Source organism: Achromobacter dolens (assembly GCF_902859745.1).
Lineage (GTDB): Bacteria > Pseudomonadota > Gammaproteobacteria > Burkholderiales > Burkholderiaceae_B > Achromobacter > Achromobacter dolens.
The window spans coordinates 113,269-170,939 of sequence record NZ_CADIJW010000003.1; the positions used below are offsets into that span (position 1 = coordinate 113,269).

A 57,671-nucleotide genomic window follows, 5' to 3' on the forward strand; every position below is an offset into this window, starting at 1 on the left:
CGGCCCAAACTCAGCGTCTTGGTTTCGATCTCGTCGCGCGACAGGGTGTTGCCGGGATCGCCCTTGGGTTCGTCGACGCGGCCGTGCAGCACGCGGCCGTCACGGGTATGCACCGTGACCTTGCCGATCCAGCGCTGCGGATAGGCGCCGTCGACTTCCGGATCCAGTTCCATCGTGACCCGGCCGCGGAAGTCGGCCACCGCCGGATCGTCCAGCGCGGCGTCGAATTCCGGCAGGCCGGCGCGACCCTGGCGCGCGATCAGGCCCAGCACCGTGCCCATCGAGAACTTGGACTGGTGCACCGTGCGCGGATCGACCACCGGCCCCAGCACGTCGATGGCGCCCTGGTGCACGTGCGCCACCACGCGCGCGATATCGCTTTCGGCCAGCTTGTGTTCGCGCAGCACCTGTTGCAGGGCGTCCGCCGCCGGATGGGTGTGGCGGCACGATGCATGGAACTTGAACGAGGTTTCGGCCAGCGCCCAGCGCGTGCCAAGGCGGTCGGTCAGGCGGGCCGGGTCGGCGTCGCTCGACATGCCGGCGGCCATGCCCTGCGGCCCTTCGAGGATGTGGCGCGCGCCGGTGAAGCCTTCCTGCGCCAGGTAGGCCGCGGCGATGCCGTTGGCGGCGGCGCGGGCGGTATGCAGTTGTTTGGAATCGGCGGCGTCGCGCAGGAACTCCCACAGGCCCGCCGCTTGCGTGCCGGCCGAGCCGAAGGCGTCCAGCATGGCCGCGGGCGACAGGCCCAGCAGGCGGCCGGTGGCCGCGGCGGCGGCCAGCGTGCCGGCGGTGCCGGTGGTGTGGAAGATCTTGTAGTGCGAGCGGCCCAGGAATTCGCCGACGCGGATGCCGACTTCGTAGCCGGCCACGGCCGCCACCAGCAGGTCGCGGCCGCTGCGGCCCAGCGCCTGGGCCACCGCCAGCACCGGCGGGAACACCACGGCCGCGGGGTGGAACACCGACCCGTTGTGCACGTCGTCCTGCTCGACCACGTGGGCGGCGGCGGCGTTGACCATGGCGGCGAACACCGGCGAGGTGCGGCGCCGGTTGATCAGGATCTCGCTGGGGCCGTCCGCCGGCCCCATGGCGGCGGCGTAGCGGTCGATGGCCAGCACCGGGCGCGACGCGGCGCCCGCCAGGATCGAAGCCAGGCAGTCCAGCAACAGGTCTTCGGCGCGGCGCAGCACCGGGGCGGGGATGTCCTCGAAGCGCAGGTTGGCGGCGAAGGCGGCGAGGGTGGCGCTGGGGTGGGAGGTGTCGGGGGTCATGGTCAGAAGGAGCGCGGCAGGCCCAGGATGTGTTCGGCGACGTAGGAGAGGATCAGGTTGGTCGAGATCGGCGCGACCTGATAGAGACGGGTCTCGCGGAACTTGCGCTCGACGTCGTATTCGGTGGCGAAGCCGAAGCCGCCGTGGAACTGCAGGCAGGCGTTGGCGGCCTCCCAGGAGGCGTCGGCGGCCAGCAGCTTGGCCATGTTGGCCTGCGCGCCGCAGGGTTCGTGCGCGTCGAACAGGCGGCAGGCCTCGTAGCGCATCAGGCTGGCGGCCTCGACGTTGATGTGGGCGCGGGCGATGGGGAACTGCACGCCCTGGTTCTGGCCGATGGGGCGACCGAACACCATGCGTTCCTTGGCGTAGGCGGTGACCTTGTCGACGAACCAGTAGCCGTCGCCGATGCACTCGGCGGCGATCAGGGTGCGCTCGGCGTTCAGGCCGTCCAGGATGTACTTGAAACCCTTGCCTTCCTCGCCGATCAGGTTGTCGGCCGGGATCTCCAGGTTGTCGAAGAACAGCTCGTTGGTCTCGTGGTTGACCATGTTGGGGATCGGGCGGATCGACATGCCGTGCTTGACCGCCTCGTGCAGGTCCACCAGGAAGATCGACATGCCCTCGGACTTGCGCGTGACCTGATCCAGCGGCGTGGTGCGGGCCAGCAGGATCATCAGGTCGGAATGCTGCACCCGCGAGATCCAGACCTTCTGGCCGTTGATGACGTAGCGGTCGCCGCGGCGCACGGCGGTGGTCTTGATCTTGGTGGTGTCGGTGCCGGTGGTGGGCTCGGTCACGCCCATCGACTGCAGGCGCAGCTCGCCGGCGGCGATGCGCGGCAGGTATTCGCGCTTCTGCGCCTCGGAACCGTGCCGCAGCAGGGTGCCCATGTTGTACATCTGGCCGTGGCAGGCGCCCGAGTTGCCGCCGCTGCGGTTGATCTCTTCCATGATGACCGAGGCCTCGGTCAGGCCCAGGCCCGAGCCGCCGTATTCCTGGGGAATCAGCGCGGCCAGCCAGCCGGCTTCGGTGAGCGCGCGCACGAAGGCGTCGGGGTAGCCGCGTTCTTCATCGACCTTGCGGAAGTATTCGGCGGGGAATTGGGCGCACAGGTCGCGGACGGCTTCGCGGATGTCCTGGTAGGCGTGGGAGGCGTGAGGCATGGGGTGGGCTGCGATGTCGACAGTGAAATGGAATTCGGGACAGGATCGAATGTGCCGCAAGGCGCCGCGCCTGCCAATTCACAATTCATTAATACCGGGTTCCTGTTCGCAAAAGCGCATTTGTGTGACGGCCGTTCGTCATGCGGGGGGCCGGGTTGTGTCAAGAAATTGCCAAACTGCATCCCCATAATCGCGCCGATGCGCCTGTGTGGCGATGCAACAGACGGATGGATATGCGGAAAAATCTCAGGGTGACGACGGCGGTTTCCGCCATTCTGGCAGTGTTTGTGGTGCTGTTCGCGCTGGCCGCGGCGGCCGGGATCTTCGTGCTGCGCGAAAACCGCGCCGACATCGAGGCGCTGGGGCGGGGCAGTATCGAGCGCGCCAGCGACCTGTCGGACATGACCAGCAGCCTGTTCCAGGCGCGCGCCGCGCTGACCGACGCCAAGACGGCCATGGAGGGCGGGCTGGAGGAAGCCCGCGACCAGTCGCTGAACCATGCCGATGCGCTGCTCAGGCAGGCCGCTGCCAGCCTGGCGCGGCTGCGAGCCAATCCCGACACCAGCGCCCAGGGCGCGCCGCTGTTCGACCAGGCGCTGGCGGCCTATGCCGCTTTTGCCGACCAGACGCTGGCGCCCATGTTCAAGGCCATCAAGGGCTGGAACGGCATCGAGGTGAATCGATTGGTCGACAAGGTGTTGCCGGCATCTGGCTCGGCCTACGTGAAGCAGGCCGACGCCTACCAGGCCTATGCGCGCCAGCAGGGCCAGGCCGCGGTGGCCGGGGCCAGCCAGACCATGCAGCGCGTGACCGTGGTGGCCGCGGTGGTGCTGGGCTTCGTGCTGGTGCTGGCGGTGTTGATCCGGCTGGGCTTTCGCCGCCGCATCCTGCGACCGCTGAACGAGGCCGGCGCGCATTTCGACCGCATCGCCGACGGCGACCTGACCGGCCACATCGCCGTCCATGGCGACAACGAGATTGGCGTGCTGTATTCGGCCATGCGCCGCATGCAGACCGGCCTGTCGGCGGCGGTGGCGTCGGTGCGCCATGGTGTCGAGGAGATCCATACGGGCTCGGGCGAGATCGCGGCCGGCGGCGCCGACATGTCGGACCGCACCGCGCGCCAGGCCGGTTCGCTGCAGGAGGCCGCGGCCAACATGACGCAACTGGCCCATACAGTGCAGATGACCGCAGGCAACGCCGATCTGGCCAGCCGCCAGGCGCTCAGCGCGACCCAACTGGCCCAGCGCGGCGGCCAGGCGGTGCAGGAGGTGGTGACCAGCATGCAGGGCATTGCCGACAGCGCGCGCCGCATCGGCGAGATCGTCGGGGTGGTGGACAGCATCGCCTTCCAGACTAACATCCTGGCGTTGAACGCGGCGGTGGAAGCCGCCCGCGCCGGCGAGCAGGGCAAGGGCTTCGCGGTGGTGGCGGGAGAAGTGCGCTCACTGGCCCAGCGCAGCGCCCAGGCGGCCAGGGAAATCAAGGGCTTGATCGAGGATTCGGCCGCGCGCGTCGAGGCCGGCGTGCGCCAGGTCAACCTGGCCGGCGACACCATGCGCGACATGCTGGCCTCGGTCGACCGCGTGACCCAGATCGTGGCGGAAATCTCCAGCGCCACGGCCGAGCAGGCCGCGGGCATCGCCTCGGTCAATGACGCCGTGGCGGATATCGAACGCTCGACCCAGGAGAATGCGGCAATGGTCGAACAGACCGCCGCCGCGGCCGCCGCGCTGGAACAGCAGGCCCAGGGCCTGCGGCGCGCGGTGTCGGTATTCCAGATCGACCAGGCGACGCAGGAGGCCGCCGGGCAGGCTTCAGCGCACGAGCTGCGGCAGGGCGCCGCCGTTGTAGCGCTCGGTCACCAGCGACAGGTTCCCATGCTTGACCTTGTGCTTGACATGGGCAGCGGCCGACGCGATGTCCTCCGGGCGGATGCGCTCGCATAGGGAAGGGGTGACGGTGAGCGCGCCGACCCCCAGCGTCACGAACGGGAAAAAGCGCGGCACGCCGTAACGGTCCTCGGCCTCGATGCCGCCGTTGCGGCGGCCCTCGTCGTCGTACAGGTCGATGGCGCGCTCGTTGAACTCGGCGATGACGCGCTGGATGCGCTCGTTCCAGTCGGCGCTGCGCAGCAGCACCACGAAGTCGTCGCCGCCGACGTGGCCGACGAAATCGCGCAGCGGATCGCAGTGGCGCTTGATGATGTCGGCGGTCAGCAGGATCATGTCGTCGCCGCGCCAGTAACCGTAGACGTCGTTGAACGGCTTGAAGTTGTTCAGGTCGCCGTAGCAGATGGTGAAATCGGCGGCGTCCTCCAGCAGCGTGGCGATGTGCCGGCTGATGGGAATGTTGCCCGGCAGCGAGGTCAACGGGTTGGCGTAGCGCGCGGCCTCGATGCGCATCTCCGTCACCGAGCGCACCAGCGTCTCGCCGGTGGCCAGGCCGTCGTAGCGGCCGTCGCGGGTGATGATGAGGCCGTCCATCAGGTAGCGCTGGTCTTCCGAGATCAGCACGTGGCTCAACTGGTCGATCGACACGTCCAGGTCCACCAGCACCGGTTCGCCGTTCATGAAGGTCGAGCAGGCGTCGCGTCCGAACAGTTCGCGGGTGTAGCGCTGCGCGTAGTGTTCGGAGAAGTCGCGGCGGTTGATGATGCCCACCGGCCGGTTGTCGCCGTCGACCACCGCCACGGCGTGCAGGCTCTTGTGCTCGATGAACAGGCGGTGCACGTCGTCGTTGGTGTGCTTGTGCAGCAGCGCGGCCGGGGCCTCGACCCGCAGGCTGGCGGCGGTGCCGCCGGTCGAACGCTGCGACAGTGGGGCGGGCGCCCGCACCCGCAGCGAGTCGCGCAGCGGCGGGGTCAGTTCGGTCAGCAGGGCTTCGTCGGGGCGTCCCAGCAGCCAGCCCTGGGCGTAGCGGATCTCCAGGTCGCGCACCACCGCCAAGTCCTCGGCGGTCTCGATGCCCTCGGCCACGATGGCCGTGCCCAGGTACTGCGCCACCTTGAGGATGGCGCGCACCATGTTCTGCTTGCGATCGTCATGGCCGATGCCGTTGAAGAAGTAGCGGTCGATCTTGACCAGATCGGGCTGCATCTCGGCCCACAACTGCAGGTTGGAATTGCCCACGCCATAGTCGTCCAGGGCGATGCGCATGCCGTATTCGCGCAGGCAGGCAAAGGCGTTGCCCAGCGTCGACATGTGCTCGGACAGGGGATCCTGCTCGGTCAGTTCGACGATGATGTTGGACGGCGCCAGCGTGCAATCCTTGAGCAGGCGCAGCGGCATTTCGTCGCCCCACAGCGTCCAGTAGTGGATCAGCGCCGAACCCGACAGGTTCAGGAACAGCTTGCCGGCGGCCGCGGTCTGGTCGAAGCCCTGGGCGCCGGCCCGGAAGCTGGCCAGCTCCAGTTGCGGATGCAGGCCCTGGCGGCGGGCCTCGGCGAACAGGGCGTCGGGAAAGTGCAGTGTGGTGTCGACCGGGCCGCGGATCAGGCTTTCATGACCATAGATGCGGCTGTGCGAGAGGTCGATCACCGGCTGGAAGCGGGGGCGCAGCAGCCGTTCGCGCAGGATGCCGGCCAGGCTGACGGGGGCTGGCGCAGCGGCGCCGGCGGAATGGGTGGGCGCGCTGGCCGCAACCGGCCGTGGCAAAGCGTGAAGTGGGTTCATCGCCGGGGCGTTCAGATACGATCAGTGACAAGATTGCCCATATTGACGACGAAATATGTCTGTGTTGTTGCGCTTACACGTAACATGCCGCCCGGGCCGGTGACCGCGCCCTATACAATTTGGCCATGACTTCCCCCAAGATTCCCGATTCCCTGCGCCGCGTCGTGCTGGCATCCAACAACCCGGGCAAGCTGCGTGAGTTCTCCGCCTTGTTCGCCCCGCTCGGCATCGAGCTGGTGCCCCAGGGCGACCTGGGCGTGCCCGAGGCCGAGGAGCCCCACGTCACCTTTGTCGAGAACGCGCTGACCAAGGCTCGCCATGCCAGCCGCCTGACCGGGCTGCCGGCGCTGGCCGATGATTCCGGCCTGTGCGTGGCCGCGCTGGACGGCGCTCCGGGCGTGTATTCGGCGCGCTACGCCAAGATGCATGGCGGCGAGAAATCCGACCAGGCCAACAACGCGCTGCTGGTCGACAAGCTGGCGTCGGCGACCGACCGCAGCGCCTGTTATGTGGCGGTGCTGGCGCTGGTGCGCGGTGAAAACGACCCGCGCCCGCTGATCGGCGAAGGCCTGTGGCAGGGCGAAATCATCGACCAGCCGGAAGGCGAGAACGGCTTCGGCTACGATCCGCACTTCTACCTGCCCGACCAGGGCCTGACGGCCGCCGCGCTCGATCCCGAGGAAAAGAACCGCATCAGCCATCGCGCCCGCGCGCTGCGCGAACTGCTGAGCAAGCTGAACCAGGCTTGACCCCGGCGCGCGTGTGCGCCGCCGCCAGGAACACGAATGTCCATCACCATCCCCATCCGCTCCGAAATGGGCGCGGCCCGCTCGCGCCTGGTCACCCCGGCCGGCGCCACCCTGACCAGCCTGCCGCCGTTGTCGGTCTATGTGCACGTGCCGTGGTGCGTGCGCAAGTGCCCGTACTGTGATTTCAATTCGCACGCCGCGCCCGGCGGCGAGATTCCCGAACGCGCCTACCTGGACGCGCTGCGCAGCGACCTGGAGCAGGCGCTGCCGTCGATCTGGGGGCGCCAGGTGGTTTCGGTGTTCATCGGCGGCGGCACGCCCAGCCTGCTGTCGGCCGCCGGCCTGGACGAATTGCTGGCCATGCTGCGCGCCTGTCTGAACATGTGGCCCGATGCGGAAATCACCATGGAGGCCAATCCCGGCACCGCCGAGGCCGGCCGTTTCCGCGACTACGCCGCCAGCGGCGTGACCCGTTTCTCGCTGGGCATCCAGAGCTTCGACGACGCCCAGTTGAAGAAGCTGGGCCGCATCCACGACGCGGCCCAGGCCCGCGCCGCCATCGAGATGGCCCAGCGCGCCGCGCCGCGCGTCAACCTGGACATGATGTTCGCGCTGCCGGGCCAGACCCTGGACGCCTGCGTGGCCGACCTGCGCCAGGCCATCGGCTTCGGCACCGAGCACCTGTCGCTCTATCACCTGACGATGGAGCCCAACACCGTCTTCGCCAAGTTCCCGCCCGAGGACCTGCCGGACGACGACGCCAGCGCCGCCATGCAGGACGCGGTCGAGGCCGAGCTGGCCGCGGCCGGCCTGGCGCGCTACGAGGTTTCGGCCTATGCCCGGCCCGGGGCGCGCTGCCGCCACAACCTGAACTATTGGGAGTTCGGCGACTACCTCGGCCTGGGGCCGGGCGCCCACGGCAAACTGTCGTTCCATGACCGCATCGTGCGCGAGGCGCGCCTGCGCAGCCCGGAGTCCTGGATGCGCGCGGCCGCCGCCGGCGACGGCAGCCACCTGGCGGAGAGCCGCCAGGTCGGCCCCGACGAGCTGCCCTTCGAGTTCATGCTGAACGCCCTGCGTCTGAAGGACGGCGTCGCGGCCACGCTGTTCAACGAGCGCACCGGCCTGTCGCTGGCCGCGATCGCGCACCAATTGGAGGCAGCGTCCGCCAAGGGCCTGCTGGACGCCGATCCCACCCGCCTGCGGGCCACGCCCCTGGGCTGGCGCTTCCTGAACGACCTGCAGGAAATGTTCCTGTAGCAATAAAGCACCATGATGGGGCAATAATGCCCCATCATTTGCACCAAAATGGTGCTACATTGCCCCATGACCTCACAGGCCTCCCCGGGCAATCCCGGGGGTGGGACCTGGCACGCTTATTGCTTCCCTCTTTTATGCCAGTCGAGCGGCACAGCCCTCGACCCTTTTATCTAATGGAGATGACATGGCAAGCCCGAAAGACGTCCTGAAACAGATCGCCGACAACGAAGTCAAATTCGTGGATTTCCGCTTTACCGATACGGTTGGCCGCGAGCACCACGTGTCGGTGCCCACTTCCGCTATCGATGAAGACAAGCTGGAAAGCGGGCAGGCTTTCGACGGTTCGTCGATCCCGGGCTGGAAGGGCATCGAAGCCTCCGACATGCTGCTCATCCCCGACCTGTCGACCGCCAACCTGGATCCGTTCCGCGAAGAGCCGACCCTGATCCTGTCGTGCGACGTGGTCGAACCGTCGGACCTGAAGGGCTATGACCGCGACCCGCGTTCGCTGGCCAAGCGCGCCGAAGCCTACCTGAAGGCCTCGGGCCTGGGCGACACCGCCTACTTCGGTCCGGAACCCGAATTCTTCGTGTTCGACGGCGTGACCTGGAACACCGACATGTCGGGCACCTTCGTCAAGATCAAGTCGGAAGAGGCCTCCTGGTCCACCGGCCTGGAATTCGAAGGCGGCAACACCGGCCACCGTCCCGCGGTCAAGGGCGGCTACTTCCCCGTTCCCCCGGTCGATTCGTTCCAGGACATGCGTTCGGAAATGTGCCTGCTGATGGAACAGATGGGCGTGCCGGTCGAAGTGCACCACCATGAAGTGGCCGGCGCCGGCCAACTGGAAATCGGCACCAAGTTCAGCACCCTGGTGCAACGTGCCGACTGGACCCAGATCGTCAAGTACATCGTGCACAACGTGGCCCATGCCTACGGCAAGACCGCCACCTTCATGCCCAAGCCCGTCGTCGGCGACAACGGTTCCGGCATGCACGTGCACCAGTCGATCTGGAAGGACGGCCAGAACCTGTTCGCGGGCAACGGCTATGCCGGCCTGTCGGAATTCGCGCTGTACTACATCGGCGGCATCATCAAGCACGCCCGCGCCCTGAACGCCATCACCAACCCGGGCACCAACTCGTACAAGCGCCTGGTCCCGCACTACGAAGCCCCGGTCAAGCTGGCCTACTCGGCCCGCAACCGTTCGGCCTCGATCCGCATCCCGTACGTGGGCAACCCGAAGGGCCGGCGCGTCGAAGCGCGCTTCCCGGACCCCCTGGCCAACCCGTACCTGGCCTTCTCGGCCCTGATGATGGCCGGCCTGGACGGCGTGCAGAACAAGATTCACCCCGGCGATCCGGCCGACAAGAATCTGTACGACCTGCCGCCGGAAGAAGACGCCAAGATCCCGACCGTGTGCTCCTCGCTGGAGCAGGCGCTGGAAGCGCTGGACAACGACCGCGAGTTCCTGACCCGCGGCGGCGTGTTCAGCAACGACATGCTCAACGCCTACATCGACCTGAAGATGGCCGATGTGAACCGCCTGCGCATGACCACGCACCCGGTCGAATTCGACATGTACTACAGCCTCTGATTTCCAGGGGTTGTGGCTGGGGGAGCGCGATGATGTAGGCAGAAACCAGGGCCGACACCACGCGCACCGCCAGGTCGCCGACCGACAGCCTGTCCCGCCGGCCCTCGCGCCGGCGGGCAGGGCGGCGCACGCAAGCGCCACCGGACCGGTGTGCCGATTTCCCCCTTGTAGTCATTCGGGTACGTTGAAAATGAATGTAGAAGCTCTCGATCTGCTTGCCACGTCCGTTTTCCTGGTCAACGCACGCGGGCATATCGAATACGCCAATGCGGCCGCCGAGGATCTGTTCGGCCGTTCCCGCAAGCAGCTCTGCGGCCACTCCGCCGCCACGCTGTTCGACAATCCGGAAAACATCCAATCGTCCATCGACCGCGCCGCGGCCGGCAGGTATGCCGACGTCAGGCAACTGGCCTCATTGCGCCGCGCCGCCGAATCGGTGGAAGTGGCGGTGACCACGGTCGGCTTGAGCGGCCAGGCCTGGCCGGTGCTGATCGAGACCCGCGAGATCGAGCAGCGCGTGCTGGCCGATCGCAACCATCGCCTGGTCGACGAGATCGAAGCGCACCGCGAACTGCTGCGCAACCTCGCGCACGAAGTCAAGAATCCCCTGGGCGGCTTGCGCGGCGCCGCGCAACTGCTGGAAGCCGAGCTGCCGAGCGCGGCGCTGGCCGAGTACACCCAGGTCATCATTTCCGAAGCCGACCGCCTGCAGGCGCTGGTGGACCGCCTGAGCGGCCCGCAACGCGTGCCGCTGAACGCGCGGCCGGTGAACATCCACGAGATCTGCGAGCGCGTCTGCGCCCTGATCCAGGCCGAATTCCGCAACGACGTCACGCTGGTGCGCGACTACGACGCGTCCATGCCCGACCTGAAGGGCGACGCCGCCCGCCTGATGCAGGCGGTGCTGAACGTGGCCCGCAACGCGGCGCAGGAACTGGTCGCGCGGCCGCAGACGCCCGGACTCGAACCTGGCGTCGTCACGCTGCGCACCCGCGTGGCGCGCCAGGTCATGCTGGCGCATCGCCAGCACCGCCTGGCGCTGGAGCTGTCCATCATCGATAACGGTCCCGGCGTGCCGGACCATATACGCGACCGCATTTTCCATCCCCTGGTCACCGCCCGCGCCGGCGGGACCGGCCTGGGCCTGAGCCTGGCCCAGGATTTCGTGCAGCAGCACGGAGGCATCATCGAATTTGAATCCCGACCCGGGCGCACCGAGTTTCGCCTGGTCCTACCGATGGAGCCCGCACTCTGATGAAACCCGTATGGATCGTCGACGACGACCAGGCCATCCGCTGGGTCCTCGAAAAGGCCCTGGCCCGCGCCGGTGTCCCCACCCGTAGTTTCTCCCAGGCCGCCGACGTGCTCGACGCGCTGGCGCACGAGACGCCCGTCGCCCTGGTTTCCGATATCCGCATGCCCGGCGGCAACGGCCTCGAACTGCTGCGCCAGCTCAAGGAACGCCATCCTGGCCTGCCCGTCATCGTCATGACCGCCTTTGCCGACCTGGACAGCACCGTGTCGGCCTTCCAGGGCGGCGCCTTCGACTACCTGGCCAAGCCCTTCGACGTGAACGAAGCGGTGGCGCTGATCCAGCGCGCCATGCAGGAATCGGCCCAGCCCGAGAGTCCCGAAGGGCAGGGCGAGGCGCAGAACAACGAACGCTGGATGATGACGCAGTCGTCGTCCACCGCCATGCAGGAAGTGTTCCGCGCCATCGGCCGGCTGGCGCAGTCCAAGGTCACCGTGCTGATCACTGGCGAGTCCGGCACCGGCAAGGAACTGGTGGCGCGCGCGCTGCACGGCCATGGCATGCGCGCCGGCGGCCCGTTCGTGGCGCTGAACGCCGCCGCCATCCCGCGCGATCTGCTGGAAGCCGAACTGTTCGGCCACGAACGCGGCGCTTTCACCGGCGCCAACACGCTGCGCCGCGGCCGCTTCGAGGAAGCCCATGGCGGCACGCTGTTCCTCGATGAAATCGGCGACATGCCGATCGAATTGCAGACCCGCCTGCTGCGCGTGCTGGCCGAAGGCAGCTTCTACCGCGTCGGCGGCGCCCAGCCGGTGCGGGTCGACGTGCGCATCGTCGCCGCCACCCACCAGCCGCTGGAGCAGCGGGTCGAGCAGGGCCTGTTCCGCGAAGACCTGTTCCACCGCCTGAACGTCATCCGCCTGCGCCTGCCCCCGCTGCGCGAACGGGTCGAGGACATCCCCGCGCTCGCCAACCACTTCCTCACCGCCAGCGCGCGCGCCCTTGGCGTGCCGGTCAAGCGGCTGACTCCGGAAGCGCTGGCAGTCCTGACCAAGTTCGACTTTCCGGGCAACGTGCGCCAGTTGGAGAACTTCTGCCACTGGCTTACCGTCATGGCCCCTGGCCAGACCGTCGAACGCGCCGACCTGCCGCCCGAAATCCGCGCGATGGAACACGCGCCGGCCGCCGGCTCCGTATCGCCGCGACCGCCCGCCAGCGCCGGCGTTGCCGCCATCGGCACCGTGGTCCAGCACTCCGCGCCCGCCGCGGCCGACGAAGCCACGCCCCGCAACTGGCAGGACTCCCTGCTGCGCGACGCGCAGTACCGCCTCGAGCGCGGCGAACCCGCCGTCATGGCGACGCTGACGCGCCAGTTCGAGAAGATCCTGCTCCAAAGCGCCCTGGACGCCAGTCGCGGCCGCCGCGTGGAAGCCGCCTCAAGACTGGGCATCGGCCGCAACACCATCACGCGCAAGCTGCGCGAGCTGGGCATCGAGGACGAGTAGGCCGCGTTGGCCCGGACCCCGGGGCGGCCGCTGCGCCGCCCGCGGGGCGTCCTTCAGAGGAAAATGACGCGCTCAGGCCATGCCAAGCAGGCCCTCGCAAAGGCGCGGCGACTTCAACTTCTGCAGCCACCACTTCAACGCCTCGCCGGGCGCCTCCGCCCGCCACGCATACGCCACATGCTCGGTCAGCGACATCCCCTCATCGGTATCGCAGACCACCAGCACGCCCTGCGCCAGGTAGGGCGCGGCCAGCGTCAACGGCAGGTAGCCGCATCCCAACCCGCGAATTTGGGCCTCGATCTTGGCCTGCATCGTGGGCATCACCAGCGTCGGCTGCTCTGCCAGGATGCCGCGCGACTGCGGCGGCAGGTTGCGCGAGGTATCGGCCACCACCACCGCGCAGTAGCGCGTGATGTCGGCGCGGCTCAGCGGCTGCGGCAGCGATGCGAGCGGGTGATGCGCCGCCACGCAGAAGCCGAATTGCGCCTGTCCCATCGTCTGTGAGCGGTAGGGGCCGGTCGGCTCGCCGGCCGCTCCCGCGCCGATCACGAGGTCGGCGCGGTTCGAGGTCAACGCATCCCAGTTGCCGCTCAGCACCTCGGTCGAAAAGCGCAGGGTCGTCGCGCTGCCCAGCGCCTGGAATTCCTCGACCAGGTCGTATAGCGGCCGCCAGGGCAGCACCGCGCTTACCGCGATGCGCAGCTCCACCTCCCAGCCGGTGGCGATGCGCTTGACCCGGCAGGCCAGGTCGTCGAGCGACTGCAGCACGTGGCGGCCGTCCTTGAGCAGCGCCTCGCCGGCCGGCGTCAGCAGCGCCCGGTGCCCGGAGCGGTCGAACAGCAGCACGTCCAGCCCGTCCTCCAGCTTGCGGATGGCGTAGGTCACGGCGGAGGGCACCTTGTCCAGCTCGCGCGCCGCCTTGGCAAAGCTGCCGTGGCGCGCGATCGCATCCACCAGGACGAGCAATTCGGGGGTGATCGGCTGCATGGGGAAGCTCCGGGCAATATCGTTCAAAAAAATTGAATGGTTTCTTCAAATCATAGCGTCAAATCGGCGCGCGAGTACGCGCACAATGTCACTCATGCCGGTCGAGCAGCCAGCGCCAAGCGAAAAAAGTCAGGCGCCGGCCCAAGCGAAACCATTCACATATTTGAAATAGGAGTCACCATGCTTACCATCCGCCGTAGCGCCGAACGCGGTCACGCCAACCACGGCTGGCTCGATTCGTTCCACACCTTCTCGTTCGCCAACTACTACGATCCCGCCCACATGGGCTTCGGCGCGCTGCGCGTGATCAACGACGACCGCATCGCCGCCGGCCGCGGCTTCGGCACCCACGGCCATCGCGACATGGAGATCATCACCTACGTGCTGGACGGCGCCATTGCGCACAAGGACAGCATGGGCAGCGGCTCCACCATCCAGCCCGGCAACGTGCAGCGGATGAGCGCCGGCCGCGGCGTGATGCACTCCGAGTTCAACCCGCGCGCCGACAAGGAAACGCACATGCTGCAGATCTGGATCGAGCCGAACGTCACCGGTATCGCGCCGGAGTATGAGGAAAAGGCCTTCACCGACGCGCAAAAGCGCGGCCGTCTGCAAGCCCTGGTGTCGGGCGACGGCGTCGACGGCTCGATGACGATCCATCAGGACGTGCGGCTCTATGCCGGCCTGTTCGACGGCGACGAGTCGGCCACGCTGGAACTGGCCCCCGGCCGCCGCGCCTGGGTTCACGTGGCCCGCGGCAGCCTGACGGTCAACGGCGTGGCGCTGGCGGCCGGCGACGCGGTCGCCATCAGCGATGAAACGCGGGTGGCGCTGTCCGGCGGCGACAACGCCGAAGTGCTGGTGTTCGATCTGGCTTGAGGCCGGCAGCCGGGTGGATCGCCGATCCGCCCGGCCTTAACATGGCCCCGAGACGGCCAACCTACAGGAGTATTCCCATGTCCACTTTGTCCCAAGCCGGCGACAGCCAGATCGAAACCGTGGTGGTGCCGCGCAGCAGCGACCTGGGCGGCTTCGAAGTCCGGCGCGCGCTGCCCTCGGCGCAGCGCCGCACCGTCGGCCCGTTCGTCTTCCTGGACCACATGGGCCCGGTTGAATTCACGGCCGGCTCGGGCATCGACGTGCGCCCGCATCCGCACATCGGCCTGTCCACCGTCACCTATCTGTACGAAGGCTCGATGGTGCATCGCGACGGCGCCGGCAATACCCAGACCATCCTGCCCGGCGAGGTGAACTGGATGACGGCCGGCCGCGGCATCGTGCACTCCGAACGCTCCTCGCCCGAAAGCCGCCAGGCCGCGCAGCGCCTGGCCGGCCTGCAGATCTGGGTCGGCCTGCCCAAGGCCCACGAGGAAACCGATCCCGGTTTCACCCACTATGGCCTGGACGCCCAGCCGGTGGTCGAGGGCGAGGGGGTGCGCGCGCAGGTCGTGGCCGGCTCGCTGTTCGGCAAGACCTCGGCCGTCAAGACCCACTCGCCGCTGTTCTATGGCGACATGCAGTTGCGCGCCGGCGCCGTCACCGTGCTGCCCGCGGAACACGAAGAGCGCGCCGCCTACCTGGCGATCGGCTCGGTCGAGGTGGACGGGCAGGTGTTCGAGAGCGGCCGCCTGATCGTGTTCGCGCCCGGCCGTCCGGTGCAGATCCGCGCCTGTACCGACGCGCGTTTCGCGGTGCTCGGTGGCGAGCCGCTGGAAGGCCCGCGCTTCCTCTGGTGGAATTTCGTCTCTAGCAGCAAGGACCGCATCGAGCAGGCCAAGGAAGACTGGCAGCGCAACCGCTTCGGCCAGACCGTGCCGGGCGACGAGACCGAGTTCATTCCGCTGCCGCCGCCGCGGGCTTGACGCGCCCGATCGGAGCGCCGGGCGGCATGCGCCTGGCGGCTCCGGCCGGTTCGCCGTCTATCCTGCTTTCAACAACTCGAACGCCTCGCCCTTGAACACGCGCGCGGGACCACCCCGTGCCACCTCGTGGTGGAATTGGCGCCGCCGGGCCCGCTCCGTGGCATGCGCGGCCTGCTCATGTTGGGCCAGCCGATGCGCGATCAGCAGCGCGGCGATGCGCTTGTTGGCATGCTGGCTGCGCTCGGACTGCACCTTCACGCTGATGCCCGTCGCCACGTGCGTCGCGCGCACCGCGGATTCCGTCTTGTTGACGTGCTGGCCGCCCGGCCCGGATGCGCGCGTCGTTTCGAAGCGTATTTCCGTGTCCTGGCGGATGGCCGGCGGGTCGCAACGCAACGCGCCGATGAACCAGTTCTTGCGCAGGTGGCCAGGGCGATAGGGGCTGGGGCAGATCCACTGGATCGATCCCTCCCAGCACGCGGCCAGGCCGGCCGCGCCAGGGCCGTCGAGGGCCAGCAGCACCGAGCGATAGGTGCCGGCTCGGGCGCCGGTCTCCTGTTCGAGGATATCGATGCCAACGCCGCGCGCCTCGGCCTCGCGCAACAGGTAGGCAAGGGCCTTGGCGACCGCCAGGCAGCACTCATCGGGGCCCTGGGCCGCGGATAACTGTAGCAGCATCATCAGCAGCACTCCCCCCGGGTCTTGTAGGTCAACACCGGGCGCAGCCTGGCCAGCACCGTCAGCAGGCCCGCCTGTTGCAGGCTGGCGATGATGCTGTCCACGGGTTTGTACGCCTCCGGCGCTTCCTCATAGATCAGTTGCTTGTCCTGGCAGATGACATGGCTGCCCAACCGGGTCTTGCTCAGTTGCGCGGGACTGTAGCGCTTGAACAGCCGGTCCTTGCACTCGCTGCGCATCCACTTGCGGCCCGCGCCGTGCGCCAGCGAGAACAGGCTGGCCTCGCTGGCGATCGGCGCCACCAGATAGCTGAAGTCGCCGCGCGAACCGGGGATGATGACCGGCCCGCCGTCGGACGGGGTCGCGCCCTTGCGGTGCAGCCAGCCCGCTTCTCCGGCGATGACGGCGGGGGTTACCAGGTTGTGGTCGACGTCCAGCACCTGTTCGCCATCCACGCCCCAGCGTGCCAGCATGCGGCGCGCAATGAGGTGGCGATTGGCCTGCGCGAATCGCAAGGCGTCGTCGTGTTGCGCCAGGTAATCCCGGCATGCGGCGCTGTCCTGCTCGAGGCCGTCATGGCCATGGCGACGGACGTGTTCCTCCAGGATCGAGCGACCCAGGCCCCGCGAACCGCTGTGCACCAGCAGCAGCAGCTTTTTCTCGTCGATGCGCAAGGCCGCCAATGCCTGCGCATCGTGGATTTCGTCGATGCACTGCAGCTCGGCGAAGTGGTTGCCGCCGCCGATGGTGCCCAGCGCCTGCCGATGGCCGACGCCGGCGGGCGCCAGTGCCGACACGAGCGCCTGCCACGAGTCGTCCAGCGGCTCGTCGATGTTGCGCAGCCGCTTGTCGAGCTTGTCGGGCGCGACTTTGCGGCTTTCGAGATGCGTCGACCAGAGCGCCATGCCGCAGCCGATGTCGCCGCCGATCAAGGCCGGATACAGGCGGCCGAGCGAGAAGAACGCGGCGCCCACTGGATAGCCGCGTCCGGGATGCAGGTCCGGCATGCCCGCGACGTGGCGCATGCCGGCGAGCCTGGCGGTGGTATGGAGTTGTTGGATCGCGTTGCCTTCGATCCAGGTGTCGTCCGAGGCGATCAATGTGACGCGCTCGGACAGTGCTTGAATGCAATTGCCCATGGAAATTCCAGATCAGGTCATGAGGAGGGCCGCTCTCATTGCGATACGAATGAGAGACCCTGTCAGGCAGGTCCGGGCCTGGGCAATGCGAATGGTCTGCCGCGAAGATGCGGCAAGGAAATTCGAACGCGCTAGACGCGGCCTGCGATGGGGGAAGTCCGTTGTTGCATGGTGCTTTCCTCCCGTGCAGTACGGTGTGTGGGGGTAGGGCGGCGCATCGGGCGCGGCGCCTCGGGGCTGGCGAAGCCGCGGCGCAATCAGGGCGCCGCTTGCCGGGAAGTGCGCACTGTATCACCGATCGCGGCGGATTGATCCGCGCACGTGCGAAGAACCGCGATTTCGTTCGTCATGGCGTCTGAATTGCGCCACACAGTATGATGCGCATCCCTAACGTGATAACAATCGGGATGGAGACATCATGCAACGCTTTACCCTGAACGCGCTGCGCGGCCTGGCCGCGCTGGCGCTGATCCATGGCGCCAATGCCGCGCTGGCCGCCGGCTATCCGGCCAAGCCCATCGTGTTCATCGTGCCGTACACCGCCGGCGGCACCACCGACCTGGTGGCGCGCACCGCCGGCGCGAAAGTGGCCGAGAAACTGGGCCAGCCGGTCATCGTCGAGAACCGTCCGGGCGCCGGCGGCAACATCGGCATGGACGCCGTGGCCAAGGCCGCACCGGACGGCTACACCATCGGCTTCGGCGCCATCTCCACCAATGCGCTGAACCCCTTCGTCTATCCGTCGATGCCGTTCGATCCGACCAAAGACTTCACCGGCATCAGCATGCTGGGCGCGTCCTCGGTGGTGCTGGAGACCGGCCCGTCGCTCAAGGCCGACAGCGTCAAGGACCTGGTGGCCTACGCCAAGCAGCATCCCGGCACGGCTTTCGGCACCCCGGGCACCGGCACCTCGATGCACCTGGCCGGCGTCATGTTCGACCAGCTCACCGGCGCCGGCATGCAGCACATTCCCTACAAGGGCAGCGCGCAGGCGCTGAACGACCTGCTGGGCGGCCATCTGCCGATCCTGTTCGATAACCTGCCGGCCTCGCTGCCGCACATCAAGTCGGGCAAGGTCCACGCGCTGGCGGTTACCGGCAGCAAGCGCGCGCCTGCCTTGCCGGACGTGCCGACGCTGGCCGAGCTGGGCTATGGCGGGGCGGTGGTGGATCCGTGGTTCGCCGTCTATGGCCCGGCCAGGATGCCGACGGAAATCACCAACGCGTTGAGCGAAGCCTTCCAGGCCGCGCTGGCGATGCCGGACGTCAAGGACAAGCTGGAGCAGGCCGGTTTCATGCCGTATGGCTCGACGCCGGCGGAGGTGGAGCGCCTGACCCGCAGCCAGTACGAGTCGTTCAAGGCGCTGTCGCAGAAAGTGAAACTGTCGGCCGACTGATCGGCCGTCGTGGGCGCGGGCCGCGCCGCCGGCCGGACCCGCCGCAATCGCCGGTTCGTCGCGTGCCGCGCCCGTGCCCGGGCGCGGCCCGTGGATCAGCGCCCGCGCGCGAAGACCTGCTCGCGTTGCTCCACCAGCGCTTCGCGGCGGATGAAGTCGCGCACGAAGTCGTCGGTCGGGTGGTGGTGCAGGTTGTAGGGCGTGTCCCACTGGGCGATGCGCCCGGATGCCATGACGCCGATGCGGTCGGCGATGGCGAAGGCCTCGGCCTGGTTGTGGGTCACCAGGATGGCGGTGTGGCCCGTGGTCTTCAGGATCTCGCGCACCTCGAAGGCTAGGCGCTCGCGGGTGTCGACATCCAGATTCGAGAACGGCTCGTCCAGCAGCAGCAGGTCGGGCGAGGGCGCCAGGGCCCGCGCCAGCGCCACGCGCTGCTGCTGCCCGCCGGAGATCTCGTGCGGATAGCTGTTGGCGGCATGCGCCAGGCCGACCAGCGCCAGCATTTCCTCGACGCGGCAGGCGCGTTCGGCGCGCTCCAGGCGGCGCAGGCCGAAGGCCACGTTCTGCGCCACCGACAGGTGCGGGAACAAGGCGTAGTCCTGGAACATCATGCCGACGCGGCGCTTTTCCGGCGCGACCTGCTCGGAGGGCGAGGAGATGACCGCGCCATCGAGCAGGATGCGTCCGGCGCGCACCGGCTCGAAGCCGGCGATGGCGCGCAGCACCGTGGTCTTGCCGCAGCCGGATTCGCCCAGCAGGCAGCCGATGTGGCCGGCCGGCAGGCCCAGCGTCAGGTCCTGCACCACGGGCCGCAGGCCCTTGGGGGTGTCGTAGGCCAGCGAGATGTGATCGAGTTCAAGCAGATCGGGCACGATGTTCAATGTCCCATTTTCAGATTGGTGCGGGCCAGCAGGATGACGGGCAGCAGGCCGGCCAGCACGATCGCCAGCGCGGCGACCGCGCCTTCCTCGTAGGTGCCGCGGGCCGCTTCGGCGTAGAGCCAGGTGGCGAGCGTGTCAAAATTCATGGGCCGCAGCAGCAGCGTGGCCGGCAATTCCTTCATGGCGTCCACGAACACCAGCAGCGCGCTGGCCGCCAGCGCCGGCCGCAGCAGCGGCAGGTGGACGCGGCGCAAGGTGCCTGCCGAGCTTTCTCCCAGCAGCCGCGAGGCTTGTTCCAGCGACGGCGGAATGCGGGCCAGGCCGGCTTCGAGCGCGCCGGTGGAGATGGCCAGGAAGCGGATGGCATAGGCGCACACCAGCGCCGCCATCGACCCCATCAGGAACAGGCCGCCGCCGCCAAAGACCTTGGCCACGGCGGTGTCGATCCAGACGAAGGGCGTGAGCAGGCCGATGGCCAGGACGGTGCCGGGCACGGCGTAGCCCAGGCTGGCGACGCGGGCGCAGGCGCGGCCCGGATTGAAGCCGGCGCTTTCGCGCAGCGTGCGGCCGGCCCAGGCCACGATCAGGCCGCAGAGCAGCGTCACAATGGTGGCGCTGAACGCCACGATCAGCGTGTTGCCCAAGCCGTTTAGCAGTTGGTTGGAAACGCCGCCCACCAGGTGCAGGCGCTTGTAGGTCTCGACCACCAGGTACAGCGCCGGCGCCACGAAGCCGATGATCACGGGAATCCAGCCCAGCACCGCCGCCAGCACGGCGGCCGCGCCGCGCAGTCGCCGCGGCTGCATCGGCCGCATGCGTTGCGTGTTGGCGTAGCGCTGGCGCTTGCGGCCATGGCGTTCGAGCAGGATCAGGCCGATCACGATGGCCAGCATGGTCAGCGCGATCTGCGCCGCGCCGGCCAGGTCCGAGCGCGTGACCCAGGTGGTGTAGACGGAGACGGTCAGCGTCTGCACGCCCAGGAATTCGGACGCGCCGATGTCGTTCAGGGTTTCCAGCAACGCCAGGCTGACGCCCACCACGATGGCCGGACGGGCCAGCGGCAGCGCCACCCGGAAGAACACGCCATAGCGGCCCGCGCCCAGCGTGCGCGCCGCTTCCAGCAGGCTGGCCGCCTGCGTCATGAACATGACGCGGGTGCTCAGGTAGACATAGGGATACAGCACGAAGCCCAGCACGAAGATCGCGCCCTGTATCGAGCGCAGGTCCGGCAGCCGGAACTGGCGCGGGCTGTCGTAGCCCAGCAGCGCGCGGATGGCGCTCTGGATCGGGCCGATCGGGTGCAGCAGGTCGAGATAGGCGAAGGCGATGATGTAGGTCGGCACCGCCAGCGGCAGCAGCAACGCCCAGGTCAAGGTGCGCCGCGAGGGGAATTCGTAAGCCGTCACCAGCCAGGCCGAGCCGGTGCCCAGCAGGGTCACCAGCACGCCGACGCCAGCCAGCAGCGCGGCGGTGTTGGCCAGCGCCTGCGGCAACACGTAGGTGGCCAGGTGGCGCCAGTGCGACAGATCGCCGCCCAGCGCCCACCAGACCAGGGTCAGCACCGGCGCCAGCACCGCCAGGCCGATCAGGGCGGCGCCGGCCAGCCAGCCGGCGCCGCGTTCAGTCCAGCGCAAACGCAGTGGCCGGGGCAGGGAATCTGTATGCATGCTTCACAAGAGTTACTGCGGGGAAGGCGCTGCGCGGGCGGCGCCTGTAGTAGCGTCAAGGCCTGCCGTCGCGCGTCTTGGGAGTTTTCCGGGCGAGCAAGGGCAGGCCTGAGAGCCGCGAGACGGCGCCAGGGGGCGCCGCCTTGCCGCGTTTAGTTGTCGAAACCGACCTTGTCCACCAGCTCGCTGGCTTGCTTGCGGTACTTGGCGATCTCGGTCAGGGGCAGGGGATCGACCTTCAGTTCGCCGAAGCTGGCGATGACCGGGTCGAGCTTGACGCCCTTGCGCACCGGGTACTCGTAGTTGGCCTGCGCGTACAGGGCCTGCGCCGGCTCGGACACCAGGAAGTCCAGCAGCTTGATGGCGTTGGCCTTGTTGGGCGCGTGGGCCGCCACGGCCGCGCCGCTGACGTTCACGTGGGTGCCACCGCTCTTTTCGTTGGCAAAGGTCGGGCGGACCACCTTGATGGCGTCGCCCCACTTGCGGGCGTCGGTGCCGGGCTCGGCGTTCTTCATGTGGCCGACGTAGTAGGCATTGGCCAGGCCGATGTCGCAGATGCCGCCCAGGATGTCGCGGGCCACGTCGCGGTCGCCGCCGGCGGCCTTGCGGGCCAGGTTGGCCTTGACGCCGCGCAGCCACTTCTCGGTGGCCTCGGCGCCGTCATGGGCGATCATGGAGGCGACCATGGCGGTGTTGTAGGGGTGCTGGCCCGAGCGGATGCAGACCTTGCCCTTCCATTTCGGGTCGGCCAGGTCTTCGTAGCGGAAGGATTCCAGCTTCAGGTCCTTTTCGACGTACAGCACGCGGTCGCGCAGCGACAGGGCGTACCATTTGCCATCGGCGCCGCGCAGGTTAGCGGGGATGACCGATTCCAGCGTCTGCGACTTGATCGACTGCGTCACGCCGCCGTCCACCAGGTCGAGCAGGTTGCCGATGTCGACCGTCATGAGCACGTCGGCGGGCGACTTGGCGCCTTCGGCCTTGACGCGCTCGAGCAGGCCGTCCTTGACGAACACGGTGTTGACCTTGATGCCGCTTTCCTTGGTGAAGGCGTCCAGCAGCGGCTGGATCAGCTTCGGTTCCCGGGTGGTGTAGAGGCTGACTTCCTCGGCCGCGTGGGCCGGGACGGCGAAGGCGGCGGCGCCGGCCAGGGCCAGGGCGCGCAGCAGGGTGGTCATTGGGGGACGCTTGGACATAGGGACTCCGGCAAAGCGGTCTGCTAACGAAAATGATTATCAAGTCAGAGCGGGACGATAACAGGAAGTTTTATCGTATTCAACTCAATGTAAGACTGCGCATAAGACCCTTGATCCCCATCAATACGGCATAAGGGTATTACGGAATAATGAGAGCAATTATCATCAAGTCCCTGTAGAATAGGGACAACCCTAATGCCGGGCGCGTCTTTTGTGCGCCATGGCGAACCCTCGCGGAACGAGCCGAGGCCGTCGCGGTTTCCCGTCGACCCCTGGTCCCGCCCTTACTAGATACGACATGGCTGCTTTCAATACCGAGCGCGTGCTGAGCGTGCACCACTGGAACGACACCCTGTTCTCCTTCACCACCACGCGTGACGCGGCCCTGCGGTTCCACAACGGCCACTTCGTCATGATCGGCCTGGAAGTCGAAGGCAAGCCGCTGCTGCGGGCGTACAGCATCGCCAGCGCCAATTACGAAGAGAACCTCGAATTCCTCAGCATCAAGGTGCAGAACGGTCCGCTGACCTCGCGCCTGCAGCACCTGAAGGAAGGCGACACCATCCTGGTCAGCCGCAAGCCGGTCGGCACGCTGGTGGTCGACGACCTCAAGCCGGGCAAGCACCTGTTCCTGTTCGGCACCGGCACCGGCCTGGCGCCTTTCATGAGCATCATCAAGGACCCCGACGTCTACGAGCGCTTCGACAAGGTCATCCTGGTGCATGGCGTGCGCTGGGTCAGCGAGCTGGCCTACGCCGACTTCATCGAGAACGAACTGCCCAACAACGAGTTCTTCGGCGACGTGGTGCGCGAAAAGCTGGTCTATTACCCCACCGTCACGCGCGAGCCGTTCCGCAACCAGGGCCGCATCACCGAGCTGATGGAAAGCGGCAAGCTGTGCGAAGACATCGGCATTCCCCAGATCAACCCCGAAACCGATCGCGCCATGATCTGCGGCAGCCCGCACATGCTGGCCGACATCAGCGCCATGCTGGACAAGCGTGGTTTCGTGGTGTCGCCGGGCGTGGGCCAGCCGGGCGACTACGTGGTCGAGCGCGCCTTCGTCGACAAATAAGTCGCGCTTCATCCGCTCCAGCAAAAAGCCCCGTCGCATCTGCGACGGGGCTTTTTGTTTCTGCGGGAAAGGCGCCAGCAGGGCGGCGCGCAGCCGCCCGGGACGGTCATTCCGGCTGGATGCCGGCCTTCTTGATGATGTCGCCCCACTTCTTCGACTCGGCCTGCTGGAACTGCGCCAGCTCGTCCGGCGTGGAGCTGGCCGGGTCGGTGCCTGTCTGGGCGTAGAACTGCTTGGCCGGCGCGCTCTGCGTGGCCTTGACCAGCAGTTCGTTCAGGCGCTTGACGACGTCGGGCGGGGTGCCGGCCGGCGCATAGGCCGCGAACCAGTAGCCCATCTCGTAGCCCGGCACGCCGGATTCGGCGATGGTGGGCACGTCCGGCGCCAGCGGCGAGCGTGCCTGGCCGGTCACGCCCAGGGCCCGCAGCTTGCCCGACTTGACCTGGGGCAGGCCGGTGGCGGTGTCGGTGATCATCATGTCGATCTGGCCGCCGAGCAGGTCGGTGACGGCCAGCGGGTTGCTCTTGTAGGGCACGTGCAGCAACTGCACCCCGGCCATCTGCTGCAGCAGTTCCCCGGCGATGCGGCTGCTGGAGCTGCCGCTGCCGAAGCTCAGCTTGCCGGGCGACTGGCGCGCCTGCGCCAGGAAGTCGCCGACCGACTTGGCGGTCGAATTGGGGTTGACCACCATGATCTGGCCGCCCTTGCCGAGCAGCGAGATCGGCGCGTAGTCCTTGACCGGCTGGTAGGTCAGCGTCTTGTACAGGTGTTCGTTGGCGGCGTGGGTGGTGTTGGTGGTGATGAGCACCGTGTAGCCGTCGGGCGCGGCGCGGGCGGCGGCGGCGGCGCCGATCATGGCGCTGGCGCCGGGCTTGTTCTCGATCACCACGGCCTGGCCGGTCTGTTCGGTGACGCCCTGGCCGATGGCGCGGCCGATCTGGTCGGTGGCGCTGCCGGCGGCGAACGGCACGATGAAGGTGATGGGCTTGGTCGGAAAGCCGTTGGCGGCGGCGCCCTGGGCCAGGGCGGTCAGCGGCATGGCGGCCAGCAGCAGGGCCAGCCGGCCCTTGAGGGTAAAGCGCATGATGTGTCTCCTGTCGTGTGTTGTGTGTGTTGTTGTCGTGGTGGTGCGGCGGGCTCAGGCGGGGGCGGGGCGGTCCTCCGGAATGTCGGGCAGGCGGGCGGCCAGCGTGGCGCTGACCGGCACCGTCATGTCCAGCAGGCGGAAAGACAGGCTCTTGCCGTGCGCGTCCAGGTTGAGCGCGTCGTTGACCCCGCCGTCCAGCACGCCTTCGAGCACGAAGTTCATGGCGTGCAGGGTCGGCAGCAGGTAGCGGGTGACGCGGGCCGGCTGGCGATAGGCGAACCAGGCGGCCACGCGCGCTTCGGTGATCTGCGCGGCCAGCACTTCATAGCATTCGGGGTCCCAGGCGATCAGGCTGAGGTTGGAGGTGTCGCCTTTGTCGCCGGAGCGGCTGTGCGCCAGGCGGTACAGGGGGACGGTCATCGACGGGGTGTTCATTGCGGGATCTCGTCCAGGAAGCGCCAGCCGCTGGGCACGGCATCGCGGGGGATGGTGCAGGACACCATGTTCAGGCGCGGGCGCAGCGCCGTGCGCACGCCGCCGCCGCCGGCCGGGCCGCAGGTGTAGAGCGCGGTGACTTCGCGCAGCACGCGTTCGGCGATGGCGCGATCGGTGTGCTCGCCGGCGATCCGCAGGCGCACATCGCGGGCATGTCCGGCCGCCTGGCCCTGCCGCAAGGCGCCGGCGTCGTTGTCCAGGATGCTGATGGCGCCGATGAGGTCGGCGCGCAGGCGCAGCGCCGAGCCGATGCGTTGGCGCACGATGTCGGCGGCGAGCCGGGCGCGCGCCTCGGCCTGCACGCCGGCGTAGGAAATCTCGGCCTCGGCCAGCCAGCCGCCGTGGTGGCAGACGTTGACCTTCAGTTCCGCGGGGCGCGCGTGGCCGGTGATGCCACGCACGGCGACGCGGTCGGGGCCCAGTTCCTCGACCCGCGCCTGGCTGAGGTCGGCGGTCACGTCGGGCGTCAGGTAGCGGGCCGGGTCGTGCACTTCGTACAGCAACTGTTCCTTGACCGTGCGGGCGTTCACCGCGCCGCCAGTGTCGGCGGCCTTGCCGATGACGAACTCGCCGTCGGCGTCGATCTCGGCGATGGGAAAGCCGGCGGCATGCACGTCTGGCACTTCCTTCAGGCCGGGCACGCAGAAATAGCCGCCGGTGACCTGCAGGCCGCATTCGAGCATGTGGCCGGCCATGGTGGCGCGGCCCAGGCGCGGCCAGTCTTGCGCGTCCCAGCCGAAATGGGCCAGCGCCGGGCCCAGCGTCAGCGACGGATCGGCGACGCGGCCGGCGACCACGATCTGCGCGCCGGCTGCCAGCGCCTGCGCGATCTCGCTGGCGCCCAGGTACGCGGTGGCGCTGACCACCTCGACCCCGTCGAGCGCCGCGCCCAGGCGTTGCCGCAGCAGGTCGCGCTGTGCCGGTGTGTCCAGCGCGTCGCCATGGATCACGGCGATGCGCGGCGCCGGCAGGCCCTGCCGCGCCGCCAGTTCGGCAATGCGGCGCGCCGCGCCCACCGGGTTGGCGGCGCCAAAGTTGCTGACGATGGCGATGCCGTGGCGCAGGCAGTCGGCCAGCACCGGCGCCACCAGTTCGTCCAGCAGCGGCTCGTAGCCGCGGCGCGGGTCGGCATTGCGCGCCAGTTGCGCCAGCGCCAGGGTGCGCTCGGCCAGCGTTTCGAAGATCAGCGTGCCGCCGCCCCGGGCAGCCAGCGTACGCACCACGGCGGCGGCGCCGTCGCTGCGATCGCCGGAGAAGCCGGAGGCGCAACCGATGAGCAGGGGAGAGGAAGGCATAAAAGTCGCGTGAGGGAAGCCGGAGCCCACTATAGGCAGCGTCCGATCATCCGTAAAATAGAAATATCGGATCAATTAATCCAAAAAAGCCATGAATCTATCCGCCCGGCAATTGCGCGCTTTCGTGGCCCTGGCCGAAGAAAGGCACTTCACCCGCGCCGCCCAGCGCTGCCATCTGACGCAGCCGGCCTTCAGCGCGTTGATCCGGCAACTGGAAGACAGCGCCGGCCTGCGGCTGTTCGACCGCAACACCCGCAATGTGGAGCTGACGGCCGAAGGGCGCGTGCTGGACGCGTCGGCGCGCCGCCTGCTGGCCGATATGGACCTGGTGATGGAAGACCTGCGCGATCACGCCGCCCGCCGTCGCGGCCGGGTGGCGCTGGCCGCGCTGCCGTCGCTGGCGGCGGGTTGGCTGCCGCCGCTGCTGGCGAGGTTCCGCGAGCAGCATCCGGGCATCGCGGTGGACCTGCGCGACGCCTTGCTCGACCCGTGCCTGGACATGGTGCGCGACGGCCAGGTGGACTTCGCGGTGGCTTCGCGACGCCCGGACATGAGCGACCTGGACAGCGAGTTCCTGCACGCCGATCGCTATTTCCTGGTGTGCCGCGCCGATCATCCGCTGGCTGCGCAGGCGCGGGTGCGCCTGCGCGACGTGGCGCGTTACGCGGTGATCCAGTTGGCGCGCAACAGCAGCGTGCGCAAGCATCTGGACGCGGCCTTCGGCGCCGACGCGCCGCCGCCGGTGTTCGAGGTCGAGCACCTGGCCACGGTCACCGGGCTGGTGCGCGCCGGCCTGGGCGTGGCGGTGGTGCCGGCGATGACGCTGTTCCACTTCGGCGGCACGGACCTGCGCATCGTGCCGCTGGCGGGCAAGGCGCTGCTGCGGCCGCTGTATCTGGTGTGGCGCCAGGGCCGCAGCCTGCCGCTGGCGGCGCAGGCGCTGTACGACCTGCTGTGGGCCAGCCGGGCGGAGATCGGCGGCCCGCCCCTGGCGGACCGCCGTTGACGCCGGGCGGGCAGGGCGCAGGACGGGGCGAGCGGCGCTAGGCCGTCAGCTTGCCGCGAGCCAGCGCCAGCAGTTCGTCGGGATGTTCGGCGATGCGCGTGCGGGCGGCGTCGGCGCGTTCGGTGCGGGTCTGGGTCTGGACGGCGGTTTCCAGCGTGCCTTCCTGGAAGGTGAAGTGACGGGCGATGTCGGCCAGCGCATTGGCATGGACCGCCATGTCCGCGTGGGCCGCCACGATCGGCACGCCATTGTGCTCGCCGATCTTGACCAGTACCTGCCCGACCGCCATGTGCTCGGCTTCCGCGCGCGCCAGGTCATTGGCGTCCGGACCATGCGGGTCGACGAAGGCGTTGTCGACGGAGACCAGGTACATGGCGGGGGACGCGGCGTCCAGCTTGGTGGTGACCGAGATGACGCCGGCATCGGTGACCGCTTCGCCCGCGTTCAGGCGCCTGAGCAACTCGGTGTTGTGGTCGTTGGTGGCCAGGGTGCGGGCATACACCTTGGGCTCGCCCGACGGCGTGGGGGGCGTCAGCACCCGCAGTTCCAGCCCGGCGATCAGTTTCTCGCGGGATATGTCGCGGGCATCGTGGGTGTCGCGCGGGGGGCGGGATTCTCCCGTCCTGAGCGGCGCGTCGCCGCGTAGCGCCTGGTTGAAATCGCGACCGTTGAACGGGGGCGGCACGTGGTTGTCGTCCACGCTGCCGCCATCGGTCTGCGCCTGCTGGTACATCCACATGGCCAGATCCGCCTCCGGCGGCATCTGGTCGGCCACGCTCTTGGGCACGCCGAGGCTGGTCGCGGTCTCGCTGGCGCGTTGCTGGTGGAAGCGGACCGCCGCCTGGGCATCGCCCTGGAAGGGTTGCGCCGAGGGGCGTTTGAAGCTGTGGTCGCCCAGATAGGCGTAGACCTCTTTGGCGCGCTCGGGGGCGACGGTCGGCAAGGGCGGCGAGGCCGTGCCGGTCTGCCCGAGCAGGGCCGAGACCGCGTTGACGAGGGCGTCGACCGCGATGCGCAGCAGGCCGGGGCCTTGCGAGGATGGCGTGGCGGGACTGGGCGGCGTGCGGTGGCCCTGGGTGCCGGCGGTCGAATGGCCGCGTGAACGCTGGATGCCGCCCGTGGTGGTGCCCGTGCCGCCAGTGCCACGAGTGCCACGGGTGCCCCCGGTGCCCCCGGTGCGTCCTGTACCCCCCGGCGGAATGGATGACGAGCTGTAGCGCCGCATCTGGATGTGGGTGCCCACCGGCCGGGAGCGGGTACTCAAGGTCTGGCGCCGCATGAACGACGAGACGATTCTCCTCTGGGTGCGGTTGGTGACCACACGTCTGGCGGAGTCCGCGATTTTGGGGGTTTGGCTGGTCAGGAGTCGGGAAATGCTTTGCATGGCGGATCTCCCGGGGTCAGGCGCGCAGGACGCCGGGCGCCTGGCCGAACGGCTCCGCGCTGGCGGCGGCGGGGGCCACGGGCAGGGCGTCGCGATAGGCATCGAGCGCCTTGCCCGCCAGCACGGCGAAATTGCCCAGGACGTTCTGGAAACTGGTTTCGTCCATGTCCGGCAGGTCCACAACCCAGCGGTACAGCACGACCTGTTCCTGCGGCTCCAGCGCGAAGGCGCCCGGCAGCAGATCCGGGTCGCAATTGAGTTGCAGGACGTTGCGCAGCAGGGTCGGGTGGACGTCGGCATCCAGGGCGTCGACCTGGACCGCCAGGATGAACACCTCGCTGTTCTCGGGCGGGTGGGCCAGGATGATGGCTTCCGGGAACGGGGATATGCTCATGACCGTGATGCCGGTCTGTTCGAATTCGTCCGAGTCTTGCGCGCCGGTGGCCTGGCGAATCCAATCCTTGAGGGTGACGCGATAGTCCTGGGCCATGATGTTTTCCTTGGGTGGGAATGCCGGTGGGCGATGCCGGGGCGGTCCGCATTGCGTTTTTCCGTCCCGAAGTGTGGGTAACATGGACGGTTCGGGGGTTCCCTGGCATAGAGCCTTTCGCAAAACCCTATTGCCGATTAAAATCCGATAGTTGTAGCTATCCGTCACCAGAAGGATTCCGCCCATGAGCAAGCAAATCATCCATACCGACGCCGCGCCCGCCGCCGTTGGCCCTTACTCGCAAGCGGTTGCCGTCACTGGCACCAAGACCGTCTACCTTTCGGGCCAGATCGGCCTCGAGCCCGGCACCGGCGACCTGGTCTCCGAGAATTTCGATGCGCAGGTGCGCCAGGCCTTCGCCAACATGACGGCCGTGGTCGAAGCGGCCGGCGGCACGCTGGACAATGTGGTCAAGCTGACGCTGTTCCTGACCGACCTGGGCAAGTTCACCGCCGCCAACGCCATCATGGCCGAACTCATTCCGCAGCCGTTCCCGGCCCGTTCGACGGTCGGCGTGGCCAGCCTGCCCAAGGGCGCGCAGTTCGAGGTCGAGGCCGTCCTGGTCCTGTAACGCCCGCCCACGCGCGTTTTCCCCCGGGGTTTCCTCCCATATGCCGGCCGCGGCAGTGGCTACCAAGCGATCCGGCGCCGATTCCAAAGGCGCCGGCAAAGCCATGACGGATACGGAGCGCAAGCTGCGTAACCTGGGTCTGGTGCTGCCCGAGGACTTCGTGCTGCACCTGCCGCTGCGCTACGAGGACGAAACCCGGGTCATCCCGATCAGCCAGTTGCGGCCGGGCTTCGCCGGCCAGGTCGAAGGCGAGATCACCAAATCCGAAGTGCTGTACCGGCCGCGGCGCCAACTGACCGCGACGCTGGCCGATGACAGCGGCGAATTGCAGTTGCGCTGGCTGAATTTCTACCCCAGCCAGCAGAAGCAGGTCACGGTCGGCAGGCGGCTGCGCGCGCGCGGCGAGGTCCGTGGCGGTCTGTTCGGGCGCGAGATGGTGCATCCGCGCCTGACCAACGCCAACGCGCCGCTGCCCACCGCGCTGACGCCCGTCTATCCCACCACCGAAGGCCTGCCACAGTTGACGCTGCGGCGCGCCATCGCGCAGGCGCTGGACCGCGCCGACCTGTCCGATACGCTGCCGCCGCAGGCGCTGGCGCGTTACGACCTGGCGCCGTTCGAGCCGGCGATCCGCGCGTTGCACACGCCGGCGCAGGGCGAGTCCGAGGCGGCCCTGCTGGAGCGCGTGCATCCCGCCTGGCGCCGCATCAAGTTCGATGAGTTGCTGGCCCAGCAGTTGTCGCTGGCCGCGGCGCGCGCCGCGCGGCGCGTCAAGGAAGCCGAGGCGCTGCCGGCGCGCGACGAGCCGGGCGGCCTGGTGGACCGGCTGTACCAGGCGCTTCCCTTCAAGCTGACCGGGGCGCAGCAGCGCGTGGTGGCCGAGATTTCGGCGGACCTGGCGCGGCCGTATCCGATGCATCGCCTGCTGCAGGGCGATGTCGGCAGCGGCAAGACCGTGGTCGCCGCGATCGCCGCGGCCCAGGCCATTGCCGGCGGCGCGCAGGTGGCGCTGATGGCGCCCACCGAAATCCTGGCCGAGCAGCATTTCCGCAAGCTGGTGTCGTGGCTGCAGCCGCTGGGCGTGAACGTTGCCTGGCTCAGCGGCAGCCTGACGGCCAAGGCGCGGCGCGAGGCCGCCGCCGCGGCGGCCGACGGCAGCGTGCAACTGGTGGTGGGCACCCAGGCCCTGATCCAGGAGCACGTCGAGTTCCACCGGCTGGGGCTGTCGATCGTCGACGAGCAGCACCGCTTCGGCGTCGGCCAGCGCCTGGCGCTGACGCGCAAGGGCGAGACGGTGCGCGGCCGCATCGTGCCGCACCAGCTCAACATGAGCGCCACGCCGATTCCTCGCACGCTGGCCATGACCTTCTTCGCCGACCTGGACGTGTCGGTGATCGATGAACTGCCGCCGGGCCGCACGCCGGTGCTGACCAAGCTGGTGTCGGACGCGCGCCGCGAGGAGGTCATCGCCCATATCGCCCAGGCCGCGCGCGGCGGCCGGCAGGCCTATTGGGTCTGTCCGCTGGTCGAGGAAAGCGAAGCCCTCGAGTTGCAGACCGCCGTCGACACCTACGAGGGCATGCGCGCCGACCTGCCGGACCTGCGCATTGGCCTGGTGCACGGCCGCCTGCCGCAGGCCGAGAAGGCCGCCGTGATGCAGGCCTTCCGCGAGGGCGAGATCGACCTGCTGGTGGCGACCACCGTGATCGAGGTCGGGGTGGACGTGCCCAATGCCTCGATGATGGTCATCGAACACGCCGAGCGTTTCGGGCTGGCGCAACTGCACCAACTGCGCGGCCGGGTGGGGCGCGGCACCGCCGAGTCCGTCTGCGTCCTGATCTACCAGACGCCGTTGTCGCAGGTGGCGCGCGAGCGCCTGCGCGCCATGTTCGAGACCTCGGATGGTTTCGAGATCGCGCGCCGCGACCTGGAACAACGCGGCCCCGGTGAATTCCTGGGCACGCGCCAGTCGGGCATGGCGCTGCTGCGCTTTGCCGACCTGGAAACCGACGCCGAGATCGCCGAGCAGGCGCGCGACGCCGCGGTCTGGCTGCGCGCCGAACATCCCGCCGCCGTCGAGGCGCACCTGGCCCGCTGGATGCGGGGCAGGGAAGACTTCCTGCGCACCTGACGGATGGGTTTGCGATGACCTTTTCATTTTCCAGCGCCGCCCATCGGGCCGGCGCCCAACCCCCGGGGCCTAGTCCATGACTCTGACCGAACTCAAATACATCGTGGCCGTGGCCCGTGAGCGCCATTTCGGCCGGGCGGCCGAGGCCTGTTTCGTCAGCCAGCCCACGCTGTCGGTGGCGATCCGCAAGCTCGAGGACGAGCTGGGCGTGACGCTGTTCGAGCGGGGCGGGGCCGAAGTGGGCGTGACGCCCATCGGCCAGCGCATCGTCGCCCAGGCCCAGAAGGTGCTGGAAGAGAGCGCCAGCATCAAGGAGATCGCGCGCCAGGGCCACGACCCGCTGGCCGGTCCGTTGCGGGTCGGCGTGATCCACACCATCGGCCCGTACCTGCTGCCGCGCCTGGTGCCAGTGCAGATCGGACGCACGCCGCAGATGCCGCTGCTGCTGCAGGAGAACTTCACCGTGCGCCTGGTGGAGCTGCTGCGCCAGGGCGAGATCGATTGCGCCATCATGGCGCTGCCGCTGCCCGAAGCGGGGCTGGTGATGCAGCCGCTGTACGACGAGCCGTTCGTGGTGGCGGTGCCGCAGGACCACGAGCTGGCGCAGCGCGAGTCGATCGACGCGCAGGACCTGAAGCAGCAGACCATGCTGCTGCTTGGCAGCGGCCACTGTTTCCGCGACCAGGTGCTGGAGGTGTGTCCGGAGCTGTCGCGCTTCTCGGCCGCCAGCGACGGCATCCAGCGCACCTTCGAGGGATCTTCGCTGGAGACCATCCGCCACATGGTCGCGGCCGGGATCGGCGTGACGGTGCTGCCGGTGACGGCTGTCCCGGAGCAGCCGCCGGCCAACAGTCTGCTGCGCTACCTGCCGTTCGAGGGCCACGTGCCCGAGCGTCGCGTGGTGCTGGCCTGGCGCCGCAGCTTCCCGCGGCTGGCGGCGATCGAGGCGCTGGCCCAGGCGGTGTACGAATGCGAACTGCCTGGCGTGCGGATGCTGTCGGACGAAGCCGCGGCCGTGCAGGACTGAAGAAAATACGAGCGCATTTGCGCTCGATCAAGCCGCATGGCGGCGGCCGGCGGCAGCGCCGGATTGTCGCAATCGCGGTGTTATCCTCGTTTTGTCTACCAACCCCACAGGGAGCTAGCAATGGCAAAGTCCTCCAAGAAGACCCCCAGCGTTCCGCGCATCAACATCGGCATTTCGGACAAGGACCGCGCCGCCGTCGCCGGCGAGCTGTCCAAGCTGCTGGCCGACTCGTACACCTTGTACCTGATGACGCACAACTTCCACTGGAACGTCACGGGGCCCATGTTCAACACCCTGCACCTGATGTTCATGACCCAGTACACCGAGTCGTGGAACGCGCTGGACAGCATCGCCGAACGCATCCGCGCCCTGGGCCACTACGCGCCGGGCACGTATCGCGAGTACGCCAAGCTGTCGTCCATCGCCGAGCCGGAATCCGTGCCCGAAGCGCTGGAAATGGTGCGCCTGCTGGTCAACGCCAATGAGTCCGTTGCCAAGACCGCCCGCGCCGCCTTCGAGAAGGCCGACGCCGCCAACGACCAGCCGACCGCCGACCTGCTGACCCAGCGCCTGGACGTGCACGAAAAGAACGCCTGGATGCTGCGCAGCCTGCTGCAGTAAGCATGGAGATGGCGCCCGCCGCGGGCGCCTGCGACACCCCAAGCCGGCGCCTCGTGGCGCCGGTTTTTTTTGCGTGCGGACAAGGCCGGGCCACGGGGCGGATGGCGCGCCGATTGATGGCTGCGGCCACGCAACGGCGCAATGTCCGCTTTGCGGCTGTCCCGCATTTTTGCGGGGGCGGCAGCGCGCTATACCGGATCGATGATATGTCGGGCTGGTCCGCCGACGTATAAGTGACTGCTGCCCGCCTCCGGTTTTCCTCCTGTTTGCCTACCTAGAATTTTCATCGCGTCTGCCCTCAGGCAATGCGCATGTTCGTTCATTTCCGGAGGAGGTGCGTCGAGCGTCGTCGATGACGCTCGACGCCTGTGTAGGCAACCATGACCATATCCCATTGGCCCGAGCCGTTCGCGACATGCGCGGCCTTGAAGAAAGATTCCGCCGGCGCGACGTCCGCGCCACGTGTTCCGTTTCGCCTGAACCGGACGACCGCGGCGCTCTGCGCCGGCCTGATGGTCTCTGGCTCCTTTTCCACCGCGATCGCCGCGACCGGCGTGCAAACCGTCAGCCTGCCCGCCCAGGCGGATCCGTATTCGCTGGAAGAGGTGGACGGGCTGGGCGCGACGGGCAGCTCCGCCTATGTGATCAGCAGCCCTGACGGGGCCGACGTCGAGGCGAACCGGGTGTCCGTCGATGGACGCACGGTGGTCACGGGGGGCAAGGGGAGCGGGGTGTATACGACAGGAGGCAGCGCGATTCGGGGGGCGGGGTTCAGCGTTTCCAATGCGGGCATTCTTCTGGGCGGCTCCGGCGGTGATAGTGCTCGGTCACAATGGAGCGTCACCGCCGCTGCCTCGGCGGGGAGCGCAATCAGTGGAAGCCGCCTGAACATCACGAACCGTCTGGTCATTCAGGGCGGTTCGGGCTCTTCAGGGATGGGGGACTATTACAACTGGGGGCACCCCTATTATTCCGCGGCTCCAGGCGGCTTGGGCGGGAATGGAATCCAGGGTGACGGCCTGCGGATCATCAACGCTGGCGGCGCCCAGATATTGGGCGGAGGTGGGGGCGCGGGCGGAAGTGCTCATATTCCTGCGTATGGCGTCGTTGGCGGGGATGGCGGCGCCGCTATCAGCGGCAGCAACCTCACCATAATCAATAGCGGAGATATCGAAAAGGGCGCGGGCGGGGCTGGCACGGGAATCGCTAAGTCAGGCCAGGACGGCGCCGCCATCTCCCTGACGGGGGGCGTGAATTCCCTCACGCTCGAAGCGGGCTCGAGCATCGACGGCAATATCGTGCTGTCGCATGACGACAAGACGCTGGGCGCGCCGCGCTTGTCGATCCTCAACCGCGGCGGCAGCTCGGCCCGGGTAAAGGGCGACGTCATCGTCGGCGCGGGCGCCGATGCCGGATTCGCCGGCAATCCGATGACAGTGGACGGCAGCGTCAGGTTGGGCGATGGCGCGATGTTGTCCATCACGTCGGCGAGCGCGCCGTCGGGTGAATCGCCGGCAAGCATGCAGGCCAGAACCGTCAGCATCGGTACGGATGTCGGCTTCAACCTGTCCGGGGTCGGGCAGGGCAGCGCGACGGATGCGTTGCTGTTCAGCGCGACGGGCGGAAAGATCGAAGGCGATTTCGCCCATGTCGCCATCGGCGGGAAAAAAGCGGCGCACGACGCCGCCGACCCGACCCAATGGATCTCGGACTATCTGACCCTGCGTACCCGCAAGTCCGACGACGGGGAGCACTTCCTGGGGAGCTGGCGGCTGGCCTGGTTCGACACGCCGCCCAAGGCGCATGGCACGTTCCTGATCGGTGACGACGAGGCGTTTACCGTGGGCGCGGCGCTGAGCAAGGTGGAGGCCACCGATGACTGGGACGGCAACAGCCTGACCAAGCAGGGGCCGGGCACGCTGATCCTGAGCGGCGACAACACCTACAGCGGCGATACCGTGGTGGAGGCGGGCACGCTGCGCGTGGGCAACAACGGCGCGACGGGCGCCGTGGCGGGAAACATCGTCAATCAGGGCGAGCTGGTCTTTGACCGTAGCGACGCGGCGACCTACGCGGGCGTGATTTCGGGCGCGGGCGCGGTGACGCAGGCCGGCACCGGCGCCCTGACATTGAGCAACCAGAACACCTACACCGGCGCCACCGCCATCACCGCCGGCACGCTCTACACCGCGGTGGCGGACGCCATGGCCTACAGCACGGCGCTGTCTGTGTGGGCGGACGCGGAGTGGAACCTGGACGGTCATTCGCAGACGCTCGCCGCCGGCGCGACGCTCACGAATCGCGGCGTCATCCAGACGGGGGGCGCCGACCTGCGCGGCAGCGACCTGACCCTCACCAACACCAATCGCGGCAGCATCGATGCGGGCGATGGCGCGCTGGTCCTGACTGGCGGCGCCAATACCCTGACGCTCGAACGCGGGGCCAGGATGGCCGGCGGCGTGAAACTGTCCGCGGGCGCGGATGCGGATCATCTCACTGCCTTGCGCATTGTCAGCAATGTCGATTCCCTGGTGAGCGGCACGTTGACGGCGGCCGCGCATACCCGCCTTACCCTGGCCGGCAAGGGATTGACGTTCAGCGGCGACGCCGCGCTGGGGGCAGGCGCCTTGGCCTTCGAGCCGGGCAGCAGCCTGAGCGCGCGCGCGGTTTCGTTCGATGAGGGCGCCACGGTATCCGCCGGCCTGACGGGGTGGGATCAGCACGCGGTGAGGCTGATCACCACCACCGGTGGCATTACGGGGGCATGGCGCGCCGGCGAGGTGCTGGTGGACGGCTCGGCCGCTCCGGAGTACGGCTACCTCAACACCGACGGGCGCAACATGCAGTACTCCTTGCGCTGGGACGGGTTGGATGCGGCGGCCAGCGGCACGTTCCACGTGGCCGATGGCAAGACCTTCGAGGTGACGGGCGCGCTCTCGAACAACACGGCGCAGGTCAATCCCGACTGGGATGGCCGGCGCCTGACCAAGGCCGGCGGCGGCACCTTGGTTCTCAGCGCCGACAATCTTTACGACGCGGGCACGCGCGTCCTGGAAGGCACGTTGCAGTTGGGCAAGGGCGGCGCCACCGGCAGCGTGCAGGGGGACATCGTCAACGAGGGCTTGCTGGTGTTCGACCATGGCGCCGAGGCGGCCGCGTACGCCGGGCAGATTTCGGGCTCGGGTTCGGTGGCCAAGAACGGCGCCGGCACGATGACGCTGACCGGCGACCACCTTTACACCGGGCGCACCACCATCAATGCCGGCACGCTGCGGATTGGCGATGGCGGCGCCACCGGCTCCCTGCAAGCCAATGTCGCCAACAATGCCGCGCTCGTCTTCAACCGCGGCGACAGCCTGACCTATGGCGGCAGGCTGTCCGGCACGGGCAGCCTGACGCAGGCCGGCGCCGGGACGCTGATCCTGACCGGCACCAATATCTATTCCGGCGATACCCGCGTCGATGCCGGCACCCTGCAATTCGGGGCGCCCGGCGCCGACACGTCCCTCAATGTGTTGAGCGGCGGGCTCACGGTCGCGCCGGGCGCGACATTGGCCAGGGACCCGTCGGCGACGCTACGGGTCGGCGGCAACGTGATGATCGGGGCGGGCTCGACGCTGCTGCTGCGCGACACGATGCAAACAACCTCGTCTTCGCCGGGGCTGACGATGGGCACGCTGAACATCGGCGCCGACGCCACCCTGCATCTGCCCAACTTCGTCGACAGGCCTGCCGCCGACGTCGAATTGTTCCGCTCGGCTGGCGGCATCGGGGGCGACTTTGCCCATGTTGTGTTGGGCGAGGCGTACGTGCCCGAGGTGGACTATCGCAAGCTGACCGTCAGGAAATCGGGCGGCAGCTTCCTGGCCGGGTACGGCTTGAGCTGGTATGCGCACCCCTCCATGTCGCATGGCACCTTCACGGTCGATACCGACGACACGGTCAGTGAGGCGCTCAAGGATGTGGCGGCCAGTACCGATCCGGACAAGCGCTGGAACGGCGCCAGCCTGACCAAGCAGGGGCTCGGGACGCTGACCCTGACTGGCGAGAACAGCTACCGGGGCGGCACCGTGGTGCGCGCGGGCACGCTGCGCATCGGCGACGGCGGCACGGCGGGCGTCGTCACGGGAAACATGTCCATCGAGGATGGCGCCGCGCTGGTCTTCGATCATAGCGATGATGTCGCGGTTTTCATGGGCACCATCGCAGGGGCGGGCACGATCACCAAGAAAGGGACCAATACCTTGTCGCTCTGGGCCGATGGCCGGAGCTATGCCGGCGTCACCACGATCGAGGGCGGTACGCTGAAGGTTGGCTCTTCCGGATATGGAGGATACACGCTGGCGATGCTGGCCGGGGACATCATCGACCACGGCACACTGGAATTCCGCGCCGTCAGTGGTCAGTACAACGACGTGATTTCCGGATCCGGCGGCGTCAAGGTGACGAGTAGCGATGTGACGTTTGTCGGCGAAAATTCCTACAGCGGTCTTACTACCCTCGACAACGGAAGGCTCTATATCGGCAACCGTGGCACGACCGGTTCCCTGGCTGGAGACATCCACATTCAATCCGGCTCGGTGGGCTTTCAGCGTTCCGATGCGGTGGAATACGGTGGGGTGATTTCCGGGGCAGGGAGTGTTGCACAGGGCAATCTCTACGGCGGGGGCGGCGGTACGCTGACGCTGACCGGTGAGAACAGCTATACCGGCGGCACGTCGATCTACGGTGGCACGCTACGCATCGGCAAGGGCGGCACCGCGGGCTCGGTGGTGGGAAACATTTCCAACAGCGGCGCGCTGGTTTTCGACCGCAGCGACGATGTGCAATACACGGGCGTGGTTTCAGGTGGCGGCAGCGTCACCCAGGACGGCGGCGGCCGCCTGTTGCTGACGGCGGCGAACACCTATACCGGAGACACCTTCATCAACGCCGGCGTGCTGCAGTTGGGCGATGGCGGCGCGGGCGGTTCGGTTGCGGGCAATATCGTCAACAACGCCACGCTGATCTTTGACCGCGGCAATGCGGTCACGTACGCGGGCAGGATTTCCGGCAATGGCGCGCTCATCAAGCAGGGCGCCAACACCCTGACGCTGGGCGCAAGCAATACCTATGGCGGCTCGACCGCCATCAATGCCGGCACCTTGAAATTCGCCGGTGGCGCAATCGCCGCCAACACGCTGGGTGGCCGGGTGGCCGTGGCTGACGGCGCCAGTCTCGCGATCCAGGTGCCGGCCAGCGTGCGTGTTTCGGACCAGGTGGCCTTGCGGCAAGGGTCCACGCTGGCCCTGCAGGATGCCATGAAGGGCATCGCGTCCGGCCCCGGCCTGGCGGCCAGCAAGGTGTCGATCGGCGACGATGTCACCTTGGCGCTGTCCGGCATCGCCCACAAGATCCAGCGCGACGTGCTGTTGTTCAGCGCCGACGAGGCCATCGAGGGAGAGTTCTCGCGTGTCGCCACGGACGGATTCGAAAGGCCGGTCGATTACCTGACGCTGACCACCCGCAAATCCGACGACGGCAAGCAGTACCTGGCGGACTATGACCTGACCTGGCTGCTTGGCAATGGCCAGGCGGACGGCCTGTTCACCATCGCCACCGGACTTGCGCAGACCATTGAAGACGCGCTCACGAACGCCGACGCCAATACCGCCACGGGTTGGGACGGCAGCAGCCTGACCAAGCAGGGAGGGGGGACGCTGGTCCTGACCGGCGACAACACCTACACCGGCGCCACCACGATCGCGGCCGGGACGCTGGCGCTGGGCGCTGGCGGGGCCACGGGCTCGGTGACCGGCGATGTCGTCAACCAGGGCGCGCTGGTCTTCAATCGCGGCGATGCCGTGACCTATTCGGGCGAGATTTCAGGCGCTGGAACGGTCACCAAGAAAGGCACCAACACCCTGACCTTGACCGGTGATAACACCTACACCGGCCGCACCACCATCGAAGCCGGCTCGTTGCGGGTGGGCGACGGCGGCGCGAGCGGCGCCCTGGCGGGCGACATCGCCTTCCAGAATCCCTCAGGCTCGCTGGTGTTCGACCGCAGCGATGCCTCGCGGTATGGGGGCGTCGTCTCCGGCGCTGTCGGCGTCGCAAAGAACGGCGCCGGCACGCTCGTCCTGTCGGGAGACAATACCTATACCGGCGGCACCGTCATCAACGCGGGCGCGCTGCAGCTTGGCGACGGCGGCGTCGGCGGTTCGGTGCGCGGAAACATCGTCAACAATGGCGCGCTGGTGTTCGACCACGGCAGCGAAGCGCTAAACACGGGCGATATTTCGGGCACGGGCACGGTGATCCAGACCGGCGCCGGCGTGCAGGTGCTTGGTGGCGGCAATAGCTACAGTGGCGATACGGCGATCCGGGCTGGCACTTTGCGGTTCGGCAATGGCACGGCGGCCGTCAGTACGCTCGCCGGCGGGATCGATGTGGCCGATGGCGCCACGTTGTCGGTGCACGCGCCCGCGACCGTCGCCTTGTCCGGCGCCGTGGTTCTCGAAAATGGGGCGACGCTGTCCATGTTGGACCCGCTGAAAAGCGGCGCGCCGTTCGGCAATCTGACGGCCTCCAAGGTGCGTATCGGCGATAACGTCTCGCTCGATCTGTCCGGCTTCGTGCACAAGCCCAACCAGACCAAGGTACTGTTCAGCGCGGCGGATGGCATCGAAGGCGACTTTGCACGCGTCAGGTCGGACGGATTCCAGAAGAAGGTCGACTATCTGACGGTGGTCACCCGAAAATCCGAGGACCAAAAAAGCTACCTGGCCAGTTACGGCCTGAGCTGGCTGGCCGACAACGGGCTGGAGCATGGCACCTTCACGCTGGCCGCCGGCGAGCAGGATACCGTGGACGTGTCGTTGATGGATGTGAAACCGTCCGCGCATTGGGACGGCGCCAGCCTGACCAAACAAGGGGCCGGCATGCTGACGCTGACCGGCGATCACATCTACAGCGGCGACACCACGATCGCCGCCGGCACGCTGGCGTTGGGCGCGGGCGGCAACACCGGCTCGATCACAGGCGATATCGCCAACCGGGGCACGTTGGTTTTCAATCGTGCCAACGCGGCAACCTACGCGGGTGTGATCTCGGGCGCGGGGGTTGTCACGAAGAAGGGGCCCAATGTCCTGACGCTGGCGGGCGATAACACCTACACCGGACTGACCACCGTGGAAGGCGGCACGCTGCGCATCGGTGATGGCGGTACAAGCGGCTCCCTGGCCAGCGATGTCACTTTCACGGGCCTGGGCAGCATGGTGTTTGACCGCAGCGATGCGTCGCAGTACGCGGGCGTGATCAAGGGGGGCGGCGTGGGGGTTCAAAAGAATGGCGCCGGCACCCTGATCCTGTCCGGCGATAACACGTATACCGGTAACACCGTCATCAATGCAGGCGTTCTGCAGCTTGGCGACGGAAGGGTGAGCGGGTCGGTGGGAGGCGCCATCGTGAACAACGCCGTCCTGGCCTTTGATCGCAGCGATGCGGTGACCTTCTCGAATGCGATCTCAGGCACGGGTGACGTGATCAAGCGCGGCAACAACACCCTCACTTTGCGCTACGGCTCGACCCATAAGGGCGAGACCCGTATCGAGGCGGGCACGCTCAAGATCGGCGTGGCGAACGCATTCGCGCAGTCCTCCGGTCTGACCGTGGCGCCTGGCGCCACCCTCAACCTGGGGGGACCCGGCTACCAGGCGATTCGCCAGTTGGACAACCGCGGCATCATCCTGTTCAACGACCAGGGCGCGCCCGCGGCCAGGAGCGGCATCCAGGTGGTCGGAAACATGCGCCACGGCGGCATGCTGATGCTGAACACTTGCGCCGACTGCGCCGGCCAGGTCTACGTACAGGACGGAGACTGGGTCGGAGACGGTGGCACCGTGTCTTTCGGCACGGTGCTCGGCGGCGACGCCAGCAAGACGGACCAACTGCGGATCAGTGGCGCTGCGAGCGGCACGACTTATGTCGTGGTGACCAACGAGGGAGGGGCCGGCGCGCAGACGATCGAGGGGATCGAACTTATTCGGACCGGGACTTCCACGGCGGACGCCTTCGTACAAAGAGGCCGCATCGCCGCCGGCGCCTATGACTACCATCTGCAAAAGGGGTCGGCTTCGGGGAAGAACGAGAACAACTGGTATCTGACGAGTTTCATCGCGCCGCCGGAAAAACCAAGCGAGCCGCCTGCCGACGAGCCTGAGGCGCCGCCCGTCGACGAGCCGGCAGTCCCGCCTGTCGATGCGCCAGTGGTGCCGCCTGCGGAGAAGCCGTCGGTTCCGCCTGTTGACAAACCGGAGGTCCCGCCTGTTGATGGGCCGGTGGTGCCGCCGACTGACAAGCCGGAGGCTCCGCCCGTTGAGACGCCGTCGGTGCCGCCCGCTGACAAGCCGGAGGTTCCGCCCGTTGATGCGCCGCCGGTGCCGCCTGCTGACAAGCCGGAGGTCCCGTCCGTTGATGCGCCAGTGGTGCCGCCGACTGACAAACCGGAGGCTCCGCCCGCTGAGACGCCGTCGGTGCTGCCCACTGACAAGCCGGAGGTCCCGTCCGTTGATGCGCCGCCGGTGCCGCCGACTGACAAGCCGGAGGCTCCGCCCGCTGAGACGCCGTCGGTGCCGCCCGCTGACAAGCCGGAGGTCCCGTCCGTTGATGCGCCAGTGGTACCGCCGACTGACAAGCCGGAGGCTCCGCCCGTTGAGACGCCGCCGGTGCCGCCTACCGACAAGCCGGAGGTTCCGCCCGTTGATGCGCCCGTGGTACCGCCGACTGACCAGCCGGAGGCTCCGCCCGTTGAGACGCCGTCGGTGCCGCCTGCCGACAAGCCGGAGGTTCCGCCCGTTGATGCGCCAGAGGTACCGCCGACTGACAAGCCGGAGGTTCCGCCCGTTGAGGCGCCGTCGGTGCCGCCTGCCGACAAGCCGGAGGTTCCGCCCGTTGATGCGCCAGTGGTACCGCCCACTGACAAGCCGGAGGCTCCGCCTGCTGAGACGCCGTCGGTGCCGCCCGCTGACAAGCCGGAGGTCCCGTCCGTTGACGCGCCCGTGGTGCCGCCTGCTGATAAACCGGAGGTTCCGCCCGTTGAGACGCCGTCGGTGCCGCCCACTGACAAGCCGGAGGTTCCGTCCGTTGACGCGCCCGTGGTGCCGCCTGCTGATAAACCGGAGGTTCCGCCCGTTGAGACGCCGCCGGTGCCGCCTGCTGACAAGCCGGAGGTTCCGCCCGTTGATGCGCCGCCGGTGCCGCCTGCTGACAAGCCGGAGGCTCCGCCCGCTGAGGCGCCGTCGTTGCCGCCCGCTGACAAGCCGGAGGTTCCGTCCGTTGATGCGCCCGTGGTGCTGCCTGCTGACAAGCCGGAGGTTCCGCCCGTTGATGCGCCGGAGGTACCGCCAACTGACAAGCCGGAGGCTCCGTCCGTTGACGCGCCCGTGGTGCCGCCCACTGACAAGCCGGAGGTTCCGTCCGTTGATGCGCCCGTGGTGCCGCCTGCTGATAAACCGGAGGTTCCGCCCGTCGATGCGCCCGGGGTGCCGCCTGCTGACAAGCCGGAGGTTCCGCCCGTTGATGCCCCGCCGGTGCCGCCTGCTGACAAGCCGGAGGCTCCGCCCGTTGAGGCGCCGTCGGTGCCGCCTGCCGACAAGCCGGAGGTTCCGTCCGTTGACGCGCCCGTGGTGCCGCCTGCTGATAAACCGGAGGTTCCGCCCGTTGATGCGCCGTCGGTGCCGCCTGCTGACAAGCCGGAAGTCCCGCCCGTTGAGGCGCCTGGGGCGCCGCCTGCCGATATGCCCGCGATACCGCCGGCGGACAAGCCCGTCATTGAGCCGGGCGACGATCACGCGAGCGGGGGAGTCGGCGTTGGAAGGGTTCGTGTCCACCGCCCGGAAATGGGCAGCTACGCCGCCAATATGGCCGCGGCGGGTACGCTGTTCGATATGAGCCTGAGCGACCGCCAGAGCGCGGAATCCGTCGATCCCGTTACGGGCGCCCACGGCCACGGCTGGGCCAGAATGGCCTCCGGACGCAGCCGCGGCAGTCTGTCGGACGGGCAGAATCGGTACTCGGCGGACCGGAGCATGCTCCAACTGGGAGGATCGTTCGCGGGGGGCGCTTTCGGCGGCCGAGACGCTTGGCAGTTGGGCGTCATGGCTGGCTACGGCAGTCACCGCAGCAAGACTCGCAACCGCCTGTCAGGGTACCAATCCCGCGGTGATGTGGTGGGCTATGGCTTGGGCCTGTATGGGACCTGGTATCAGGACGCGTCGGCCCGCAGCGGCCTGTATGTGGACAGTTGGGCGCTCTACAACCGATTCGACAATACGGTCAAGGGCGAGGGTCTGGCCGCGGAGAAATACAAGAGCCAAGGCATCACCGGGTCCGTGGAAGTGGGCTATGTGCTGGAGACGGGCGCCTATGCGACCCGAGGCGGTAGGGAGAACCGATATGCAGTCCGGCCGCAGGCGCAAGTCATCTGGTCGGGGGTGAAAGCCGGCGAGCACACGGAACGTACCGGGACGACGGTGAAGGGCGTGGGGGGCGACAAACTGCAGACCCGTCTGGGCGCGCGATTCTCCATGACCAGCCGGCAGGCGTCGCCGGACCCGGCAAAAGCGGGCGGGTTCGAGACCTTCCTGGAGGTTAACTGGGTGCACACGCCCAGGCCCTACGGCGTCAGCGTGGACGACACCCGGGTCTTGATCCAGGGGAGCAAGCACGTGGTCGAGATGTCTGCGGGCGTGCAGGGCGAGCTGAACGAGCGGGTGAGCATCTCGGCGAACCTGATGCAGCGCCATGGTAGCCAGGGCTATCGCGACACGCAGGGCGGGGTGAGCCTGAAGCTCCGCTTCTAATCCCGGCCTCTCGGGGCGCGCCAGGCGCGCCCCGAGAGGGGGCGCACTTGTTGAAATGTGTAATCCACCGGCCTGTCATGGGTGGAAGTCATTTCAATATCAGGACAGATTTGCGCGGCCAGGGTGCGACGGCATTTTGGCGCCGCGCGCGTATGCCATGACACGGGGTGCGCGGTCAATGGCGAATAGGGGGTGCCGATTTACCCCTAGCACGATATCCCCGGCTATTTCGGACGCGATCAGTGACCTGAAGTTGCAATAACGATATTTTCCCTGGGGGCGTCCAAAGATACCCACGGAGAATACTCATTGCTTGCAGTTTGATTAAACCAAGATAAGAAAACGACTTTAAATATATTCTTACAAGACAAAAGGTCTCATTTATTTCCATATGTATGGAAAAAGAGATTATTTCAGGGATTTCCCCACGTTTATTACGACCGCGGCGACTTATTTCCATAGCATCGAAAACTTTTAGAAAAAAATTTGCTGCCGCCGCAGCCTACGATTCGTTGGCTCGCTGCCCACCGGTATGCCCGGGTATCGAGTTGTAATCAAATTTGAATGTGACGTCCACCCAGCCGCCAATATGCGATTCGATTTCGCATGGGTTATTTGGTTCCTGGGTGTCGATTTTTTGATGTATTCGACACGACGAAAACAGTGAGGTCCCCCGTGGTAAAGAGAATCGCAGTATGCGGCCTTGGATATGTCGGCCTGCCCGTGGCCGTGGCATTTTCCAGGCGCTTTGATGTCGTCGGCTTTGATGTGGACAAGCGGCGGATCACGAGCCTGAAACAGGGAGAGGACTGGACCGGCGAGATCGAGCGTGAGGCATTGCTGGCGTCCCCCATGCAGTTCACCGACCAGGTGAGCGAACTGGAAGGCTGCGATTTCTTCGTTGTCGCCGTGCCGACGCCGGTCGATGAAAAGAATAATCCCGATTTTTCGCTGCTGGTGCGGGCCTGCCGCTCGATCGGCCCCGTGCTGCGGCCCGGATGCATCGTGGTTTTCGAATCCACGGTGCACCCCGGGGCGACCGAGGAAATCTGCGGACCGGAGCTGGAAAAGGCCTCGGGCCTGCGCTGCGGCGTCGATTTCAAGCTCGGCTACAGCCCCGAGCGGATCAATCCGGGCGACCGCGAGCACCCGTTGGAGAAGATCGTCAAGATCGTGTCCGGCCAGGACGAGGAATCGCTGGAGATCATCGCCGGCGTCTACGAACAGATTATCGATGCGGGCGTGCACCGCGCTTCCTCGATCAAGGTGGCGGAAGCCGCCAAGGTGCTGGAAAACACGCAGCGCGACATCAACATCGCCCTGATGAACGAGATGTCCAAGATCTGCGATCTGGTCGGCATCCGCACCGCCGAAGTGCTGGCGGCCGCCGGCACCAAGTGGAATTTCCTCAAGTTCACGCCCGGGCTGGTCGGCGGCCACTGCATCGGCGTCGACCCCTACTACCTGACGTCCAAGGCGCAGGAACTGGGCTACCACCCCGAAGTCATCCTGTCGGGCCGTCGTATCAACGACGGCATGGCCAGCCACGTGGCCTCGCGAGTGGTGCAGACCCTGGCCCGCAATGGCCGCCTGAATGCCGCGACCCGGGTCGGCATCCTGGGCATGACGTTCAAGGAAAACGTGCCCGACATCCGCAATTCGAAGGTGGTCGACCTGTACCGCGCGCTCGGCGAGTACGGCATCACGCCGGTGGCCTGCGACCCGATGGTCGACGTCGAGCAGATGCGGCATGAGTACGGCATCAGCCTGGTCAATCGAGAGGAGTTCCGCGACATGGATGTGCTGATCCTGGCGGTGCCGCACCGCGAAACCATGGACACCCTCTGGGAAGACCTGCCGCAACTGGTCAAGGCCGACGGCATGGTCTGCGACCTGAAGTCCGTGCTGGACAGCCGCCGGCTGCCGTCCGGCCTCTTGTACTGGACGCTCTGAGTCCAGGCCCCCAACCCATCAAACACAGGAGAGGCCCGGAATGACCGCCTTTACCATTGCCCCGATTGGAACCTGCCGCATCCACACGCCGTTGCGTGATGCCGTGGGTCGCTATCCGATCAAGCAGCAGCTTGGTCGCAACTACGGTTTCGTGCACACCAGCGCCGAGGCGCTGCAGCAAGCCCGCTTCATGTTTGGCCAGGCCGAGATTCCCGCCGACGTGCAGCGCGTGATCTTCCGTCCGTCCAACGGCGAGCAGGCCCGGCGCGGCGTGCACAAGCCGGCCGACCTGTACATGGTCGAACTGTCCTCGCGCAAGCTGCTGACCGTCGACGGCTATCCCATCCAGTCCAACTACCTGGTGCGCTACTTCAGCGAGTTCTTCGCCGACCGCGCGCGGACCCGCTCGTTCTGGTCCCAGGCCAGCGACGAGCGGCTGGCCGAGCGCCGCGCGTGGCTGGACCAGGATCCGGTCTTCAAGAGCCTGTCGGCGGACAACCGCGACCTGCTCGCGCGCATCGTCAAGCGTGAACAGACGGATGACGAGATCGCGCAGCAGATGCAGGCGCTGGTCGATCTGCTGGGCCGCGACAAGGTGGTGTTCGTCACGCACGTCAACGCCATGACGCCCGACAATGTGCCGATCGAGCAGCGGGCGCAGTTGATCGCGGCCGTGACCGCCAGCGCCCAGCACATCGGCGTGCCTTGCTACGACCCGACCCCGCTGATGAACAAGATCGGCCAGGCGGATGCGCTGGAGGACGGCGGGCTGGACCTGACGCACTACACCCCGCTGTTTGCCGAACGCCTGTACACCGAATGGTTCAAGACCTTCGTGCGCCCGCGCATGAGCGCCTCCACGCCGCAGTCCGCCGTGCCCAAGCTGGGCGCCGAGGAAAGCGTCGAGCGCATCGAGAAGCTCTGGGACGCCGGCGAACTGCGCGAGGCCTCGCGCCGGCTGCGCGACGTGCTGCGCCGTCATCCGGGCCTGCCCGACCACACGCTGCTGTTCGCGCGCATCCAGGAAGAGCTGGGCGATTACGAAGGCTCGCTGGCATTGCTGGACGGCGCCGATGGCGCGCTGGCCACCGGCAGCAAGGCCGAGCAGATCCTGATGCGCAACCATTTCAAGCTGGGACGCCACGAGCTTGCGCACTCGCTCGCCGCCGGCCTGCTGGGCGACGAGATCGAAACGCCGGAAATCGTGCGCATCGCGGCGATCTCCGCCGGCCACCTGGGGTTCGTGGACGAGGCGCTGGGCAACTGGAAGCAATTGTTCCGCATCTCCTCGCCCCAGGACCCCACCGCCACGGAGGCGGCCGACACCGTGCTGTCGCTGCTGCAGGCGGGCAGCGATATGGACGCCGTCCTGCGCTGGGTCCATGAAGTGCGCGCCGCCATCCCGTCGCATGGCCGTAGTTTCGCGATGCTGTGGCGCGACCGGCTGATCGCCGGAGACCGCGCCGGCCTGCGCGCGCTGGCCTTTGAATCGCCCGCGCTCAAGGACGTGGAAGCGCTGGAACTGGTCAAGGAAGCGACCTGGCGCGGTTGCATCATGGCCGCGGCCGCGCTGGCCGTGTCGTGCAAACTGGCCGACAGCGAACAGGAAGACATTTCCGGCTGGCTGCGCACGCAGTCCGCGGCGTGGGCCGAGGAGGGCACCCAGGCGCTGGAGGAAGGCCGCCTGCGCGATGCCGCCGAGCGCATCTGCGCGCACCGCCTGCTCAATCCGGACGCCCTGGCCGGCGTGCGCGCGCAGCGCGCCTTTGAACGCGCCATGCGTCTGGGCGTGAGGGCCGCGCTGGTGGCGGGCAACCACAAGGAAGTGATCGACCTGACCGACATCGCGCTCGATACCCAGGTCGAGTTCCCCGAGTTGCACGCCATGCGTGGACGCGCGGCCGACGCGCTGGGCGACAAACAGACCGCCATGCGGCACCTGGAGCAGGCCGCGGCAAACGAATCCGCGCCGTTCAGCACGCAATTGCATTTCGCACGGGTGGCGTTCAACGGCGGCTGGTTCGGCGAGGCCATCGACGCCTACAAGATGGTCCTGGCGCATGCCTCGGCGGACCAGAGCGCCAAGGACGAGGCCGAGCGCCAGCTCGGACGGCTCGGACCGCGCGCCATTCGCGGCGCCCGTGAAATCCTGGCGGCCGGCGATCCCAAGGCCGCCTGGGACCTGTTGGATCGTGTGGCGCAATCGTGGCCCGGGATGCCGGAGGTCGACCACGAGAAGCGGCGCATCCTGGCCGTGCTGTACGCGGAAGCGCGCGCGCTGGAGTCGTCCAGCACCACCGAGCGCCTGGCCTTGGGCGAGCGCATCCTGCAACTGGTGCCCGACGATCCCATCGGCCTGCGCCTGGCCGCGGTCGGCGCCATGCGCCTGCACCGCTTCGAACAGGCCCTGCCTTACTGGCGCGCGCTTCAGGAGCGTTCCGACAACCCTGCCCAGTACGATCACTACATCGAGCGCTGCCAGGTGTGGATCGACAAGGCCAACCGCAGGAAGGCCGCATGAATCCGCCGCTGATTACCGAACGCGAGGAAGCCGCCTCGTCCGAGCTCCAGCAGGTCCAGGCGCGGCTGGAGGAAATCGTCGCGGCATCGGTGCGGGTCCAGGTCGCGCAGGCGAACCTGGCCGACGCGCAGACGATGGCGCGCGGCCACCTGGCCGACCCCAAGGTCCGCTTCCTGCTGCTCAGGTTGAAAGAGGCGGCGGGCCTGAACGAGGGTATGTCCGAACAGTGGGCCACGCTGCTGCGCGAATGTCCCGATGACCTGGAGATCGTGCGCTACCGGGCGACCCGCCTGGTCAAGGAGCGCCATGTCGATGAGGCGCTGGCCCTGGTCGAGCGGCACCTGCCGGAGTCCACGGACAATCCCTCCAGGCTGTTCGCCCGCGCCAAGCTGTTGAGTGACATCCGCGCGCACGCGCAGTCGGACGAGCTGTTTCGCCGGCTGATCCTGCAGCATACGGATCGCAACATCCGCGTCGAGTTCGCCAAGCGCCTGCGCAAGCGCGGCCTGCTGGCGGACGCGTTCGAGGTCATCGCGCCCGTGGCCAGGCACCTTGCGCCTGGCAGCAAGGCGGCGGAACTGGCCAACGGCCTGGCCAGCGACTACGCCTTCTACCAGCGCCTGGAGCCCGAAAGCGCGCTGGCGGGAAAGGACATCAGGATCGTGTCGATGAAGCACGCCATCCTGCATTTCCGTCATCGGCAGATCCCGGAATATTCTCCGGAGAAGCCGGTTTCGGTCGCCCTGGTGACCGGCAGCCTGGGCCCGGGCGGCGCCGAGCGCCAATTGACGCGGCTGGCCGGAGAGCTGGCCCGCATGGCGGACGCGCCCGATGCCGGAGCGGCCGATGCGCCGATGAAGCCGGAAAAGGTCGAAGTGCTGGTCAAGCAGCACACCGAGCCGGCCGGTTCCACCAAGAAGCAGGGACTGGACTTTTTCCTGTCCGTGCTGGTCAAGGCGCGGATTCCGGTCACGGAAATCAACAAGTTGCCGGCGATCTCGGTGGCTCATCAGTCGGTGCCGGATGGCAGCCTGGGCCGCCTGCTGGAGCAGTTGCCGCCGCCGGTCCACTACGGCGTGACGCGGCTGGCGCCCGTGCTGCGCGCCAGCACGTTCGACGTGGTGAGCCTGTGGCAGGACGGCACCTGCCTGTTCGGCGCCCTGGCGGCGCTGCTGGCCGGCGCTCCAACCATTCACCTGGTGTTCCGTGGCTTGCCGCCGAACATCCGCAAGGACCGCTTCCGCGAAGAGTACCCGGAGCTGTACCAGGCCCTGGCCCAGGTGCCCGGCGTGCATTTCGTCAGCAACAGCCGCAAGGCCGCCGAAGCCTATGCTGAGTGGCTCGGCATCCCCATCGTGCGCTTCCATGTGCTGTACAACGGCGTGCCGGACCTGACCACCGACGCCGCGCAGGCCGACCAGGAAAAGTGGCGGGCCTTCCAGGAAAGCACGGCCGACGCCACGGAAACCATCGGCGGCGTATTCCGCCTGGAGCCGGACAAACGCCCTCAGCTTTGGATCAAGCTGGCCGCCATGTACCTGAAACAGCGTCCGCGTGCGCGCTTTGTCATCGTCGGCGATGGCCGGCTGCACGACAACATCGTGGCGTTGGCGGAAGAACTGCGCGTGATGGATCGACTGCTGCTCGTCGGCCTGTCGAACCACGTGGGCTACTGGTATTCGCAAATGGACGCCAAGGTCCTGCTGTCGCGCTACGAAGGCCTGCCCAACGTGCTGATCGAAGCCCAGTTGCTGGGGGTGCCGGTCGTCTCGACGCCGGCCGGCGGCGCGGGCGAGTGCTTCGAGGAAGACCAGACGGGCCACCTGCTGGGCGATGTCGAGCATCCCGACCTGCATGAGGCTTGCGACAAAGTCGCCTCGATCGTCGATCGGGTGCGCGCCGACGAGAGCCTGAAAGCCCAAAGCCGCAAGCGGGCGCAGACCCTGTTTTCGCTGGAGGCGATGCTGGCCAAGTTCCTGAGCCTGTGCATGCCGCTCATGCCAGAGTCGGAGAACGACGCGAGCATGGAATTGCCCCCGATGCGTCTCAAACAGGCTTGAGCGTCCGCCAGCCTCATCCTGGTCCTGAAGATAAAGGAAGTTATGCAAATGAACGTCCCGGCGGCGAGCCCGCGCCGCATTGCGGCGCCGGCCCTGCTGCTGATCACCGTACTCATGCTCAGCGGCTGCCAACTGCCGCGCTCGGGCCCCATGTTGAGCGAGATGACAGGCGCGCACGACGCCAAGGACGTCATCGTGATGCCGGCGTCGCGCGAACTCGCGCGCGCGAGCCGGGTGCCCGAGGTGTCCGATTTTCCCGTTCGCTATCGCGACCTGACCGAGGCCGGCTTCGACACCCTGGTGCCCGGCGATGGCATCAACGTGAAAGTGTGGGAACGCGGCGGACTGGGCGTGTTCGCGGCGGATCCGACGGGGGTGAGCGACCTGGGCAACCAGGAGCTGGACCGCAATGGCTATGTGTCCTTTCCCATCCTCGGCAAATTCAAGGCGGGCGGCATGACGCTGGGGCAACTGCATGACGCCATCGTGGCGCGGCTGAGCCGGCTGGTGGCCGGCGCCGATGTCAGCGTGACGCGCGCCACCGACGCGCGCGGGCAGATGGTGACCGTGCAGGGCAACCTGACCAAGCCGGGCATGTACCCGATCACGCAGACGTCCCAGCGCCTGAGCAGCGCGCTGGCGCAGGCGGCGCCGGTGCAGACCAATCCCGAGCAGCTCGTCATCAGCCTGCGGCGCGACAACAAAGTCGCCTCGGTGCGCCTGTCGGACATTTACCGCAACCAGAACAACGACATCCTGCTGCGCTCGGGCGACGTCATCACCGCGTACGAATCGCGCGAGTTCCTGACGGTGCTTGGCGCGGCCGGCAACCAGGGCCGCGTGGCCATCAGCAAGCGTAACTACAGCGTGCTGGACGCGCTGGCCGACGCCAAGGGGCTGGATGACCAGACCGCCGACCCGCGCTCGGTGTTTCTGTTCACGCCGGCGCAGGCAGGCGCCGAGGGCAAGCCGGACCTGTTGCCAGTGGTGTACCAGTTCGATCTCACGCGTCCGGAACAGGTGGCGCTGGCCCGCGAATTCACGGTGAAGGAAGGCCAGGCGATCTATATCTCCGACGCGCCGTTCACCCAGGTGCAGAAGGTGCTGTCCGCGTTCCGCGTGACCATGAGCGCCGGCTTCAGCGCCACTCGGGCGATCGACTCCGACTCCGGCTCCGGCGCCTCCAACGGCATCAGCCAGTAGCGTGTCGATGAGCAACGAGGATCGGATCAAGGGTTGGCGTTCGCGGAGAAAGGACAGCAGCTACGCGGTGGGATCGGGCGTCGCCGCCTGGCGCCTGGACCCGGCCGCGCTGTTCGAGGCCAAGGCGGAGCCGGCTGTGCTGTTCAAGCCCTTGCTGGCGCGTCTGCAGGGCGAGCCGCACGACTCGGTGGCCGCCCGGCGGGCGGTCTACGAGGCGGTGCAGGCCGAGCTGGACGCGGAGATCGCGCGCGCCGAGGTCGATGAGTCGCTGGCCGATTTTTCACGGCGACGCCTGCGCATCATCGTGCGCCTGCTGGAGCAGGACATCCGCGCCGGCGTCGAGGTGTTCGCGCCGGGCTATATGCCCGTGCGGCTGGTGGCGGAGGATCGGCGCCTGGCCCAGGCGCAGGAGCGGCGCGAGCAGCGGCGCAGGCAGGACGAGGCGCGCGAGGCGCGTCGCCGTGCCTCGCGCAACGATATCGCGCTGGAGATGGAGCTGCCGGCGGGCGAGGCCGGCGACCTGGAGATCCTGCGGGACCGGGTGCGCGGCCTGCATGCCGGGCATCGTCCGCATATCGCCGGCCGCGGCTGGCCAGGCGGACGCACGCTGTTGGCGCTGTTCGTCTATCAGTTGCATGTGATGCATGGCGAAAGCCGGATCGCGCTGTTGTGGGCGTTCGTGGGCCCGGTGGTGCTGCTGACGCTGATTTCGTCGCTCTACATCCTGATGGGCACGCACTACATCCTGGGGATGGACGTGCAGACCTTCTCGCTGTTGGGCGCGACGACCTGGATCATGTTCCGCCAGATCATCTTCCGCAGCAGCACGGCGTATGTGTCGGCGCGCGGCCTGTTGAACTTCCAGGGCGTGTCGCCCTTGATGTGCGCGCTGGTGCAGGCGCTGCTGTACGTGTCGGTGTACCTGGTGGTGTTCGTGGTCCTGATCACCGCCGGCCATGCGCTCGATCTCATCACGCTGCCCAAGAGCTGGCCGGGCTTCATGCTGTACGTGGTGCTGATGGCGTGCTGCGCCGCGGCGATGGGCCTGCTGTTCGGCGCGATCGCGACGTTCTGGCACTTCTTCCTGCGGCTGGCGCCGGTGATCGAACGCTTCCTGCAGATTTTCTCGGGCGTCTTTTTCGTTTCGGAGCAGTTGCCCGAACAATTGCGGCCCTGGATGCTGTGGCTGCCGTTCTCGCATGGCATGCAACTGCTGCGCTCGGCCTACTTTGATTCCTATACGTCGCAGGACGCGAGCCTGGGGTACTTCCTGACCAGCCTGGTTTTCCTGATGGTGGTCGCCCTGGCGGCCGAGCGGCTGGCCCGACCCAACATCCAGCCCATGTGAGGAATGACGATGATCCATCTCAATCGCGTCACGGATGAACCCCTGGCCTTCGGCCACCGGCAGGCGTTGCTGGCCCAGGCCAGCCTCGACATTCCCGTCGGGCGCTATGCCTTGCTGTCGCCGGCGCCGGAGCTGCACCGCCAGATCATTGACCTGCTGTGCGGCCTGCGGCCGCCGCGCCAGGGCTTCGTCCAGCACGACGGCAACGTGTCGTGGGCGATCGGCCGGCAGGGCTTCATCCGCGGCAAGGCCAGCGGCCTGAACATGATCGAGCTGGTGAGCCAGATGTACGAGCTCGACGCCGATGCCACCTATGAACTGGTGGCCGACCTGATTACCGACCCCAAGAGCCTGCCGCGGCCGATGGAGCATTGGCCGCTGTTCGCGCGGCAGGAGTTTTCGTTTGCGCTGGCCCTGGCGCCGGCGTTCGATGTCTACGTGATCGAAGGGGCCATTCCCTTCGAACCCTGCCGTTTCACCCGTCTCTGGCTGGCGCTGTTCGAAGAACGGCTGGTCGGCAGGACGCTCATTCTTTCCAGTTATCGCCAGAATCAATTGGCGGACTATTGCCTGAAGGGCCTGATTTATGAACGAAGCGCACTCCGCATCGAAGACGACCTCGACCAGTGCATCCAGAAGTTCCCCCCGCGACGATCACGAAGCGAATCCGGAACAGGCGACGACGTTTTCGGCGGATTCGACGAGGGCCAGCTCGGCTTCTGAGAGCGGCTCCGAGATCGAGCGCCGGCGCCGCGAACGGCAGTCGGCGTTGGAGGATCGACGCCGCCGGCGCTGGATCAACGCGCTCATCGTCGTCGCCCCGGTGGTCCTGGCGCTGGTTTACGTGCTCTGCATCGCCACGCCGCGCTACGAAGCCGAATCGCGCTTCTTCGTGCAGTCGGGCTCCGGCCAGCAGGGCGGCGGCGCGATGGCGGCCAGCCTGCTCACGACCGGCAACTCGGGCGGCATGCTCGGCGGCTTCGTCGACGGCTGGGCGGTCAGCGACTTCCTCAGGTCGCGCGACAGCATGCGGCAGTTGGACAAGAAGGTCGGCCTGCGCCAATACCTGTTGAATAAGGGCCTGGACCCGGCCAACCATCTGTCGGAGGACTCGAGCGAGGACGATCTGTATCGCGCCTATCGGGCCTCGGTGCAGGTTTCCTTCAATGCGCTGGAGCAGATCGACGTGCTGCGCGTGCGCGCGTATTCGCCCGAGGACGCCGAAACCCTGTCCAGGGCGCTGATCGGCCTGGCGGAAGAGTTCGTCAGCTCCATGAATGAAAAGGGCGTGGCCGACAAGCTCAGGGTCAGCGAGGAATCTGTCAGGCAGGCCGAGCAGAAGGCGCTGAGCGCCCGCGAAGCGCTGACCACCTGGCGTACCACGCACGGCAACATCGACCCGACCGCGACGGTGGCCATGCTGCTGAACCTGTCGAGCCAGTTGGAAGCGGAGCTGAGCACCGCCCAGATCAACCTGGACAAGATCCGCGCGCTGAACAACAAGGACCATTTCATGCTCAAGCCCGCCGAGACGCAGGTCGTGGCCCTGAAGAAACGGCTCGCCGCCGTGCGCCAGCGCCTGAGCGGCGAGGGCAACACGGAAGCGAAACAACTCAAGTCATACGAGGCGCTGCGCAATACGCAGGCTTTCGCCGACTCGAATCTGACGCTGGCGCAGCAGTCCTACCAGCAGGCCGTGACGGACGCCCTGCGCCTGCAGCGTTACCTGTCCATCATCGCGCAACCGGTCTCCACCGACCGGCCCAGCAGCCCGCGCACGGGGGTGCTGCTGCTGCAGGCGCTGGCGCTGGGGTTCGTGCTCATGTTCGTGCTGCGCGCGGCGATGGCATTGCTGAGAGGATTGCGCCATGGTTGATACCACGATAGAACGCCCCGGCGCCCTGGCGCCGACCGCCGCCCAGGCCGCTCCGAGCGATGGCGTCAGCCGCCTGCGCGCCGTCATCAAGCAGATCCTGGAGGCGGATGATCCGTTGCAGGCGATGGCCGGGCTCGGACCGGCGCTGGCGCGGGTGGAGGAGGGCTGGCGCGACGCGCGCCGCCTGCTGGTGTCGCCGTTCGTGAAGGTGGGCCGGCTCGAGCCGGCGATCGCCGCGCTGGAGCGGCTGGTCGAGGCCTATCCGACGCGCACCGACGACCGCCGCCTGCTCGCCAGCCTGCTGGGCCGCACCGAGCAGTGGGACCGAGCCATCGCCCAGGCCGACGCCGCCGCCGCGATCGCGCCCCAGGACGCGGCATTGCAGGCCGCGCGGATACAACTGCGCGTGCAGGCCGGACGCATTCCGCAGGCTGCCGAGGTTGCGCGCCAGACCGCTGCCGTGGCGCGCGCCAATCCGGGCGAGGCGCATTGGTGGATGCTGGCCCATGCGCGCAACGACGATTCGGCCGATGCGGCTGCCATTGCCATGACCTTGCAGGCGGCCGATCTGCCGAACGCGCGCGTGGCGACGGTGGCTGTGCGTGCCTTGCTGGACGACGACCGGGTCGAGGCGGCGATCGAGCTGGGCAACGGCGCGCTGGGCGCAGGGCACGACGCCCCGGCGCTGCGCGCATCGCTGGGCCTGGCGCACTTGCGGCGCGCCACCGACGAGGACCGCAAGCTGCATGCCCCGGCGCACTTCGAGGCGGGCTTGAGCGCGGCGCCGGCCGACGTGCGGTTGTTGACGCTGCATGGAGAGACCCTGCTGCGCGCCGGCCGCTACAAGGAGGCCGTGGCGCCGCTTCGCCAGGCCGTGGAACTGGCGCCGGACCTGGAGCAGACCCGCGCCCTGTACGCGCGCGCGCTGCGCTACACGCTGCAGTATGAAGAGGCGGCCGACCAGATGCTGCGGCTGGTCGAGAAGTCGCCCGAAAAGCGACTCTGGCAGCGCGGGGCCATCGGCGCGCTGTCGCAGGCCGGGCGCAAGCAGGAGGCGGAGGCCCTGTTCGAGCGATACGTGGCGCAACGCGGGCAGGCGCTGCCGGCGACTTTCCAGGAAGCCCTGGACCAGTTGGAACACAAACTGGATACCGCCCCGATCCCGCAAGCCCGCCTGGACTGGGCCTGGTCGCTGCGCGACGACGCCACGGCCGACCGTGCGCAATGGGAGCGGCGCGCGCGCTGGGGCCATCTGGTGGATCACCTGCTGTTCGACTGGCTCGAATGCCGCGAGGACAGCGTCGAGGAAGCCATGCAGATGCTGGGCGAACTGGACACCGGCGAGCGTTTCTTCGCGCCGCTGCTGGCCACCGGCCGGGGCGTGGTGGTGGCCACGGCGCACGTGGGGCCCATGTATGCCGGCCTGATGGCGCTGGAACTGCTGGGCATTCCCTCGCGCTGGCTGGCGACCGCGCCCAGCATCGCCCAGAGCAGCTATGCCGCCGCCCTGATCTCCACCGCCGACCAGACCGAGGCGCAGGTCGCCAAGGCCTGCATGCGCGCGCTGGCCTCGGGCAACGTGCTGTGCCTGGCCGTGGACGGCGCCGCCAACCCGGCCGCGCCACGCGTGGATTTCGAAGGGCAGTCCGTGACCTATTCCAGCTTCGCGGCGCACCTGGCGCACCGCCAGGGCGTGCCGTCGGTGTTCTACACGCCGCGCTGGGAGAACGGCAAGGTGGCCTACACGCTGGAGATGCTGCCCGCCGTGGAACCGGGCGAGGACGCCGATGCGTATGCGGCGCGCTGGCAGGCGGCATATTTCAAGCATCTGCGGGCGCACGTGGCCGGTCCGCCGGAAAACCTGCGCCTGAGCGGCGGCATCTGGCGTCACGTGCAGTCCGCGGATCGGTCCGCGCAGCGTTAGGGGGTGAATGTCCATGAGAGCGACAACGAATTCAAGGCAAGCGGCGGCGGAGCAGGCGCCGCGCCGCAGGCGTGCTGGTCCGGTCCGTCGCTGGTTGCTGCGCGCGTTGGCCTGGCTGCCCGCGCTGGGCATGCTGTATGGCGGCGCGGCCGCTGCCAGTGAATCCTGCGCCAGTCCGGACGAGCGCTGCCCCTTCGTTTCCGAACTGCTGCAGCAGCGCGAGGGTTATGGCGCCCGGGCCACGGGCGGGCTGGGCGGCAAGTTCATCGAGGTCACCTCCGACCAGGACGCCGGACCGGGCACGCTGCGCGCGGCGCTGGCGCAGGCCAAGAAGGGGCCGACCTGGATCCGCTTCGCCTCGGACATGACGATCGTGCTGGAGTCGCAGTTGCGGGTGCCGTCCAACACCACGATCGACGGCCGTGGCAGGCACGTGGCACTGATCGACGACGGACTGGGCGTGTATGGCAGCAGGAACGTCATCCT

At 67.8% G+C, this 57,671-nt stretch carries 38 protein-coding genes and 1 pseudogene (2 of these 39 only partly in view); 25 read left to right on the forward strand and 14 right to left on the reverse strand.

The window, feature by feature from the left end:
* Both HV783_RS04195 and HV783_RS04200 read right to left on the reverse strand, forming a co-directional pair.
* Positions 1 to 1,274 carry the 5' portion of an MmgE/PrpD family protein gene (locus HV783_RS04195; protein WP_175167483.1) on the reverse strand. Its footprint begins 97 nt before the window's first position, so 1,274 of the gene's 1,371 nt are visible here — the first part of the coding sequence; it begins with the start codon at positions 1,272 to 1,274; its stop codon lies off the left edge, out of view.
* Complete coding sequence (locus tag HV783_RS04200; protein ID WP_054502634.1) at positions 1,271 to 2,431, reverse strand: acyl-CoA dehydrogenase family protein; 1,161 nt, start codon at positions 2,429 to 2,431, stop codon at positions 1,271 to 1,273. Before HV783_RS04200 ends, HV783_RS04195 begins: the two co-directional genes overlap by 4 nt.
* A 233-nt stretch (positions 2,432 to 2,664) precedes the next feature.
* Between HV783_RS04200 and HV783_RS04205 the strand changes: the two are divergent.
* Positions 2,665 to 4,098, forward strand: a pseudogene (locus HV783_RS04205) (methyl-accepting chemotaxis protein); the annotation flags it as partial.
* A gap of 150 nt (positions 4,099 to 4,248) precedes the next feature.
* Here HV783_RS04205 and HV783_RS04210 read toward each other — a convergent pair.
* Positions 4,249 to 6,105 carry an EAL domain-containing protein gene (locus HV783_RS04210; RefSeq protein WP_231132851.1) on the reverse strand — a complete coding sequence of 619 codons (1,857 nt, stop codon included), beginning with the start codon at positions 6,103 to 6,105 and terminating at the stop codon, positions 4,249 to 4,251.
* Between the two features lie 125 nt (positions 6,106 to 6,230).
* Between HV783_RS04210 and rdgB the strand changes: the two genes are divergently transcribed.
* The 5 genes from rdgB (at position 6,231) to ntrC (ending at position 12,468) form a co-directional block, all read left to right on the forward strand.
* Positions 6,231 to 6,854, forward strand: coding sequence for an RdgB/HAM1 family non-canonical purine NTP pyrophosphatase (gene rdgB / locus HV783_RS04215; RefSeq protein WP_054502632.1), 624 nt, complete (start codon positions 6,231 to 6,233; stop codon positions 6,852 to 6,854).
* A gap of 36 nt (positions 6,855 to 6,890) precedes the next feature.
* The gene (gene hemW / locus HV783_RS04220) at positions 6,891 to 8,114 is read left to right on the forward strand and encodes a radical SAM family heme chaperone HemW (RefSeq protein WP_175188740.1); all 1,224 of its coding nucleotides are present in this window, start codon (positions 6,891 to 6,893) and stop codon (positions 8,112 to 8,114) included.
* Between the two features lie 184 nt (positions 8,115 to 8,298).
* Entirely contained in the window at positions 8,299 to 9,711 is a 1,413-nt protein-coding gene (gene glnA, locus HV783_RS04225) for a type I glutamate--ammonia ligase (protein WP_049073515.1), read from the forward strand.
* A gap of 190 nt (positions 9,712 to 9,901) precedes the next feature.
* Positions 9,902 to 10,966 (forward strand): nitrogen regulation protein NR(II), encoded by a 1,065-nt coding sequence (gene glnL, locus HV783_RS04230; RefSeq protein ID WP_064522984.1) that lies wholly within the window; start codon positions 9,902 to 9,904, stop codon positions 10,964 to 10,966.
* Positions 10,966 to 12,468, forward strand: a complete 1,503-nt coding sequence (gene ntrC / locus HV783_RS04235) for a nitrogen regulation protein NR(I) (RefSeq protein WP_054502629.1) — start codon at positions 10,966 to 10,968, stop codon at positions 12,466 to 12,468. Before glnL ends, ntrC begins: the two co-directional genes overlap by 1 nt.
* Positions 12,469 to 12,540: 72 nt before the next feature.
* On the opposite strand, the gene HV783_RS04240 is transcribed toward ntrC, so the two are convergent.
* Positions 12,541 to 13,455, reverse strand: a complete 915-nt coding sequence (locus HV783_RS04240) for a LysR family transcriptional regulator (RefSeq protein WP_054502628.1) — start codon at positions 13,453 to 13,455, stop codon at positions 12,541 to 12,543.
* 180 nt (positions 13,456 to 13,635) lie between these two features.
* Between HV783_RS04240 and HV783_RS04245 the strand changes: the two genes are divergently transcribed.
* Positions 13,636 to 14,334, forward strand: a complete 699-nt coding sequence (locus tag HV783_RS04245) for a pirin family protein (protein WP_064522982.1) — start codon at positions 13,636 to 13,638, stop codon at positions 14,332 to 14,334.
* Positions 14,335 to 14,411: 77 nt separating this feature from the next.
* Positions 14,412 to 15,317: a pirin family protein gene (locus HV783_RS04250; protein ID WP_064522980.1), complete on the forward strand. Its 906-nt coding sequence runs from the start codon at positions 14,412 to 14,414 to the stop codon at positions 15,315 to 15,317.
* A 57-nt stretch (positions 15,318 to 15,374) separates the two neighbouring features.
* On the opposite strand, the gene prfH is transcribed toward HV783_RS04250, so the two are convergent.
* Together prfH and HV783_RS04260 are read right to left on the reverse strand one after the other, a co-directional pair.
* Positions 15,375 to 15,998 carry a peptide chain release factor H gene (gene prfH / locus HV783_RS04255; protein WP_175188741.1) on the reverse strand — a complete coding sequence of 208 codons (624 nt, stop codon included), beginning with the start codon at positions 15,996 to 15,998 and terminating at the stop codon, positions 15,375 to 15,377.
* A complete protein-coding gene (locus HV783_RS04260; protein ID WP_175188742.1) occupies positions 15,998 to 17,134 on the reverse strand; it encodes an RNA ligase RtcB family protein in 1,137 nt (378 codons plus the stop codon). Before HV783_RS04260 ends, prfH begins: the two co-directional genes overlap by 1 nt.
* A 418-nt stretch (positions 17,135 to 17,552) precedes the next feature.
* Between HV783_RS04260 and HV783_RS04265 the strand changes: the two genes are divergently transcribed.
* A complete protein-coding gene (locus HV783_RS04265) occupies positions 17,553 to 18,530 on the forward strand; it encodes a Bug family tripartite tricarboxylate transporter substrate binding protein (RefSeq protein ID WP_175188743.1) in 978 nt (325 codons plus the stop codon).
* Positions 18,531 to 18,625: 95 nt separating this feature from the next.
* Here HV783_RS04265 and HV783_RS04270 read toward each other — a convergent pair whose 3' ends face one another.
* The 3 genes from HV783_RS04270 to HV783_RS04280 form a co-directional block, all read right to left on the reverse strand.
* The gene (locus HV783_RS04270; RefSeq protein ID WP_175188744.1) at positions 18,626 to 19,402 is read right to left on the reverse strand and encodes an ABC transporter ATP-binding protein; all 777 of its coding nucleotides are present in this window, start codon (positions 19,400 to 19,402) and stop codon (positions 18,626 to 18,628) included.
* A gap of 5 nt (positions 19,403 to 19,407) precedes the next feature.
* Complete coding sequence (locus HV783_RS04275) at positions 19,408 to 21,078, reverse strand: ABC transporter permease (protein ID WP_064522972.1); 1,671 nt, start codon at positions 21,076 to 21,078, stop codon at positions 19,408 to 19,410.
* A gap of 152 nt (positions 21,079 to 21,230) precedes the next feature.
* Complete coding sequence (locus HV783_RS04280) at positions 21,231 to 22,274, reverse strand: Fe(3+) ABC transporter substrate-binding protein (protein ID WP_116791213.1); 1,044 nt, start codon at positions 22,272 to 22,274, stop codon at positions 21,231 to 21,233.
* A gap of 298 nt (positions 22,275 to 22,572) precedes the next feature.
* On the opposite strand from HV783_RS04280, the gene HV783_RS04285 reads away from it, so the two are divergent.
* A complete protein-coding gene (locus HV783_RS04285; protein ID WP_026383518.1) occupies positions 22,573 to 23,349 on the forward strand; it encodes a ferredoxin--NADP reductase in 777 nt (258 codons plus the stop codon).
* 106 nt (positions 23,350 to 23,455) lie between these two features.
* Here the strand turns inward: HV783_RS04285 and HV783_RS04290 are convergent, their stop codons facing one another.
* The 3 genes from HV783_RS04290 to HV783_RS04300 are packed head-to-tail and all read right to left on the reverse strand — an operon-like array spanning position 23,456 to position 26,226.
* Entirely contained in the window at positions 23,456 to 24,433 is a 978-nt protein-coding gene (locus HV783_RS04290) for a Bug family tripartite tricarboxylate transporter substrate binding protein (RefSeq protein ID WP_064522970.1), read from the reverse strand.
* A 54-nt stretch (positions 24,434 to 24,487) separates the two neighbouring features.
* Positions 24,488 to 24,871, reverse strand: a complete 384-nt coding sequence (locus HV783_RS04295) for an AtuA-related protein (RefSeq protein ID WP_175188745.1) — start codon at positions 24,869 to 24,871, stop codon at positions 24,488 to 24,490.
* Complete coding sequence (locus HV783_RS04300) at positions 24,868 to 26,226, reverse strand: acyclic terpene utilization AtuA family protein (RefSeq protein ID WP_175188746.1); 1,359 nt, start codon at positions 26,224 to 26,226, stop codon at positions 24,868 to 24,870. The genes HV783_RS04295 and HV783_RS04300 overlap by 4 nt, the downstream gene beginning before the upstream one ends.
* A 91-nt stretch (positions 26,227 to 26,317) precedes the next feature.
* Here HV783_RS04300 and HV783_RS04305 point away from each other — a divergent pair, with 91 nt between their 5' ends.
* Positions 26,318 to 27,232 (forward strand): LysR family transcriptional regulator, encoded by a 915-nt coding sequence (locus tag HV783_RS04305; protein WP_064522968.1) that lies wholly within the window; start codon positions 26,318 to 26,320, stop codon positions 27,230 to 27,232.
* A 37-nt stretch (positions 27,233 to 27,269) separates the two neighbouring features.
* On the opposite strand, the gene HV783_RS04310 is transcribed toward HV783_RS04305, so the two are convergent.
* Both HV783_RS04310 and HV783_RS04315 read right to left on the reverse strand, forming a co-directional pair.
* Positions 27,270 to 28,496, reverse strand: coding sequence for a hypothetical protein (locus HV783_RS04310; protein ID WP_175188747.1), 1,227 nt, complete (start codon positions 28,494 to 28,496; stop codon positions 27,270 to 27,272).
* 136 nt (positions 28,497 to 28,632) lie between these two features.
* The gene (locus tag HV783_RS04315; protein WP_175188748.1) at positions 28,633 to 29,106 is read right to left on the reverse strand and encodes a YbjN domain-containing protein; all 474 of its coding nucleotides are present in this window, start codon (positions 29,104 to 29,106) and stop codon (positions 28,633 to 28,635) included.
* A 184-nt stretch (positions 29,107 to 29,290) separates the two neighbouring features.
* On the opposite strand from HV783_RS04315, the gene HV783_RS04320 reads away from it, so the two are divergent.
* The 14 genes from HV783_RS04320 to HV783_RS04385 all read left to right on the forward strand — a co-directional run.
* Positions 29,291 to 29,677: a Rid family detoxifying hydrolase gene (locus HV783_RS04320; protein WP_054502616.1), complete on the forward strand. Its 387-nt coding sequence runs from the start codon at positions 29,291 to 29,293 to the stop codon at positions 29,675 to 29,677.
* Positions 29,678 to 29,717: 40 nt separating this feature from the next.
* The gene (gene recG / locus HV783_RS04325) at positions 29,718 to 31,808 is read left to right on the forward strand and encodes an ATP-dependent DNA helicase RecG (RefSeq protein WP_175188749.1); all 2,091 of its coding nucleotides are present in this window, start codon (positions 29,718 to 29,720) and stop codon (positions 31,806 to 31,808) included.
* Between the two features lie 76 nt (positions 31,809 to 31,884).
* Complete coding sequence (locus tag HV783_RS04330) at positions 31,885 to 32,835, forward strand: LysR substrate-binding domain-containing protein (protein WP_054502614.1); 951 nt, start codon at positions 31,885 to 31,887, stop codon at positions 32,833 to 32,835.
* A gap of 120 nt (positions 32,836 to 32,955) precedes the next feature.
* On the forward strand, positions 32,956 to 33,456 hold the full coding sequence (locus tag HV783_RS04335) for a Dps family protein (RefSeq protein WP_006386428.1): 501 nt from the start codon (positions 32,956 to 32,958) through the stop codon (positions 33,454 to 33,456).
* A 380-nt stretch (positions 33,457 to 33,836) separates the two neighbouring features.
* Entirely contained in the window at positions 33,837 to 44,300 is a 10,464-nt protein-coding gene (locus tag HV783_RS04340) for an autotransporter-associated beta strand repeat-containing protein (protein WP_175188750.1), read from the forward strand.
* Positions 44,301 to 44,975: 675 nt separating this feature from the next.
* A complete protein-coding gene (locus tag HV783_RS04345) occupies positions 44,976 to 46,253 on the forward strand; it encodes a nucleotide sugar dehydrogenase (RefSeq protein ID WP_054502611.1) in 1,278 nt (425 codons plus the stop codon).
* A 40-nt stretch (positions 46,254 to 46,293) separates the two neighbouring features.
* A complete protein-coding gene (locus HV783_RS04350) occupies positions 46,294 to 48,774 on the forward strand; it encodes a hypothetical protein (RefSeq protein WP_054502610.1) in 2,481 nt (826 codons plus the stop codon).
* A complete protein-coding gene (locus HV783_RS04355; protein ID WP_175188751.1) occupies positions 48,771 to 50,834 on the forward strand; it encodes a glycosyltransferase in 2,064 nt (687 codons plus the stop codon). The genes HV783_RS04350 and HV783_RS04355 overlap by 4 nt, the downstream gene beginning before the upstream one ends.
* Before the next feature lie 42 nt (positions 50,835 to 50,876).
* Positions 50,877 to 52,037 (forward strand): polysaccharide biosynthesis/export family protein, encoded by a 1,161-nt coding sequence (locus HV783_RS04360; protein ID WP_054502608.1) that lies wholly within the window; start codon positions 50,877 to 50,879, stop codon positions 52,035 to 52,037.
* Positions 52,038 to 52,044: 7 nt separating this feature from the next.
* Positions 52,045 to 53,385, forward strand: coding sequence for an ABC transporter permease (locus HV783_RS04365; protein ID WP_175188752.1), 1,341 nt, complete (start codon positions 52,045 to 52,047; stop codon positions 53,383 to 53,385).
* A 9-nt stretch (positions 53,386 to 53,394) separates the two neighbouring features.
* Complete coding sequence (locus HV783_RS04370) at positions 53,395 to 54,108, forward strand: P-loop NTPase family protein (protein WP_054502606.1); 714 nt, start codon at positions 53,395 to 53,397, stop codon at positions 54,106 to 54,108.
* A gap of 121 nt (positions 54,109 to 54,229) precedes the next feature.
* A complete protein-coding gene (locus tag HV783_RS04375) occupies positions 54,230 to 55,261 on the forward strand; it encodes a KpsE/RkpR family capsule polysaccharide export protein (protein WP_054502871.1) in 1,032 nt (343 codons plus the stop codon).
* Positions 55,254 to 57,185: a tetratricopeptide repeat protein gene (locus tag HV783_RS04380; protein ID WP_240806463.1), complete on the forward strand. Its 1,932-nt coding sequence runs from the start codon at positions 55,254 to 55,256 to the stop codon at positions 57,183 to 57,185. Before HV783_RS04375 ends, HV783_RS04380 begins: the two co-directional genes overlap by 8 nt.
* Positions 57,186 to 57,315: 130 nt before the next feature.
* On the forward strand, positions 57,316 to 57,671 hold the beginning of the coding sequence (locus tag HV783_RS04385) for a pectate lyase family protein (RefSeq protein WP_054502870.1). It continues 808 nt past the right edge of the window; only the first 356 of its 1,164 coding nucleotides appear in the window; its start codon is at positions 57,316 to 57,318; its stop codon lies off the right edge, out of view.

What these genes read in the sequence shown, in the direction of transcription:
- HV783_RS04200 (WP_054502634.1), bottom strand. Translation starts at nt 2,431, where the DNA reads ATGCCTCACGCCTCCCACGCCTACCAGGACATCCGCGAAGCCGTCCGC.
- HV783_RS04210 (WP_231132851.1), bottom strand. Translation starts at nt 6,105, where the DNA reads ATGAACCCACTTCACGCTTTGCCACGGCCGGTTGCGGCCAGCGCGCCC.
- rdgB (WP_054502632.1), top strand. Translation starts at nt 6,231, where the DNA reads ATGACTTCCCCCAAGATTCCCGATTCCCTGCGCCGCGTCGTGCTGGCA.
- hemW (WP_175188740.1), top strand. Translation starts at nt 6,891, where the DNA reads ATGTCCATCACCATCCCCATCCGCTCCGAAATGGGCGCGGCCCGCTCG.
- glnA (WP_049073515.1), top strand. Translation starts at nt 8,299, where the DNA reads ATGGCAAGCCCGAAAGACGTCCTGAAACAGATCGCCGACAACGAAGTC.
- glnL (WP_064522984.1), top strand. Translation starts at nt 9,902, where the DNA reads ATGAATGTAGAAGCTCTCGATCTGCTTGCCACGTCCGTTTTCCTGGTC.
- ntrC (WP_054502629.1), top strand. Translation starts at nt 10,966, where the DNA reads ATGAAACCCGTATGGATCGTCGACGACGACCAGGCCATCCGCTGGGTC.
- HV783_RS04240 (WP_054502628.1), bottom strand. Translation starts at nt 13,455, where the DNA reads ATGCAGCCGATCACCCCCGAATTGCTCGTCCTGGTGGATGCGATCGCG.
- HV783_RS04245 (WP_064522982.1), top strand. Translation starts at nt 13,636, where the DNA reads ATGCTTACCATCCGCCGTAGCGCCGAACGCGGTCACGCCAACCACGGC.
- HV783_RS04250 (WP_064522980.1), top strand. Translation starts at nt 14,412, where the DNA reads ATGTCCACTTTGTCCCAAGCCGGCGACAGCCAGATCGAAACCGTGGTG.
- prfH (WP_175188741.1), bottom strand. Translation starts at nt 15,998, where the DNA reads ATGATGCTGCTACAGTTATCCGCGGCCCAGGGCCCCGATGAGTGCTGC.
- HV783_RS04260 (WP_175188742.1), bottom strand. Translation starts at nt 17,134, where the DNA reads ATGGGCAATTGCATTCAAGCACTGTCCGAGCGCGTCACATTGATCGCC.
- HV783_RS04265 (WP_175188743.1), top strand. Translation starts at nt 17,553, where the DNA reads ATGCAACGCTTTACCCTGAACGCGCTGCGCGGCCTGGCCGCGCTGGCG.
- HV783_RS04275 (WP_064522972.1), bottom strand. Translation starts at nt 21,078, where the DNA reads ATGCATACAGATTCCCTGCCCCGGCCACTGCGTTTGCGCTGGACTGAA.
- HV783_RS04280 (WP_116791213.1), bottom strand. Translation starts at nt 22,274, where the DNA reads ATGTCCAAGCGTCCCCCAATGACCACCCTGCTGCGCGCCCTGGCCCTG.
- HV783_RS04285 (WP_026383518.1), top strand. Translation starts at nt 22,573, where the DNA reads ATGGCTGCTTTCAATACCGAGCGCGTGCTGAGCGTGCACCACTGGAAC.
- HV783_RS04290 (WP_064522970.1), bottom strand. Translation starts at nt 24,433, where the DNA reads ATGCGCTTTACCCTCAAGGGCCGGCTGGCCCTGCTGCTGGCCGCCATG.
- HV783_RS04295 (WP_175188745.1), bottom strand. Translation starts at nt 24,871, where the DNA reads ATGAACACCCCGTCGATGACCGTCCCCCTGTACCGCCTGGCGCACAGC.
- HV783_RS04300 (WP_175188746.1), bottom strand. Translation starts at nt 26,226, where the DNA reads ATGCCTTCCTCTCCCCTGCTCATCGGTTGCGCCTCCGGCTTCTCCGGC.
- HV783_RS04305 (WP_064522968.1), top strand. Translation starts at nt 26,318, where the DNA reads ATGAATCTATCCGCCCGGCAATTGCGCGCTTTCGTGGCCCTGGCCGAA.
- HV783_RS04315 (WP_175188748.1), bottom strand. Translation starts at nt 29,106, where the DNA reads ATGGCCCAGGACTATCGCGTCACCCTCAAGGATTGGATTCGCCAGGCC.
- HV783_RS04320 (WP_054502616.1), top strand. Translation starts at nt 29,291, where the DNA reads ATGAGCAAGCAAATCATCCATACCGACGCCGCGCCCGCCGCCGTTGGC.
- recG (WP_175188749.1), top strand. Translation starts at nt 29,718, where the DNA reads ATGCCGGCCGCGGCAGTGGCTACCAAGCGATCCGGCGCCGATTCCAAA.
- HV783_RS04330 (WP_054502614.1), top strand. Translation starts at nt 31,885, where the DNA reads ATGACTCTGACCGAACTCAAATACATCGTGGCCGTGGCCCGTGAGCGC.
- HV783_RS04335 (WP_006386428.1), top strand. Translation starts at nt 32,956, where the DNA reads ATGGCAAAGTCCTCCAAGAAGACCCCCAGCGTTCCGCGCATCAACATC.
- HV783_RS04340 (WP_175188750.1), top strand. Translation starts at nt 33,837, where the DNA reads ATGACCATATCCCATTGGCCCGAGCCGTTCGCGACATGCGCGGCCTTG.
- HV783_RS04350 (WP_054502610.1), top strand. Translation starts at nt 46,294, where the DNA reads ATGACCGCCTTTACCATTGCCCCGATTGGAACCTGCCGCATCCACACG.
- HV783_RS04355 (WP_175188751.1), top strand. Translation starts at nt 48,771, where the DNA reads ATGAATCCGCCGCTGATTACCGAACGCGAGGAAGCCGCCTCGTCCGAG.
- HV783_RS04360 (WP_054502608.1), top strand. Translation starts at nt 50,877, where the DNA reads ATGCAAATGAACGTCCCGGCGGCGAGCCCGCGCCGCATTGCGGCGCCG.
- HV783_RS04365 (WP_175188752.1), top strand. Translation starts at nt 52,045, where the DNA reads ATGAGCAACGAGGATCGGATCAAGGGTTGGCGTTCGCGGAGAAAGGAC.
- HV783_RS04370 (WP_054502606.1), top strand. Translation starts at nt 53,395, where the DNA reads ATGATCCATCTCAATCGCGTCACGGATGAACCCCTGGCCTTCGGCCAC.
- HV783_RS04380 (WP_240806463.1), top strand. Translation starts at nt 55,254, where the DNA reads ATGGTTGATACCACGATAGAACGCCCCGGCGCCCTGGCGCCGACCGCC.